This is a genomic window from Phycisphaerae bacterium (assembly GCA_018003015.1).
In the GTDB taxonomy this organism is placed as follows: Bacteria; Planctomycetota; Phycisphaerae; order UBA1845; family PWPN01; genus JAGNEZ01.
In genome coordinates this window covers 1-53,427 of the sequence record JAGNEZ010000046.1, presented here as the reverse complement: position 1 = coordinate 53,427, position 53,427 = coordinate 1, and the positions used below count along the sequence as shown (strand labels likewise).

Genomic DNA, 53,427 nt, shown 5'->3' with positions numbered 1-53,427 from the left:
TGCCGGCCTTATCCGGAGAATCGTGTCGGCGTCCATGCCCAGGGCCTCCTGTGTTCGAGTTCCACTCGAACTACCCATCGGCTGGTCGCATGAGGTTTCTTGAGCTTTCTTAGCGTTGTAGTACTAGCTGCCCCAGGCTGCACCCGACCCAATCCACCGCCAGCCACACCGGGGCGATCCCATGCATGGCTAGCCGGTACACGGCGAAGAGTGTCACGGCCGCCGCCACCGACAGGATAACTCGTCGGTCATGCTCCAGACGCCCCGCAGCCAGTAAGGCCAGCACCACCGCCGCGACCAAGACGTTCACCCAGCCCAGCAAAGAGCAGCTCAGGGCTGCTGCCAGAATGACGGCCGCCGCCGCGAGCACGCATCTCGCCGCCGTTCCGCCCCGAAGGGGCCAGGCCCACGCCACTGCCGCTCCCAGCAGGATCCAGGTCAACACGTGGCGCAGCGGGTGAGCTAGTAGGCCCGTCGAGCCAGCCGCCAGCCACGCAGCCGCCAGACCCGCCGTCGCGACCGGCACCAATCCGTGCCCAGGTTCGGCCCACGAAGCAGCGTTGTCACGAGGTCTTGGAATCATGCGCGTTCGCTTCTATCACCGGCGCGAGACAGACCACACACTCGCCCCACGCATTCACAAAAAGGGGGGACGGTCTTGTGCGGACCGCCCCCCTAATCGTTCTACACGATGACCACGGTCAGGTCCAGGTCAACCTGAGGCCGTCGGACAGATCGTGTTCAACGTGGGACACTGGGTCTCCGCCGTCGGACACTTCGTTTCCACAACCGGACAACGAGTGGGTTCGACCGCGCCTGTGGCGGTCACCACCGGCGGGTTGGCCGTCGCATACACGCCACACGAACTCCGCATCGAGGCCAAGGTGTCGTCCAGCGTGCTGGCATACAGCCCGCTGTCTCCCCTGGCCGTACTGACGCCCAGGGCGGAGACTACCACCAGGCAACAACACATACAGAGCCACTTCTCCAGTCTCATGATTGGCCTGCTTACGTGCGTGTACCACAACCTCCAGAGAATGCCGCAGACTCCTTCGGCAGGGAGATGATGGCCGAATTGAAAACACCTACCTCTGAGACTTCTATTGCCATCTATATAGGACTAATTCCCTCGAATCAAGGAAGAAGCCGTCTCTTTACAGGTCTTTACGCAGGCACCGCCCTGCTGCTCCTGGCTTTCGACCAGGGAAACGAAGACATGCCGGGAGCCTGGAGCACACAGCCAATCATAACCCAAGACTGTTCAAGGGGATACAGCCACCAGCGATGGGAGAACTGGGGGCAAAGCGTGGGGTTGGACGATCCGTCACCGGCGTCCGCCGACGATCAGAAAACGCGAGCTGTGAGCCGGCAACGCGATGCGATACTGACCCCCGCTGACTTCAGCTGCCACATCGACCCGACCCCGATCCGCATCGGCCAACCACCCCCCAACCGATTCTCCCAGACGAACGGCTCCCTGATATGCCTCGTGGCCGGCGTTGGCCACAAGCAGAATCCTCCGCCCCTCGCGTTCGAATCGGCCCACGACGATTTGCGTGGAAGGCGGGTCAAGCCGGCCGTCCCGGTACAACTCCTGCAGACGAGTCATCTGGAACGGTCGTGGGGAGGCGCCGCCTTCCATGACCAGGCCGCCAGTCTTGGCGAATGCCTCCACCACGGCCGCGGCCGCCGAGGGCAGGGCGACGTCCTCGGGTAGAACCAGCGCCTGGATCTTCTGACCACCTATGACCATACTGCCGTTTCGCACCTCCGCGCCGGCCAGCAGCTCGTGATCGGCCAGCACGAAGCCAATCTGCGAGGTCAGCATCCGCCGGCCCAACTCACCGAACGAACCGACGATCTTCTGCATGCGTGGAGACTGCGCCTCGATCTTGATTGGCTGAGCAACTGGCTTGTATTCGGCCCACAGATCGGAGATGGGGTAGTAGAGGGCCACACGCACGGTCGGCTCGGCCTCGCGAAGCAAGGCGTTAAGCCGGCCCACATACTCGCAGTACGCACGGTAGTCCGCCTGGTCCTGCTCCGGCGCGTGATCCGCCACAATCGCTCCCAGTGTTCCATAGTAGAGCGTGAACTCGGTCACGCCCAACGCCGCCTGCCATGCGGCCGTTGCCTGTCGGCCCGCCAAAGGAACCGGCTTGCCGCCCCCCAGTGTCTGCGCAAAATCACTCACCTCGGTCATGACCTTCCGGCGTCCGTGTAGCCAAGCCGCCGACGAAGGCAGCGAAGCCGTCAGCCAGCCGCCATGGAGCACAGTGGTCGGATCGGAACTCAGCATGTCCAAGCCGGGAATGTCCATCCGCCCGAGCATCTTCAGACTGTTGCCTTCTAGGGCGGGATGAGCCACCAGCTGCTCTTCGTGGAGAATGTGTCCGGAGGAGGCTATTCCGTGCTTGCCGCACCAATCCTGGATCGGCCCGTAAAACCGGTCGGCCAGCAGGTCCGCGATCATCGCCCAGTATTGTCGCCGGACCCGGCGATCCGCGTCGCTGTCACCCTCAAACAGGCTCTTTCTGGCCGCCATCAGGTCTTCGTTGTAGCATTCGCGGTACTGATCCGGCAAATCGCTCGCCCACGGAACCGAGGGCAGCGGCTTGACGCGCTCGTCCATCGGGTCGACCACGCGGACCTTCTTGCGAACCTGCTCGCCCAACTGGCCGAGGTTGACCGTCATAAGCGACGGCTCATCAGTGAATGTTGCCCGAATGGTCTTGCCGAAGTAGGCTTCGAGTCGTGCGTAGTACGCCTCGTGGGTCAAATCGATGAAGCAGCGCATCGCATCCGCGTCGAGCAGATTGGGATACCGCCGGGCCGCGTAGAAGTTGTTCGAGGCGTGGGTATGCTCGTACGACCGCCGTACAATGAACGGCTCCGCGCCGGTGGGATCATAGGCTAGGGCAAGCGATTCCCAGTCAGCGTTTCTCTTGAGCACCAGCCCGCCGGCGGCCGCGCTGGGGTAACCGTCCTCGTCGTACAGCCAGACCACCATGCCCAGCTTGCGGCAGGCCTCGACCGTGTCGATCAATGTCTTCCAGTGCGGCTCCGAGTTCATGTACCGGTTGAAGTTGACATTGCAGACGATGCCGCCCAGCCCGGACTGCTGCACCCGTTTCATCCCCTCGAGGCTCGCCATCTGGGCCGACGGCCCGTGGATGATCTGTAGAGGGCGCAACTCGGCAGGCGGATCCGCCCATGCCTGAAGCCATGTGGCCGGCCAGTCAGGCCTCGGATCGGCGGCACGCACCGGCCCGAAACACGCCAGGGCCAGGCTGAGTCCGCAAACGCACGAAATCTTCCCGTGGCGGCTCGGGAGCAGGTGATCCAACGACATGCGAGTGAACCTCCTTGAGGTCGGCGAACGAAAGCCCAGCGGCTCAGTGCGGCCGCGATTCTAGGCGGACGAATCCTACGACACCAGATCCGCGAACACCCCGCGACATCGTGAACTCGCCCCCACGGAGTTCGACGTCGCCAACCCAATGCTCGTGTCCTTCCTCACGGGGTCCGCAGCACTCTCACCTCAGCAAGGCGTTGATGATTCGCCGCCGCCCCCGTCTCCGGATCAAAGAAACTGACAATCAGGCTCCACGCGTAGTCCCTGTTGTACGGAAAGAACCCGATATGCCCCCCGCCGCGAAGGATTAGGGCCGCCACGTTCGGATTGTCCGTCGTGGCCATCACGTCGGCCACGCTCTGGGCCATGGTGAACGGATCGTTGATCGCGTGGACAATCAGTGTCGGTACACGGACCGAGGACAGTTTGTCGTCCCACGGCAGGTCGCAATGCGGCACGAAACGCAGAAAACGATATCCGTCCACAATCGGCATTCCCGAACTCAGCGGCGACTCGGCATACTCATAGGCAATCAGCCGGCGCAGGTTGCCGTTGACCTCGGGATGCTCTTTCATACGCATCCGATCGGCCATGACCGTCTGCATCGCATACAGGGAAAGAGAAAGCCATTTGCTGTGCGGGCGATCAGCCTCGTCCACGATCCGCTCCCAATCCAGCACCGTCGAGAAGGTGATGACCCCGGCCTCGAAATGGGCCCGCGGCGCCACCGGATCAAGGCGGCGAGACATCTCGTCGGTAATGCTCGGATGATGTCCACCACACCCCTCGTACCAGGCGGCCAGCAGGGCGATGTTGCCCCCCCAGCAGAAGCCGATCAGACCCGTGCGCCGGACCTGGGGGTACGTGTCTTGCAGCCACTCCGACACCTTCAGCAGGTCAAGCGTCTCGAGCACGCCGAACGTGTAGCTGACCTCCGGGTACCGGGCCTCGGTCTGACCGTGCCCGCGGATCTCCAGGGCCAGGACGTGGAAACCGCAGGCCCGCAAGCCCATCGCCAGATCGCGGGTTCGGACCACGCCATTGTCGCCCCAGATCCCCGGCAGCAGCACAATGCAGTCTGCGGTCCTGATCTGCCCGTTCCGCTCCGCGAAACCCAACCGCCCGCACAATCGCACCCCGTCCGTCACGGGAATCCATCGGTCCTCGAAGCCCGGCCATGGCGCCGCCGGGTTGTCGATCGCGTACCCGGGCGCAGCCGCCTGGTAGGAATGCACCAGGGCGTTGAAGTTCCTCAGAATGAGACCCAGGTCCGAGCGCCGCTTGCCCAGGGCGGCATAGACGTCCACCGGCAGACCGCTCGCATCGGTCATCCGCTCGGTCAGCAATACACGTCGCCCCCGTCGGGTCAGCAGGCCTTCAAGACGCCCATGGCACCGCGCCAGCCATGCGCGGGTTGACAGGGGGGGGGCCGCCCCCGGATTCAAACCCGCCGAGCCGGTCATACGGACCACCTTCGCCGAATCAAGCGGAAACGACTTCTCGGCAAAACAGCCCGAGCCAGCCACGACCAAGGCCAGGGCGGCCAAGAACAAACCCGATCGCGAGACCTTTACGCCCAATACTCCGCCCCGATCTCCGCCGTTGCGGCCGGCCGTACCGAGAGGTACACTATGCCCTGCAGCGCCGGCCGTGTTGAACGCCGCAACGTACCGAGGCTGAGTCCAACCGTTGAGCATGTCTTCCGACCTTCCCTCCCAACCTAGCACAAGCTGCCTGCCCGGCCCTGCGGCGAGAGGTATGTCCACGTTCACCTACAACCTGCTCGTTATCCTCATCCTCACCGCGGCCACGCTGGCCGCCCACGGCTGGTCCCTCTTCGACGGACTCTATCTGGACGATCACCTGCACCGGCTACGCTTGGCCGACCACAACTGGTCACCGGCCGCCCTGCTCGACGCGGCCACGATCAAACCGGACGAGTTCATCGACTCCTGGTGGCAAGAAAAGCCGATCTTCTGGCAGTACCTTCGCCCCTTCGCCATCCTCGTGGCCAAAACCGTATACCAGCTTTCCGGTGGGAGCGTCAAGGCATGGCATGCGATCAGCCTCGTTCTCCATCTGGCCAACGCCTTCATGGTTCATCGCTTGTGCCTCTGGACCACTCGCCGGCGATCCTGGGCCGTGGTCGGGGCACTCCTGTTCATCGTCTACTCGCACAACGTGTTCGCCGTCGCCTGGCTGGCCGCCCAGAACATCGTGCTGCAAACCTCCCTCACCTTGGCCGCCTTGCTGTGCTACATCAAGGCCTCGGGCCTCGATGTCTTCGGTGGAAGCAGACCAAAACACTACGGTCGGTGCGTGCCCAGCGACCCCGATCGCTCACCCGCACGCCCGCCATTGCACCGCGGTTTCCTCGCCGCCACCATTCTCCTCTGGTGCCTCGGCCTGCTCTCGCGCGAGAACGCCATCGTCCTGCCGGTCTTCTGCGTGGCGTTCGACCTGTGCTTCGGCGGACGGCACCACGTGCGGGCCCGGCTGCCCGGCTACACGGCCATGGCTCTGCTCGGCATCGCATTCCTGTATGGGCGGATGGTCCTCTACTATCACCCCATGCCGGACTTCTACGTTCGCCGGTTGGACGGGGACACCCTTGAGTACGGCCTGTGGCTGCTGGCCAAACTGCTGCACTTCTTTACCGCGGCCGTCTGGCTCTCACCCATGACCATCGGCCCCAGCGGACGCTACAACCCGTTCACCGAGGTGCCCGGCGACTGTGCCCTCATGCTGGCGATCTTGGGCATCCTCGGCAGTGGCTACTACCTCGCCTGCCGTCGGACCCGCGGCTGGTGGATCTGGCCGTTGTGGATCCTGCTCTCGCTGTTGCCGGTCGTCCAGGTCGTGGCCACACCCTACGTCGGCTACATGCCCAGCATCGGCTTCGCGGTGGGTATGATCCTCGGCCCAGCGCTCCGCCAGGAGGCTCCTTCCAGCAGGGTCACAAGGTGGAGCAAAGGGGTGGCCATCTGGTTCCTCATCGCGACGACCATCTACATGCCCATCTACCGGCCGATGTGGTACTCGCACCTGGCCGCCGAGAGAAGCACCGTCCAGTACGTCCTCAACGACCCGCCGCCCAAGACCGCCACCGACCTCTTCTTCCTCAACCTGCCATTCACCAACATCTACGCCCGTCTCCACCTCCAGCATGCCTGGGGTAAGGACGGACTCCAGCGCGGTGCGGCCGCCGACTACCTGGGAACCGTTGGGCCCTCCTTTCGGCCGGATCTCCTCGACCAGGGCCCATCAAGCCCGTTCCTCTGCCACGCTCTGACCTATTGCCCAGACCTGCTGCGGATGGACCGCCCCTGCCGGTTGGAGCAACTTGACCCCCACACCTTCACCCTGACCGTCGAGGAGCGAGCCTACTTCAGCGGAGCACTCGGCCGATTCCTGATCGAGGGCATGACCGACCACGGCCGATTCCAGCGTGGCCAGACCTTCAAGACCGAGCACTTCCAGGTGACCATCGCCCAGGCCGACGAACAGGGCGTCTGGCAACTCAAGTTCCGCTTCCACCAACCTTTGGCCAGTGACCGGTTCACCTTCTACCTGGGTACCACCGAGTGTGCCGCGGCCCGGGTGCGCTTCTGGGGGCCCGGCGGCCCGCCACCCGCCACGCCACTGACCGCCCAGGTCACGAGCCCGGCGGACATCGAGGCAGCCATCCGGCTGATCGAGGCTGGGCAAACCCAGGCCGCCGATCTCGTCTTTGCGGGCTCAGTCTCCGATAACAGAGAAATCCAGACAGCGGCCCGGCATGCGATCGCCACGGTCATCAAACCAATCGCTCGCCGACAGGGCTGCCCGGTCATCGTCGCCCCACCGGATCGCTTCCGGGCTTGGTGGCACGAGAACGTCAGCGAGGACACGCTCCTGGCCCGGAGTCGGGACAGCGAGCACTTCGCCGCCCTGCGTTGGAGTCGGGACCGGCTGTTCCGAATCCGCCAGACCGCGAGCTACATCATTCGGAGTGACTTGTACTTGACGGGGCCTCCGTTTCCAGGACCCCACTGAAAGGTTGGCGTGTCGCTGACCTTCGGTTAAGATTGCTAGATTGGCCCGGCACCCCGCGTAGGGGGCCCTCTGTGGGGTGTGGGCTTCCCCATGTGTTCGGAGTTGGACGCGCCTTGAGCATGAGAGCCGAGCATCCACGTACTACGCTCATGACCGGGAGCACCGGTTTCCTCGGACACTACGTCCTCCGCGACTTGCTGACCCGAGGCCATCGGGTGGTAGCCGTCATTCGTGCCCCGCTGGCCGACAGTTCCGGGCGCCTCCTGGCCCTGCTCGCAGAAGTCGGCCTGGACGCGGGCCCGCTCATCGAACAGGACCGACTCGTGCTCGTCGAGGGCTCGCTCCCCGACAGGTTGCCCGAACCTTACTGGGGACCAACCGACGACATCCTCCATAACGCCGCCAGCCTCCAGCTCTTCTCCAACGGCAACGGCGACCCGCATAAGACCAACGTGGGCGGCGCCGAAGCCATCGTTCGCTGGGCGGAAGCCCACAGCGTCCGCCGCATCCACACGGTCAGTACCGCCTACACCTGCGGATGGAACACCGGCGTCATCCTGGAACAGTTCCACGAACCCGAGCCCGAATTCCAGACCGACTATGAACGAACCAAGTGGCAGGCGGAGATCCTCTTCAAACAGTGGGGCGAACAGAACGGCCGGACCCTCACCGTCTTCCGACCGAGCTTCCTGGTCGGCGACTCCGAAACCGGCTATACGACCCAGTTCGGCGGCTTCTACCAGTTCGCCCGGCTGGTCGGTGTGCTCAAGCAGCGGTACTTCAACCCCAACAATGGAGCCCGCACTTTCATCCCCCTCCGCGTCCCCGGCAAACCCGATGATGTGCAGAACCTCATTACCGTCGACTTTGTCTCCCGGATCATCGCCGAGGTCATCCTCGCCCCTCAGTACCACGGCAGGATCTACCACCTGACCAACCCCGAGCCACCGACCAACGACTTCATGAAGCGATGTTACGAGGACTACTACGGCCTGTACGGCGGCTACTTCACCGACCCGAACGAGGTCGTCGGCAAGTGCACCCAGGCCGAATCGATGCTCTGGGACCAGTATCACCTCTTGACGCCCCGCGTGGTACACACCCCACACTTCGACACCACTAACACCCGCCGGCTTATGACCGAACGCGGCATCGAACTGCCTCCCCTCACCCGGGAACGCGTGCTCATGCTCTTCGATTGGGCCGCCGGCAAGGGCTGGGGCCGAGCCGCCGGCAACGGCAAGAGCAAGGGCGTGTCACTGGTCTGAAATGAGGTGTTGACGCAGGCTTTCAGAAGTCAGCGTCGAAGCCCCGCCCTCCCCGTCACGCCTTCCTCATTCCACCTCCCGCACCTTCACCAGCCTCAACATCGTCGGCGCCGGCGGCGGCCCTTCCCTGGCTCTGTCGCGATTGGCGGGCAAAGTCTCCCATCGCAGCATGTAGCCCACGCCGGGCTCACCAGACCGACCTTCATCATCCGCCCAACGAATGGACATACCCGAATCCCTCGACTCCACCCGGGATAACGCAGCCCCTGCCTTGGGCACGGCCGGCAGGGTGGCAATCCGCTTGAGGGTCTCCGACTCCAAGACCCATCGGCCGGAGCCGGCCTTGGAGTGCTGGAACGTCTGGACCAGCCGACCGTCGGGCTCGGCCTTCACCGGGCCGATGCGGATCTCGGAGCCAATCGAGCCGCCCCCGCTGAAAACGTAGCGGTAATCCCATTCGCTCACCTGGAAAGCCTGCCAACGGCCGCTTTCCTTGCGAGCGTTGTAAGTCTGGGTAATGCCCTTCTCGTCGAACTTGTAGAAACTGATGACCGGCCGGTCCTCGGCATCGAAGCCGAGCCGGACGTTGCCGTTGAGGGCCCCGCCGCCCGCAGGCACGGGATCGACGATTTCGGCCGCTCTGAGCATGATCGGCAGCTTCAGCGGCGTACCGTCGCTCTGCTCCCAGTGGACGAGATCGCGGCTGCGAGCGTAGCAGATGTCATGATTGGTGGCACAGTCCGGCGTATCGCGCCAGATCCAGCAGAGGTGAAACACCCCCCTTCGGTCGCGCTGGATCAGATCCAGATACGCGTTCATCTGACCCTCACCATCGGTCAGCGGCGTATCCAGGAGCCGCCGCCAGGTTCGCATTCGCGGATCATACACATTAAAGATCTGGTTGCCGTTGCCGCTGCCGCCGTCGCGATAGGTGAAGATCAGTTCGCCCTTGGATCCTTTGAGGAACCGCGGATAGGTGGCCCGCTTCTCCTCGCTGCCCACCATCCCGGCAATCCGCCTGAAGGTCTGGATGTCGCCGGGCTTCTCCGTGCGGAAGTACACCAGCGGAACGCAGTGCATGTTGCCCGAAAGGTGCAGATGACCGGTCGCGTCGACCGCCATGGTCACGTAGTTGTGGCTGTCCCACTTAATCGTCTCAGGCAGCCGGGTGTAGCTCCACTCCTTTTCGGTCAACCGCCGCGCGGCCACGGTCATCTGCCGCTGATCGTCGTAGTAGGCGGTATACTGGCGACCCTCATGAGTGAGCAGGCAGAACGCCACCGGATGCCCGGACCACACCGGCCCGAGTTCCAGCGTCTGCTCGACGACCGGCTCGGCCGGGGCCAATTGCGAAACGGCGGCCGGCAGGGGGGCTGCGGCAAGGATGGTGAAGAGCAACGTGGGATAGACTGTGGTTTTGAGCATGGGGAAATCATATCCGACCGGCGCGGCAACCTGTAGGCCTGAATCGACCAGCCTCAACTTGAGAATCGACCATGGAGAAGGAAGAAGGCGTGGATTCGCCGGTCAGCTTCGATGAAGTTCAGCTCAACGCTGGTGCGGACACCACCATGGTCTCTGGTTCCACCCATTCTGGGGCGATGCGTCAACCGCTGGCACCGACGGAGGCTCGGACTGGCGCGGCACCAGTGTGCGGGGCCCCGTCTCGCGGGGACGGCCACGCGCGGTGCAACACGTGCCGGACCTCGCTGAGGTCGGTCATCGACCGAGGCTCGGGCCGGTCCAACCGCGAGCTGCCACGACCGGCGAAGACCGCTATCTCGTCCTGTCTCTCCCGTTGCCGGCCTTGATGACCCGCACTCCAGCCCGCCTGAGGTCCGTGGCCAGATTCCTCTGAATGCCCTCGTCGGTGATGAGTCCCTCCCAACTCCCGGCGTCTCCAAAATGCATCAGGGCGGTCCGCCCCAGCTTGGAGCTGTCGGCTACAGCGTAGGTTCGCTGGGCCGAGGCGGCCATCCTGGTCAGTATTCGGCCAACTTCAATCGAATCGATGTACGCATGACCCTGGCTGTCGACCGCATCCGCTCCAAGGAAGGCAACATCCGCCCGAAGATGCTCCAGATTGGTCTCGGTCAACGTTCCCACCAAATCAGGGGTGCCGTGACGAAGCAGGCCGCCGAGCAGCAGGACCTGCACGTTCGAGCAGAACTGCAGTTCGGACACGATCGGCAGGGAGGTGGTGATGACCGTGAGGTCCTTCCTCTCCTTGAGGCGTGTCGCCAAGGCCAGGGTCGTGGTTCCCGAATCGATGATGACTGAGTCGCCGTCATGCACCAGTTCGGCCGCCACAGCGGCAATCGCCAGCTTGGCCTCCTGATGCCGATGGGCGCGATTCAGAAACTGGAACTCGAATGAAATCCGCTGCGCGAGAGTAGCCCCCCCATGGGTGCGAACCACCCGCCCCGCCGCCGCCAGTCCCCGCAGATCGCGACGGATCGTCATCCCGCTGACCTGCAGCCGCCGGGCCAGAAAGCCCACCGAGCACTCGCCACGAGTGGTCAGCATCTCGATCACCTGACTCTGACGCGACGAGGCATTCATGGGAGCAGGTCTTCCAGCCTGCCGAGCAGGTAGTCCACGATCACATCGTCCGCCGGCAGGGCCAGCTTCATGAGAACCGTGCTGTGCCCGGGACGCGAGGCATGAACGCGGGTCCAGAGCCCGCCGGCCAACGCTCGGCGATGGAAGTCTATCGCCTCCTGGGCACGCTTGAACTTGATGCCGGCCAAGTGCCGCTTGCCGCGGACCTCCGCCATCACGTCGCCACGGCGGCTCACCAACGCTCTGAGGCCGGCCATGAACCGGTCTCCGACCGCCGCAAAACGGGGAGCGTCGGCAGCAATCATCTCCAGGCAACGCAACCCTACGTAGCTGGCCAGCGGGGCACTGCCGTTGGTGTTGATCGCATCATACTGCTTGAGCACATCGTTGCGGCTCCTGTAGATCACCGCCGCCAAGGGGTGGAACCCCGCGGTCATGCCTTTGCCCACTATGACCATGTCAGGCGTGAAACCGAGCGACCGATAGGCAAAAACCTCAGGCTGCCAGAAGCCGGTCTGGATCTCGTCGACACACATCAGCGCCCCGGTCTCGCTGCACCAACGGCGGGCCAGCTGAAGGTAGGTCGGCTCGAGGGCGAGCGCCTCGCGGTTCATCAGGATCGGCTCCGCCCATAACGCGGCCACCCGCGAGCCATACGCCCGAAAGACCCCCTCCAACTGGTCCGGGTCGTTCGGCTCAACCGTCACAATCTCCAGGTTGCGAATGTAGCGCTTCCACATGCCCCTCATGTACTGCGGCACCATGTCCGTACCGTGATAATGACCGTCAAGGACGATCAACGCAGGTGTGGCCGTCGCGGCGTTACGCCGCTCCCAGCAACATAGCTGAATCTTCAGGGCCGCTTCGCATGCGACCGATCCCGTACAGATGCCGAGCAGCACGGTATCCAGCCGTTCACGCTCCTCCGCTGCGTTGGCCACGGCGACCAGACGATGAGCCAGCCACTTCACCGGCACCTGGGGAATGTCCGCGTGGTTATCCCAGACAATGCCGGCCTCGACCGCCTCCTCGACCGCCGCGAGCAACTCCGGCTGGTTGTAGCCGAAGAGCATCTGGTAGTGCCCCGCGGTACAGTCCAGGTACAGCCGCCGCTGCTCGGTGAGGTAGAATACCCCCCGTCCGGTAAGGAAATCGTCGGACAGGCTGCTCTTGTCTCCGCCGTAGGAGTCCTGCAGGGCCGACCTGTCGATCGGCTGAACGACCGGCACCTCCTCGATCACGGAGCCCACGCGCCGGCAAAGCCCGGCCGGCGACTCGCCATCGAGAAACCGCAACCCGGCGCGCATCGCATCCCGGATCCGCGCCCCTCCAGGCCCCAACCTGCCACCCAGCTCGCCCAATCGCCTCGTGTTCATTTGTGTTCAATATAAACACCATGGCCCAGGTCGTCAAACCACCCTCACCACGGTGTTCCACCGAGTTAAAGGGACGTTCCCCCCAAGAACCGCCGGAACCCGCCCGAATCTGCGGCCTATCTCGCTTGCCGGGTCTCTTCAAAGCGCGGTAGAATAAGGTTGATGGCCTTCGTCGGAGACTCCTCGACCTCAGTCCCCAAGACCAGGGAGAACGCCGGTCGGCGCCCCCTCGGGTCCCAGGAGGCAAGCCTACATGGGCCTTCCACTCCGCCATGGCTGGCAACAACCGAACGGCTGGAGCACCCTCTGCCGCCCGATCGCGTCCGGCAACGCCGCCGCCAGGTCCTGGGCATGCTGTTGGTGCTGGTAGTCACCGCTGTCCCGCTCTGCCTGCTGGTCATGTGGTCGCGAGACCGGACCACCGTCTTGGTCCGCCTGCGCCCGGCACGCGAGGCCCAGGCCGCGTTCCAGAGCCGCATCGACCACTTGGGCCTCCTGCCCGCAGAGGCAGCCGAACTCGACAAGGCCGGCCTGTACTACTTGTTCTCCGACCCGGGCGACCGAGAGTATGCCCGCCAATGCCGCGAGAAACTCGTCATCGCACACGGCGCTGCCATCAGCCTGTACTTGGCTAACAAGTCGCGGATCGTCATGACCTGTGAGAAGGGCAGGATCGAAGTGTCGCTCATGCCTTCCCTCGAATTGATCCATCTCCTGGAGCGGCAGACCACGAACATCAATGCCTACTTCAATCAGAAAACCCAGTGACTACCCACAGACCTGAGCATGTTCCCCGATCGCGACGAGCCGCCCCCGCGAAAGCCGTGAACCGTGCCTCGACACTTCGCCCTCGAAAAGCCAACGGCCACCGCATGAAAGCCGCCGACCGGCGCAGGCAGTTGCTCGACTCCGCAGCCAGATGCTTCGCAGAACACGGCTACCGCGGCACCACGACGGCCATGATCGCCGCCAAGGCCGGTATCTCCGAGCCAATCATCTACCGCCACTTCAAAACCAAGCACGATCTGTTCATTGCCCTCATCGAGAAGGTCGCCGACGAAGTGTTCGACAACTGGCAGAAGGCCACCCGCAATGCCAAGAGCCCGCTGGAGAAACTCCAGGTCCTCATGTACCAGAACCCGGCCACCTTCGACCCGCGCACCGCCGGCGTCTACCGACTCCTGTTCCACGCTTCCACCGAGACCTCCGAGCCCGCCATCCAGCAGGCCATTCGCGATCATTACGACCGCTACGTCAAGTCCCTTGCCTCCGTCATGGCCGAGGCTCAGAAGACCGGACTGATTCGCTCCGACGTGCCCGCCGAGTGGCTCGCTTGGCAGATCATCCATGCGGCCGTCGGCTTCGCCATGGTCCGCCCGCTGAACATCCCCAGCCACGCCAGCCTCGAGTTCGCCCAGGGGACAATCCGCCTGCTGATCGAAATCCTGACCCGTCGCTAAATGGGGCATTTACCCCCTCCCCGCCCCGCCAACCCGCGATTCCAGACTAACGATCGACCGAATCGCGTGTCTGATCGTGCATAGAGGATCCCTCTCCGGCCATGCGTTGACAACTCCTAACGTTCCTTGTGGCCGGGGTACGTTTCTCGTAGCATCCAGCTTGGGACGGTGATTCTCGCCAGGCGGCACAATTCACCTGCCCCACGCGGAGAAGGACGCCGACCATGTTTTCCGCTATCCGACGCCTGACGTGCCTGGGGGTCATCGCCCTGTTGGCGACTCTCACTCCGGACTCCATCGCGGCCTCCAGATCGCCCTCCAGGGGCGCCGCCCCTCAGATCAGTCGGAGCGCAGCACCGGCACCTCGATCCATCAACCGATCTTCAGGCTCGGCAACCGCCCGCGTCGCCTCGCCGCGAATCTCCGCACCAAGCAGGTCCGCAGCCCCGTCGTTCTCCGGCCGTTCCCCTTCACCCGCTCCGGCGATCACGCGTTCAACACCTTCCGTTGCCGCACCTTCACCAAGTACCTTCTCCCGAGGCAGCGGATCCGGCGGAGTCACCTCGATCCCCAGGATGTTCGGCCCTCGAGCCTCTTCCGCGAGCCCTTCCGGCGGGCGCGACGGGGCAACGATGAGCTCAGCTAGATCCAGTGCCCCGACCAGTATTCTCCGATCGCTTCCGAGCGCCAATTCGTCGCCCCCGTCGATCTCCTTCAACAGGGGCATTGGGAACACCGGATCGCTGCCCTCCTTCACCGGCCGCTCGACGCCGAGCTCGCCACAGGTCTCCACTTACCGACGGCCGGGCGCTAGTCCGTCTTCGGGAGGACCCACCACAACCAACCCGCTGACGTCCGCCCAAACACCCCTCCGCCTCCCAGACATCACCACCGGCACCAAGACCACACAGCTCGGCTCAGTCGATACTTCGCGGCCGATCACTTTCACCTCGACGCGGAAACCGGCATCCAGCGGAACCACGGCCGTCGTGCCTCCCGATCGGTCTTCCTCGACACCGCGACCACAAGGTCCGCCCTCCGCCAGCCCCGGTGCCGGTGGAGCCCGCTCGCTACCCCTCGGTATAAGCCGAGCGCCGGGCGCCGCAACCGGCTCACCCGTGCGACGAGGAACCTCCGGCGGCAGTGTACTCCGTCCCAACCCCAATTATGATCCGGCCCGGACCCCGAGAATCGGCGATCCCGGCTATTGGCCATCGCTCTCACGCGGCGGACATCTCGACCGCCCGGCCTACCACGGACCACGCCCAACGGTGGTTCACCACGGCCATCGTCCCCCACCCTGCGGTTTCGGCTTCTACCGCAGCCGACACTACTGCCCGGTATACTACACACGGTTCTTCGCCTACCCGCTGGCGTCCTACTATGTGACTTCGCCAACCATCGTGCAGGAAACCGTGGTCGTCCCGCAGCCTGTGTACTATCAGCAGCCCGCCTACACCACCGGCTATGCCGCTTCGACGCTGTACTCAACTTCGCCGACCATGCCGTCGTCGGATGCCACCTCACCCTACACCAGCGAACCTTCGCCTCAGCCCACAACGGCAAGCCCGACCGACAGCGGGACGACATCGCCGACACCGGCCGCCGAGAATATCACCGGCCTGGCGGGCCAGCCCGCGCCGGACACCGAACGAGTGGACCCCAAGGGCGAGGAGCTCTACACCCTCATGTTTGAGGGAACCAAGGCCTTCGCCGAGGGCGAATATGACGCCGCCGCTCGCATGTTCCTCCAGGTCACCATGCAGGACCCCGAGAACGCGGATGCCGCTCTCGCCTACGCGGTCGCCCGAATCGCTACCGGTGACTACGCGATCTCGGCCATCGCCATCCGGCGCGGCGTGCGCCAGTTCAAAGAAGTCGTGAACTCCGGGTTCGACATCCGCGAACGCTATACCAACAAGGAGGACTTCGACCGCCACTTCAGGTTGCTGGTCAACTTCGTCTCCCAGCGACCCGACAACGCTGACGGACTCGTGTCCCTGGGCTTTGCCCAGCACTTCACCGGTCAGCGCGATCAGGCTGTGGAGACCTTCAAGGACATCAAGCAGCGCTTCCCCTCGGATGCCGACCTGGCCGAGGTTTTCATCAAGGCAAAGCCGCTGGCCGAGATCCAGCAGCAGGAGGCTGCCGAACAGGGCGCCGGCCAGCCGAGCCAGACCGAGCCCTCGGGCCAGACCGGACAATCCCTTCCATCTCAGCCACCCACAGCGCCGACCCCCGCACTCCCACCCACGCCGAAGGAGGTCAAACCCGTTCCGCCTCAGCAACAGTGGGTCCCACTGGTGCCGAAAAGCCCTGCAACCCCCTCTTCAGGCACGCAGCCCAACGCCTCGACCCCGACCACCGCGCGGCCCTCGGACACACCACAGACACCGGCGAAGTCGAACATAACGACCGAGCCGGTCACGCCAGATCTGTTTGACCTGGATTCGTGACGCCGCGGAGAAACCCTCTCCCACCCCCGCCTGCTCATCTCCCGGACAGGGATCGTCGGCGGACATGGCCCCTGCTGCTGGACACCGGCTTCGGCGGCCTTCGCCCGCCGTCAGGCTGTGGCTGCCGACACTTCCTGAACTCCTGGCCCGATCCGGCAAGACCGTCCGGCGGCATCATGGATGCCGACGCAGATCGTACGGCGCATCGAGCCCTACGTCCTGGGGGGCAACATTGGCCGGCCAGGGTCCACCCGGCGCGAACGTCTCACGGATCGCTTCGATGTCACGGAATCCAAACTGAGCGTTGGGCTCAATGTATGAGCCTTCCCCCCATTCGTTCCATGCCTCCAAAAGCGCCATCTTCTTGCCCGTGGTATCAAGGTGAGTCTTCAGCCGGCCAAGAGCATCTTTGAGATCTTGCGTGCCGCGGGCGAACCGCTGACGGGAACGCGGGCCGGCCCATGGCCGGTCATCCCAGCCAACCGTCAGCAGCGGAATGTAGGCCGCTCCCTCGGCGGCGGCCATGGCCTTCCATACCTCCTCGTGAGCCAAGACATGACTGCGGTAGGCGAACTGGAGCGTCGAGCCGCCCACCTCCGCGTAGTTGTAGCCGGTAACCGAGTCGTAGCCGGCACGACGGTGTGGCTCGAGAACCGAGGCGTCCGGTCCAGCACACGCCCCAATGTGCAGCCCGGGCAAGCCAGCATTCCGAACCCGCGCTCGCATCGCCTCGAACACCGCCCGGGTCTTCTCCGCCGAGCCTAGCTGCGTGATAACCCGCGAGCCGGCAAAGAAACTCACGTAGGGCTTGCCCTCCACGGTCAAGTAGTTCGGCCGGCGGAAGTAGTGCTCGATCCAGTAATCGGTGACGGCCAGCAACTGCTCGGGCGTGTGACCGTCGTACGGGGCATGGTTGGCCCACATCAAGGCAAACTTCATCCGGTCATTGTAGCGGGCCTTGAGGAAACCGGCGTTCAAACCGGCGGACAGTTCTTCCTTCCCTTCTCGCCAGTACCAATCGTACAGAAAGAACGTCAACCCGTTCTCGACCGCCCATTTGATGTGCCAGTCAGCCACCTTGGGGCTGCCCTCCGCATACCAGCCAAGCAGCGAATCGCGCTCCGGGAAGTCCGCTTGCTTCCGCCAGCGAACCAACTGATCGGGCGACCACCCGGGAAAGTAGTAAACCCCGATGTCGTAACCCGTTCGCACCGCCTGCGGCTCAGGGACGTCGTAGCCGTCAACCGGGCGCTCGAGCCGCCTGGCGTCGATGACCGGCTCGTCGATCCGGAGTGTGCGGGTGAATCGCTGCCCGTTGACGGTCAATTCGATGACCAGGTCCCCGGCACTCTTCAGCAGAATCGCCTGGGTCAACTCATGCCGCTCGCCAGGCTCGATCCCCTTGAATGCAATCGGCTCAGCGGCAACCTGACCACGCTCGTTGACTCTGAAGACCGCCGTCCCCGGCGGTACGGCTGGCCCACCCGCATGTTCGAGAACCGCCCGCAGTGTGGCTTGACTACCCGCCCGGTTGACCGGCCGGGCAAAGACCAGGTGACGCAGCCGCGCGAACGGCTTGCTGACGTCGTTCTCCTCGATCACAAGCTTGCACAAACTCAGCGTCGCGGTCGGCGAATTGCCGAACGAGATCGCCAGATGCGTCACCGTCCCTGTCCAGCCGAGGAACTGCCGGAGATCCAGTTCGATCGGACCGGAATGACCTGGGTCCCTGAGGTGAATCGCCTCCCCATACAGCCCGGGCTCCTCCTGGGTCGCCCAATGCAGTCCGATCACATCCTCGCCCGGACAAGCCACATCGAGGCGGAGTACCGAACGCCGCGCGGCGTCAAACGGTCTCACCGAGCTAATGACCACTGCCTGCATACCATGGGCGATGACCTGGAGACCGTCCGACGACTCCTTGACCGTGGCCGCATAGAGCGGACGCCACGACCCGGCCCCCTTGCGGAAATCCCAATCGGGAGCCGGCAGATCACCGGCCATCTCCCTGATACGAATCGCATGAAGCCGACACCTGATCCCCGAAGGCGGGTCGAATCGAAGGCGAACCATACGTTCAAGCTCGCCCCAGAATGGCCAGACCACGATCGTCTGACGACCGGAACCAGGCACCAGGACCGTGCTCATCCACCCAGGTTCGAAGCCGCCGTACTGGCCCGTCGTCTTGTTGGTATAGAAGAGTTCGCCCCGCCCGGCAGCGGAACAGTCCAGGTCAATCTCAACCCACTGATCGTTGGTTGCCTTGGGCAACTCGAAGGAAGGACCGGTGATAATCGGATCGGACCCCACGGCAGTGAAGACCACGGCGTCGGACTCGAAGCCGACGTCGCTGACGTCGCCACTCGGCCTCCAGCCGTTCCACCCCAGCGACAACCCGAACCGCCATTCGACAGGCGACTTCTCACCCGGCGCCGAGACTGCAACGCACGGGACCGAGGTGGTGAGCACCGTCAGGACAACCGACGCGACACCGCCGAGGACATCTCTTGGACTCATGGTCTTCCTCGTGAGGTCAGGCAACCTGCACCATGGACATCAGAACGTACTTGCGACAACGACGGCACACCCTACCCTCAAACGAGACCAGGCGGCAAGGGAGGACCTGACCCAGGCCCATCAGAGAAGGTGCAACGCCGCGCACACCCCGCCGACCGCTGACGCGCACTTGCATCATCGCCCCGAGTCGTGTTAAAATGCGGGCTCTTGGATTCAGTAGAGAAGGAACCGAACGATGCATTATCCTCGTAAGTTGAGTCGGATCAAGAAGATAAGGAAACACGGATTCCGCGCGCGGATGCGGACCGCCGGTGGCCGCAAGGTACTCCAGCGCCAGCGACGCATCGGCCGCACTTCCTTCTCCACCGCCCGTTGAACTGTGGCCAGGGCAAGCCGGCCCCGTCCCCGGAGTGATCTCCCATCAAGGTCTGACAGGATCCGCACCCTTACCAGGATCGCTGTGACGCGCTCCGCGGCTCCCGCGCGCGACCGCCCCGTGATCTGGCTGCCCAAGGCCGAGCGGGATCCGGCCCGACCCAGCATTTCGGCGCGTTTCGGACCTCGCCCCCAAACCGGTACCGACTATCGACCGTATGACTCGTATGGGATACAATGCCCTGTCCGGATTTCCCTTTTCCCGTGTCCCGAGGTGAACGTAAACCCATGGCTCATGACTATCTGAAGGAATCCATCGAGGCCCAGACCGGGCGATCCAGCATCCTCCTCATCGCCACACTGATGGGCGGCATCCTCGTCCTGAACTCGTTCCTCGCCGAAGGTGTATTCAAACAGCCAGAATACACGGACACTTTCGCCTTGCTCGGAGCCCTGCTGCTGGGAGCTCCGCTGGTGGTCCACGCCGTCAAGCACCTTCTCCAGGGCCACATGCACATGGACGAGCTGGTCGCCATCGCGGTCATGGCCGCCATTGCGATCGGCGAGTACCAGGAAGCAGGCGTCATCGCCTTCTTCATGATCATCTCGACGCTGATCGAAACCCGAACCGCCCTTGGCGCCCGGGCGTCGATTGAAGGCCTGATCCGCCTCACGCCCACCCGCGCCCACCGGATCTCCGCGGACGGCCGCGAGGAGGAGGTCGAATCCCGCCTCCTCCAGCCCGGCGAGATCATCCGCGTCCGGCCGGGCGATAACATCGCCGCCGACGGCGTGGTCGTCACCGGCCAGTCGTCGGTCAACCAGGCCAGTATCACCGGCGAGTCCATGCCGGTCGATAAGGGCCCGAACGACGAGGTCTACGGCGGCACCAGCAACCTCACCGGCTCCATGGACATCCGCGTGACCAAGGCCGGGGCAGACACGACCATCGGCCGGGTCCAGAAGATGATCCTCGAAGCCGAGAAGACCCGCATTCCGCTCATGCGGCTAATCGATCAATACGCCGCGTGGTACACGCCGACCGTGCTCATGCTCGCCCTCATTGTCTGGTTCTTCAAAGCCGATACCGATGGCATCACCCGCGCCATTACCATGCTCGTGGTCGCATGCCCGTGCGCCTTGGTCCTCGCCACCCCGACGGCCATGGTCGCGGCTCTCTCCTGTGCCGCCCGCCTCGGCATCCTGGTCAAGAACGTCGTCACCCTGGAAGGCGCCCGCAACCTGTCGGCCGTGGTTTTCGACAAGACCGGTACGCTGACCACTGGCGAGCTGTCGGTCACCCAGATGAAGCCGGTGCCGGGCATCGAAGGAACTGACCTCCTCCAAGCGGCCGCCTCGGCGGATCAGCTCTCCAAGCACCCCAGTGCCCAGGCCCTGGTCTCGGTCGCCCGCAAGGCCCGGATCGGGCTCATCAAACCGCAAGCGTTCAAGGAGACCATCGGCAAGGGTGTCTCCGCGACGATCAACGACCGCGAAGTCCTGGTCGGACGGGCAAGCTGGCTGGCGGACTGCGGGGTGGACCTGAGCAGGCTCAACGATCCCGATTTCAAGGAACCCGAGGGTCTGAGCGTGCTGTGCGTCGCCCGCGATGGCAAGCTCATCGGCTGGGTCGGTCTCGAGGACCGGACCCGCGACGAAGCCCGCGAGGCCATCGAGGATCTGCGGCAGCTGGGCGTCCGCAGCCTCATCATGGTCACAGGCGACAAGTGGTCCGTGGCCCGCCGAGTATCGGCCGAGATGGGCTGCACCGACGTTCACGCCGAAGTGCTGCCCGCCCAGAAACTCCAGATCGTCGATCAGCTCAAGAGCCGGCGCCACCGCGTGGCAGTGATCGGTGACGGTGTGAACGATGCCCCGGCTCTGGCCGCCGGTGATCTCGGTATCGCCATGGGGGCCGCCGGCAGCGACGTGGCCATCCACTCGGCCAGCATTGCCCTGATGAACAACGACCTCCGCCGCCTGCCGTTCCTGATCCGCCTCTCGCGAGCTTCCACCAAGGTGATTTGGCAGAACATGGCCTTCGGCATCGCGTTCATCGTGATCTTGTTGATCTTGGGCGCGATGGGTGAGATCAACCCCATGCTGGCCGCGTTCCTGCACATGGTCGCCGGCGCGGTCGTGATCTTCAACTCGGCCCGTCTGGTCCGCTTCGGTGAGCATCTGGAATCAACCCCACTGCCGTCAGCCTTCGTGGAGCGCGAAGGCCGCCTCGCTTCTGCGGCACAGCAGACCAGCGGCCCGGTCGCCGCAGTCCCGGCCTGAGTCCGAACCGCAAGCCCTTTGCACAACATCGCCCGCCCCGGCAGGCAACCGGGACGGGCGATGCTGTTTAGCCCCATCTCGACGAGGACCCCCATGCAGCTCCCTCCTCGATGCGAGTCGTACGATTCAAATTGAACCGCAACGCGGTTCCAGAATTCAGCCCAGAGTCGCGAAGCGCACCCTGGGTGACATGCCCACCGTTCCCGTCCGCAAACGCTGAAAGCGTTTCACAACGTTGCTTCGGCCGCATCCCTCGTTCAGATCTGCCCTCGATGGCAGAAGCCCTTGTCGCGACTCTTCCTACCGCAATAGCATTCCCACGGCAGCGAACGATGGGAGACCACCATGGATCTCTGGCGACACCTCGCACCCCCTCCAAAGAGCCATGTCCGGCTGCATCCCTCTTGTCTTTCGCCTACTTCAGGACCAACTTCGCCTGCGCGATCTTCTGCCCGGTGTGCGACTACAACCTGCGAGCGAGCACCAACGGCGTCTGTTCGGAATGCGGTACCGCAATCCCCCAGCCAATCCGAGAGCGGTTGTCGCGGCAGAACGGTCCGTAGGATGACCCCTTCGTGGGCGAGGCCCCACCCCGCAGCGCCGCGAAACTTGCAGGATGGCCACATCCCACATCCTTCCGACTCTGCTCCTCCCGCCACACGGCTTCCCCGCTCTACCCCGGTTTGATGATCTGCCAGATCACCGGACCCAACTTGCTGAATAGGACGCTCTGGTAGATCAGGCTCGGGCTGGACTGAGGGCTGAAAAGAACCTCGGTCTCCTGCTGAAGGATGCGGAAGCAGTTCACCTCCATCAGCGGGAGAACCAGGATCGGGATCGCGAGCTTTCGGCACCAGGGCCGGATTCCGCGTTTCATGCGACGCTCCTTAAGGCTTCACGTTGCAGGTGCACACCATCCGGCCACAGCCGGGGCACCCCTCGCCGTACTTGTGCCGGATCGCGGCACTGAGGTCCACGTCCATCACATTCGCCAAGGTCGCCAGCCAGGCCAGGACGTCGGCGAACTCCTCCTCAAGGTTGGCCCGGTCGTTGTTCTCCGCAACGGCCGCCGCCAACTCCCCGATCTCCTCCATGAGCCACATGAACGTACCCGTCGGGCCACGTGCCCGGTCCTTGTGCGAGTACATCTTCTCGATAAGTTGCTGAAAGTCCTGCAAGTCCATGGAAGCCAACGGGGATCTCCTGTCAGATCAGGCGGCCAGGATATCTCGGGCATGCCCGCCGGGCAACGGGGCAACAGACGGATTCGCGGCTATAATCGGCGGGTCATGACCAACCGCCCACCAGACGCCATCAGCCGCCCACGTGAAACGCTGCCCCGCAGTGTCAGGATTCGATCCCGCCGAGACTTCGAACGCGTGTTCGACCTCAAGATTCGGGCCACGGATGCCACGATCACCCTGTACGGCGCCCCTTCCGACCGTGTCCTGGCCAGACTCGGCATCGCCGCCGGACGCCGCCTCGGAAATGCCGTCGTGCGCAACCGAACCAAACGCCTGATCCGGGAAGCATTCCGCCGCGTCCGAAACACGCTTCCGTCAAAAACCGACTGGGTCGTCGTTCCCAGAGCCGGCGCTGAGATGGCTTCCCGCAGTCTCCAGGTCTCGATCATCAACCTGGCTAGACAGCTGGCGGAGAGAATCGAGGCAAGCCGAAGAGCGGTGGAGGCGACCAACGCAGCGAAGAACTCACAGGGGTCTGATACCACCAAGGAAAGCGGACCCACGGCCTCCGAACGACGCGGCCTCGTCCCCGCGCCGGTTCCCCGGCAGCAGAAGGCGCGCAAAAAGAAAGCACCAGGTGCCTAAGGCTGGCCCGGTGCTTTCCGGAGGGGAAAGAAGCCAAACTGAATCGCCCTGTCATGCCAGGGCCACAGACCCTCCGATGACACCACGTTTTTATTGTCGGCTAAGCCGCGAATAATCTTGCATCTTTTTTTTGCACCCCAGTCGGGCTTGCAGGCGAATCGCGGCTTGCTCTGGCTCGTAAGAAGTCTACACGGGGATCCCAAACCATGCTAGCGAGCAATCTCGCGTTTTCACCCCATTCTCACTACTGGCAAGAAGCGTTGTATCGGACCTCGTCATCACCTACGTCGCGCCAAGCGGTATCTATATCACAGGACTCGGACAACATCAAGCCCAAAGCAACCCGTTTTTCGTGAGACTTGGTCAACACTGGGCCCACCCGCAATGATGGCACTTGTTGCAGCCTTCCGCAAAAACCAACCCTTCACCGCAGGAAGGACACTTCACCTTGAACGCAAGACGGATCGGCGTCAGGACACTTGTGCCGGAAGCGGACGAATGGGAATCCATGCTCGATCCAGCACCTGCCACGACAGCGTGGCGCACTTCCGTCACCTGCGCGTGATTCTTGCCATTCCCGTTCCCATTGCCATTGCCGTTGCCCGGATGAGGATTAACGCTGGTCGGAGGTACTATCGGACCGGCATGGCCCTCGACAGGCCGATCCAGCGAGGCGAGATCGCACTCACCCAGCAGCAGAGCCCGCAGGCCGAATCGTTCCTTGGCCCGAGTGTACTTTTGCAGGGCCCGAGCCAGACCGTCGCCGAGGCTCATGATCTTGCCGTCCTTGGTCGGCACCTGCAGGCTGGAGCCGATGTCCCGAAGCTGGCGGATCACATGCCGGAGTGCCCCCCCGGCTCGAAGCCAGAGCGAAATCAACCTGCAGATCGCTTCGAGATCGCTGTTGGCGATGTCACCACCCTTGCCGAGCTGGGCGAAAACCTCAAGCTCGCGTTCGCTGCGCGGATCAACGGTGATCTTCACGTGCATGTTGCCGAACGGCGTCATCTGCCGGATCCGGAATCCGCTGACAATCTCGGGAATGTCGCGCGGTTCAATGGTCGGCGGCTCGGCGACCGGCTTGCGGACGCACACCTCAGGGCTTTTGGAGGCTCCATTCCCAGGGGCAGATGGGGGCGTCGCCATGGGAGTCAGCTCCTTGCTGGCATTCTTTACCTCGGTGGCGGACTTGGCCTGGGTTGCTTCACCCTTGTCGACCTTCTTCAGAGCCATGGGCTGCTCGGTCCGGCACCCATCTCGATAGACGGTGACCCCTTTGCACCGCAGTTGGTAAGCCAGTCGATAGATCGTGTCTACGTCCGCCACCGAGGCATCGTGGGGGAAGTTGATCGTTTTCGAGATGGACGCGTCACAGTGCCGCTGGAACGTCGCCTGCATCCTCACGTGCCAATCCGGTGAGATGTCATGGGCACAGACGAAGATGTGCTTGGCGTCGTCGGGCACGCCAGGTATTCCAGCGAGGGTGCCATCCCTGGCAAGACGATCCATCAGACCCTCGCTGTCGAGACCTCTCGCCGCAGCATAGGCGGCGAAGATTGGGTTGACTTCAACCATGGGCTTCTTGCCTTCATCCTGACCCTTGAGCACGTTGCGGAAGAAGGCAAGACTGAACATGGGCTCGATGCCGCCGGAGCAACCGGCGATGATACTGATCGTGCCGGTCGGAGCGACCGTGGTCACCGCCGCATTCCGCATCGGACGATGATGCTGCGTGTCCCAAATGCTGCCCGCCCAGTTGGAGAACGAACCTCGCTCGGCGGCCAGCTTCTCACTGTAGTCGTGCCCCTCGTCGTTGATGAACTTCATGAACCGCTCGCCCCAGGCCACGCCATCCTCGGAGGAATAGCACACCCCGAGCCTGAACAGAGCGTCGGCGAAGCCCATGACACCCAGGCCGACCTTGCGGTTCGCCTTGCAGATGGCTTCGATCTGAGGCAGCGGGTAGTTGTTTGCGTCGATCACATTGTCCAGAAAGCGCACCGCGTCGTAAACCGTCTCGCGAAGAGCGTCCCAGTCCACGTCCGCCTTGCCCGTGCCTGCGTCGCGCACGAACGCGGCGAGATTAATACTGCCGAGGTTGCACGCCTCGTACGGCAGCAAAGGTTGCTCGCCGCACGGATTGGTGGCCTCGATCCGGCCAAGCTTCGGCGTTGGATTGAACTCGTTGATCCGGTCGATGAAGACCACACCGGGTTCGCCCGTTTGGTGGGCGTTCTTGACGATAATGTCCCAGATGTCACGCATGCTGTAGACGGGAATAGCGAACGACGAGCCGCGGGCGACCGTCTCGGCCGTGGCGTTGCCATCCGAGTCTTCAACCCGCAGCTCGCCGTCCTGACCGCGCCTGATAGGGATCAGTGACCGCACATCGTACTTGGCAATCTCCACGGATTTGGGAATCAAGTACTCCTGCCCACTCCGCGGATTGCGAACGACATGCGGGGCATCCGCATCTCTCAGAAACGCTTCCATCCATGGATCGGTCAACTTGACCGAGATGTTGTAGTTGGTGAACTGGGTGAGGTCCTGCTTGGCGAACAGAAACTTGAGAATATCGGGATGATGAATGTACATCATCCCCATGTTCGCCCCGCGACGGAACGCACCCTGCTGAATCGCGTTCGTCGCCTCGCTGAACGCTCGCCAGAAACTGATCGGACCCGACGTCGTGCCGCCCGAACTGCGGATGTAGTCCCCGGTGGGACGGAGTTCGTCGAAGGCGAATCCGGTCCCGCCGCCAGCCTTCTGAATGAGAGCCGTGTTCTTGATCGAGTCGAAGATCTCCGCCACGCTGTCTCGCACCGGAAGCACGAAACAGGCACTCAACATACCCATCTCACGCCCGGCATTCATCAGCGTCGGACTGTTGGGCATGAAGCGCCCGCTGACGATCAGATCGTAAAAACGACTCGCCCAGTGGTCCCGCTGCGCTTGGTCGCCGTAGGACAACTCAACGTCGGCAATCGTGCCAGCCACTCGATCGAACAGGGCTTTCGGCGTCTCTGTCACTTGGCCGTTCTCATCTTTCTTGAGATACCGCGCCCGAAGTACGCGCAGAGCGTTCTCGCTCAGCCCGACGTTCGCATCGTCCTCATGGGCATCCGTTCCGATGGTCTCATCCTTGATTGACGCCACTGTCCAAACTCCCGAAGGCAAACCGGCCTCATGCCCGATCCGCCCAACAGCTCACCCGGCCAACCCAACCTGCCTGCAAACCCCGTCCTAGCCGTTTGGCGCGCACCCCCACACGCCGGATGCGCCCTAACCGCTCCGCAAAAGAAATCACTCTCTTGCGTCCAGAAGATACTAAGCCCGACCTGATTCACGCCCCAACATGTGGGGGGCGAATATCTTAATACCCCAAGAAGTAGCCCCTGTCAACGGAATCTTCCCCTTAAACTCGCCGATTTCTGGACGTCGACACAACTCCCAAGCACCAAAGCAGTTACAACATACCTTTTTTTCATCTCACAGGCCATTCAACGTCGAAGAAACACCCAATATATCGGCACGGAAAACCGTCCGACCCCAACATTTTGGGGGTGATTCAGCAAACGCTTTTCTCAACGGCTTGGTAACCTTCGAAAAAGAAGGAGGTTCGGCTCCTCATTCCTCAGAGACATCACCCTCCGCGTTCCACCCGACTCAGGCGCCTCACGACCGGTCACAAGCCGCCACCGGGACGCGTGGCCAAAGGTCGAGTCGTTAGCCACTTCTCCCGAATCAGCCCCAAAACCACCTGCGGATCGGAGAACACCGTCCACCGGTCCTTCGGAACACCCGCAAAGGCCATCGCGAACCGCCGACTCGAGTTGCCCCCCGCGGCGAAGTTCCGAATGAAAACATGGACAATCTGGCCTGGAAACCTCCGGGCGATCCCCCCATAGATCTCAGGATCTTTCTCGCCTGCGTCGCCAACCAGGATAACCCGCCGGTCCGGACCGGCCCTGAGAATGGGCTCGATCGCCGCCGGTTTGCTTTCCTCCGGGCTGGCGAACAGGTTCAGCAAGCTGCTGTCCTTCATCCGGAAGAGCTTCATGTGGAATGTCCCGGCCGGAAAGCCGCTGACCGACATGAACCCAGCAAGCGGCTCGTACAGTTGCCAGGGGCTGGCGGTAACGTAGTGGAACGAAGCTCCGCCGTCAGCCAAAGCGCGGTAAGCGGCGGCCATGCCCGGCACCGCCTTGAACTCGCGAATAAAGGTGTTGGTCAGCAGGGCCTTCTTGTCGGTGACCTGGCTCACTTTGATCGTGTCATCGATGTCGGAAATGACCGACACACCCCTCGCATCCAGGAACAGAACCGACCCGGTCATCCGCCGCCCGTCGCCCTCGGGTAACACCGCCTCGATCGTCATTCCCGAATCACCCGACGCCGCCGTGCCTCCGGACCGCCGTATCGCGGAAGCGGGCACCCGAATGCGTGCCGCCACATGACCATTCGCCTCGGAATCAGGCAGCCTGTAAGTGGCACCCGCCAGGCGGACGACCAGCCTCTTACCCCCCTCGCTGTCCACCAGAAAAGCCCTCGCTCGCTCCTTGAAGACCGCCGTGTCGGCCGCATCGTCCGGCAGGCCGAGCATTCGCCGGAGGGCGCCCAATGCGGCCGCTCGCTTCAGCGAGTCCGACTCCGGCTCGAACACCCACGCGTGGATCTCAATCTCCCAGGCATCCTCGCCAGGAAGGAACCGACCGAGCGTCGGAAAGAACAACACCCGCTCATCCGATTTGATGTTCGACGCATCCGCGGCGGCCAGCAGAAGAGGCAGCAGAACCACGCCACACATCCACAGACCCCCTTTGACGGTCATGCCCAGCGGAACGGGCAACGCTCGACACGCCGGCACCCACCTGCCCGATCCACTCCCGGCATCTTGGTGCTCGTTGCTTGAGCTCCTGGCTTGGCCTCACAACTTCCAAGGCGCCCGCATCGGACTGCATTGTCCGTCACGCCGAAGCGTTTGTCCACCGGTCCAAACCACCGGTTCACCCCGGCGACTCACGACCAAGCCTTGCCGCTCACGAGCACATCGTAACCGGCTCCCCGTCCTTCCGCCCCCCACTATACGCCGCTCTCCGGCCCGCGGCTTTCGCCCCACGTTGACGCAACCACCCACCCCGGATACACTACGTCACCGCGTTGCTGGACGATGCCTGAAGCCGCGGCGGCAGAGCCGTTGAGCTCCCCCCGGCCGGCTGAAACCTCGGGCTTTCCCAGAGAGACACAGCCTCATGAACTTGGGCAAACTCGGACATACGTGCGTCGTCGGTCTGCACTGGGGCGACGAGGGCAAGGGCAAAATCGTCGACCTGCTCACCGAGCAGTTCGATATCGTGGTCCGCTACAACGGCGGAGGAAACGCCGGCCACACCGTGCACGTCAACGGGCAGAAGTTCGCCCTCCACCTGCTGCCCGTCGGCGTGCTGAGCCCCGGCAAGACGGCCGCCATCGGGCCGGGCGTCGCCCTCGATCTCCAGCGGATGCTCGAGGAGGTCTCTGCCCTGGCCGAGCGCGGCATCACCGTCGGGCCGAACCTCAGAATCAGCGACCGGTCTCACCTCGTCATGCCCTATCACAAGAAACAGGATCTGCTCTCCGAGGCCGCTCTCGGCAGCAGCAAGATCGGCACCACTGCCCGCGGAATCGGACCCTGCTACGCCGACAAGATGCTCCGCGCGACGGCTATCCGCGTCGGCGACCTGCTCCACCCGGACAAGTTCCGTGAACAACTCCGGCGCATCGTCGACCTCAAGAACAAAACCTTCGCCGCCTTGTACAACGACCGTGAGCCGCTCAATGCCACGGACATCGCCGACCAGTACCTGGCCTGCGCGGACCGCGTTCGCGGCAACGTCTGCGACACGACCCGGTTCTTCTTCGAAGCCATCCAGGCCGGCAGGCAACTGCTCTTCGAAGGAGCCAACGGAGCCCTGCTCGATATCGACCACGGTACGTTTCCCTTCGTCACCAGCAGCACCACGAGTGCCCTGGGCGTACCGGCCGGGGCCGGTGTGCCCGCCAGCACGCTCACGAGCTGCATCGGCGTCACCAAGGCCTACACCACCCGCGTCGGGGCCGGACCATTCCCGTCCGAACTCGACAACGAGATCGGCCAGTACATCCGCGAACGTGGGCACGAATACGGCACAACCACCGGCCGACCAAGACGATGCGGCTGGTTCGACGCCGCGGCCGCCCAGTACAGCACCCGACTGAGTGGAATCACCCACCTGGCGGTCATGCACCTGGATACGCTGAGCGGCCTGGATCGCGTCGGTATCTGCACCAGCTACCGCACCCCGGACGGCCCTCTGCCCGGCTTCGTCTCCGATTGCCCCACCATGGAACAAGCCCAGCCGGTGCTGGAGTACATGCCCGGCTGGAAAGGCGATCTGCGCAACGTCCGCTCTTTCGATGACTTACCGCGAGAAGCACGCAACTACGTCGATCGCATCGAGTCCCTCGTCGGGGTGCGAATCGCCATCCTCAGTGTCGGACCGGATCGAACCCAAACCCTCATCCGGTCGATATAATATGATCATGCGCGAACCGCCCATCGACCCCCAGGACGAACTCGGGCTGCGACCGGACCAGCTGCCTCGGCACATCGCCATCATCATGGATGGCAACGGCCGGTGGGCCAACCTCCGCAACCGGCCCCGCATCCATGGACATATCGAGGGGGCGGCTCACGTCCGCGAGATCATCACCCATTGCGCCCGCCTCAAACTCGATGCACTTACCCTGTACAGCTTTAGCGCCGAAAACTGGAAACGTCCACGCCGTGAAGTCGACGCGCTCATGAACCTCTACGTCGAGTACCTCATTAAGGAACGAGAGGAAATCATGGACCACGACGTCCGACTGATCCAGATCGGCCGCCGAGACCGGCTTCCCGAGGCCGTCCTTCGCGAACTGGACGTCACCCAGACCATGAGCCGCAACAACCGGGGCCTCAAGCTCTGCCTGGCAATCAACTACGGCTCCCGAGACGAAATCGTGGACGCCGTCCGGGCCATCGTCGCCGACGCGCAGGCCGGGCGGCTCGATCCGGCCGAAATCGATGAGGCCTGCATCAGCTCCCACCTTTACACCGCCGGCGTTCCCGACCCCGATCTGCTCGTCCGCACGGCCGGCGAGATGCGCATCAGCAATTTTCTGCTCTGGCAGATCAGCTACGCGGAACTGTACGTCACCGACGTACTCTGGCCGGATTTCGGCAAGGATGAACTCAACGACGCCATCCGAGCCTATGCCGCCCGCGATCGGCGATTCGGCGGCGTGAAAACCGACGTGCCGTCGAGGGAACAGGCATAGAACGAAAACCGAAATGGAGACTCGTGTAGGTGAACTTAGGCCTGCGAATCCGTGATCGATTCGATTGACCCTGCCCGACAGAAGGTGCCCCGCACGCCGCACATTGCTCAATCTCAGGCCGGGGCGGTCGTGGCCACCTGCATTCCTTCCGTGAGACGGGCATCCGGATTCAACACAACGTCGTCTTCCGGAGACAGTCCCGAGGCCACGCCGATTTCCATTCCATAGTCACCAGCAAGTCGAATCTTCTTGTACTGGAGCCGGCCGTTCGGAGCCACGACCACCACCCGTGTTCCGGCGGCATCAATCACTAATGCGCTGACCGGTAGAAGCAGCGGCGGCGTCTCGGTGGTGATGGAGAACGTGACTTTGACGTACATACCGGGCAACAGCAAGCCGTGCTTATTGGTGATCAGGACTTCGGTCCGCATGGTCCTCGATTCCGGCTCGATGGCCCGAGCAGTGCGTGACACCTCGCCAACCAGCTTGCGGTCTCCTTGCCCGGAAAGCGTGAGTTCCGCCCTCTGTCCAGGTCTGATCGAAGAAGCGGAGGACTGGGGCACCTCAACAAACACCCGAACGACTTGGGCTTGCACGATCTTGAAAAGTGCCGGGCTGTTACCGCCGCCCGTCGTGATCAGATCGCCGATATCGACATACCGAGCCGTGACGGTGCCGTCAAATGGAGCCAGGATCCGGGAGAACGACTTCAGCTGAGAGAGCCGGCGCACATTTGCCTCGGCCGCGTCGACATCCGCCTTGCTCGCCCTCACGGTCGACAGGGCGGTGTCGTACGCCGCCTGTCGTTCAGCCAGATCCTGCACGCTGATCGCCTTGCCGTCTGACAGACTTTTATACCGCTCCAGCGTGGTCTTTGCGAGATTGGCCGCGGACTCACTCGTGGCCAGCCGGGCCTGGGCCTGCGCTTGGGCGGCCCGAGCCTGACCCAGCTCCTGGTCGATCTCAGGGGTATCGATCTCAGCGATCAACTGCCCTTCCTTGACGTCGTCACCGATATCGAAAAACCAGCGTTTGAGGTAGCCGTCGGCCCTGGCGCAGACGGTCGTCTCCCGCATGGCCTGCACATTGCCCGGCAAGACGAGTTGAGTCACCGAAGGCCCGACCTTGGGCTTAGCCACATTGACCACGGGCAACGCCTGTCTGACGCGATCCGCCTCGGCGCGAAGGCCCGCCTCGCGATGCACGCGTGGCAGCCATCCGGTCAGAAAAAGCGCCACGAGCACACCTGCACCAGCCAGGAACAGCACCGCCACAAGCAATGGCCCTGGTTTCGAGAGCGGGACAGTGTTCACGAGATCCTCGACGCCGTTGCTCACCGAACAAGGACGATCTGGTGACCCCGCCACAGGCCCGGCCGAGCGCGGATTCTGATTGGGCTCTGACTCAGTCATGGCCGCTCCCGATCCAGTTCGGCGACGTGGGGCTTGGGCGGCCGCCGACGCAATACACTATACACCACCGGTACAAAGAAGAGTGTCGCGAACGTCGCCACGGCCAGCCCGCCAACCACCGCTCGACCCAGCGGTGCATTCTGCTCGCCACCCTCGCTCAAGCCGAGCGACATGGGCAGCATTCCCATGATCATCGCCAGAGCGGTCATGAGTACCGGTCGAAGGCGGCTCATGCCGGCCGCCAGTGCGGCCTGCGGGGCGTCCATCCCTAGTCGGCGCTGGTCGTTGGCGAACGTGATAACCAGAATGCTGTTCGCCGTGGCCACGCCGATACTCATGATCGCCCCCATGAGCGAAGGTACGTTGAGGGTCGTTCCCGTGGCGAACAGCATCCAGACAATGCCCGACAAGGCGCCGGGCAGAGCCATCAGGATGATGAGCGGATCGACCCACGACTGGAAGTTCACCACCATGAGTAGGTAGACCAGCAGAACGGCGAACACCAAACCGTAAGTGAGACCACTGAATGAGTTATTCATGCTCTCCACCTGGCCGCGAACCACCACGGTGGAGCCGCGGGGCAACTGGGGTCGGTAACGGTCGAGAATCTCGTCGACCGCCCGGGAGACCGAGCCCAAGTCAGTATCCTGAACGCCGACCAACACGTCGAGCGTTCGAGCGACGTTGTGGTGGGTTATGTTGGCCAACCCGGTGGAATGCGATACCTGTGCCACGTCACTCAGTAGCCGCGGCTCGTTCAGCCCCGTCGCCGTGATAGGCGTATTCTCGAGAGCGCTGATCGAGTTGATTTTGTACTGAGGCGTCTGGACGATGATGGAGTACTGCACGCCGCGTATCGGGTCAAGCCAGAAATTGGGCGCCGTCTGACCGCTGCCGCTGAGCGACATCAGCATGTCATTGGCCACATCACGCTGGCTCAGTCCGAGCTGAGCGGCCAGTGTGCGGTCAACGTTCACACGAAGTTCCGGCACATTCACGACCTGGTGAAGGTGCACGTCGACCGCACCGGGAATGGCCGCGACTTCCCGGCTGATGGCCTGAGCGATGCGGAGGTTCTCGGGTTGATTTGCCCTCGGCCCGACGATCTGGATGTCGATCGGCGCGCTAATGCCGAAATTGAGGACCTGCGTAGCGATGTCCGCAGCCTGAAAGAAGAAGATGAGATCGGGAAATCGGGCTGCCAATTCCCGCCTGAGGCGCTTGACGTACTCGGGCGTGGTGCAGCGCCGCTCCGGCTTGAGGGCGATCAGCACCTCTCCCTCCGCCGTCGAAATCAGCGTGCCGTCGCTCAATGCCAGATTGAGCGAGCTGACCGGCGTCCCGATGTTGTCGAGGACCATCGCGGTCTCTTCCGGCGGGATGATCTCGCGAATCACCTCGCTCACCTTCGCGAAGTGGCGTTCGGTCTCTTCGATCCGCGTACCCGGCGGGCATCGCACGTGCAGCCGGATCTGGCCGGCATCGACCGAGGGGAAGAAATCCCGCCCGATCAACATGGCCAAACCGGTAGACGCGGCGACAAGCAGGATCGCGACCATGAGAACAGTCAATCGGTGTTCCAGACACCCAGCCAACAGCCCGCCGTAGAACCGTCGCAGTTTCTCGAACTGCCTCTCGAAAACGCCGTGGAAACCGCCGCGAATGCCGCGACCCCCGGCAACGGCCGCACCACCGAGAACCTGCTTCACTCCTCCCTGGAACTCGTCACGAAGAAGATAGTAGGCCATCGTCGGCACCAGAGTGCGCGACAGGAGGTAGGACGCCAGCATCGCGAACACGACGGCCATCGCCATGGGGGTGAACAAGTACTTGGCGGCTCCGCTGATGAAGGCAATGGGAGTGAAGACGATGCAGATGCACAGCGTGGAAACGAAGGCCGGCACGGCGATCTGCTGCGAGCCGTCGAGAATCGCCCGAACGAGTGTCTTGCATTGGCCGAGGTTCCTGTGGATGTTCTCCACCGCGACCGTGGCGTCATCGACGAGGATGCCCACCGCCAGCGCCATCCCACCGAGAGTCATGACATTGAGCGTCTGACCAAGCGCGTGCAGGATGGAAATCGACGTGAGAATGGAAAGCGGGATCGAGATGATCACGATGATCGTACTGCGCCAGCTTCCCAGAAACAGCATGATCATTAGGCCGGTGAGTCCCGCGGCGATGACAGCCTCCTTGACGACACCGTTGATGGCCGCCCGGACGAAAACCGACTGATCGAACAGCAGCGTTACCTTGAGTTCTCGCGGCAAAGTGGCCAGTACTCCCGGCAACGCCTTCCGTACCCGGTCCACGATGTCGAGCGTGGAAGCCCCGCCGGCTTTTAGGATCGGCAAGACAGCGGCCCGCTTGCCGTCCACATGTACGACATTCGTCTGCGGCGTGAAACCGTCGCGAACATAAGCCACGTCGCGCATGTAGAGGGTCACACCGTTCACCGTCTTGATCGGCAGGTCATTGAACTCCTCGACCGTCGGCGGACTGCTGTTCAGCCGGACGTTGTATTCCTGCGAGCCAACCTTGGCGGTTCCCGCCGGAATGATCAGGTTCTGGGCGTTCACGGCAGCGGAAATGTCGTCCGGCGACAGCCCCCATGCGTGCAGCTTATCTAGATCCAGATCGACCATGATCTGGCGAAACTTCCCGCCATACGGCAAGGTGATCTGGGCGCCTTGCACCGTCGCCAGGCCGGTACGGATGAAATTCTGGCCGAGGTCAAAAAGCTGCTGTTCGGTCAGGGTGTTGCTCCCCAGGGCCGCCTGAAGCACGGGGACATTCGAGGCGTTATAGCGGATGATGAGGGGCGGTGTGATGCCCGGTGGAAACGCTCTCAGGATGCTCTGCGAGATGGCCGTTATCTGGGCGGTAGCCGCCTCGATCTTGGCTCCGGGGTGGAAGAACACCTTGACGACACACACGCCGCGGAGCGACTGGCTTTCGATGTGCTCGATGTCGTTAACCGTCGTGGTCATCGCCCGTTCGTAACCAGAGGCGATTCGCTGTTCCATTTCCTCCGGCGGCATCCCGGAGAAGGACCACATCACTGCCACGACCGGGATGTCGATCTCCGGGAAGATATCCGTGGCCATGCGGACAAGGGTGACCCCGCCAAGAATGGCGATGAGCATCGCCATGACAATGAAGGTGTAGGTCCGCCTGAGTGCGAGTTCAACAAGCCACATGGAGACGCGCACTATATCCGGTCCGGCGCTCGCAGGGAAAGCCAGATTCGCCGCTCGTCCCGGCGCCCAATGCGGCCCACCCGCGGGCCAGACGACCGTCGGCGAGGCATGCCATTCTGACAGCCGATCCCCCGGGGCGTCCGAATATGGCAGAAGCCCGGACGCCAATCTGCGCCCACGCCTCTAATGATGTAAAATCATGTAAATAATGATCTTAAGCAGATGCTGACTGGGGCAAACAGGCCCCCTGCAGGGTGCTGGCATTGGGCTTGCTCTTCTCTCGACGTTGGGTTCCCTCCCGCCGGTAAGTCCGCGCCCGCCAGTGGCCGACTGCCCGTCGCGATGGGGCATGATGTGCGTAGAATGCCACTCGGATCGCATGAGAAAGGAGTTGGATGATGGCAAAGATCAAAATCCGTCCGCTGGGTGACAAGGTCGTGGTCAAACGCGTGGAAGCGGAATCGAAGACCGCTGGCGGGATCGTCCTGCCCGACACCGCGAAAGAGAAGCCCCGGCGCGGAATCGTCCAGGCGACCGGCGACGGGAAACTCCTGGACAACGGGCAGCGAAGCAAGCTCCAGGTCGCCAAGGGCGATGAGGTGCTCTTCTCCAGTTACGCAGGCACGGAAATCAAGGTCGAAGGCGAGGAGCTCCTGATCCTCGACGAGAGCGATATCCTGGCGATAATCGGTTAAGCGTTCAAATCAAGACTAATCCATGGAGTGAAGATCTATGGCAGCGAAGAAAATCGCATTCGAAATGGAAGCCCGCGAGGCCATCCGACGGGGCGTCAAACAACTGGCCAGAGCCGTCAAGGTGACCCTGGGACCTTGCGGCCGTAACGTCATTCTGGAAAAGTCCTTCGGTTCACCCACAGTGACCAAGGACGGAGTCAGTGTGGCCAAAGAAATCGAACTTGAGGACGCCTACGAGAATATGGGCGCCCAGATGGTCAAAGAGGTCGCCAGCAAGACCTCCACTGCGGCCGGTGACGGCACGACCACGGCCACCATCTACGCCGAGGCCATCTATGATGAGGGCCTCAAGAATGTGGCCGCCGGCGCCAACGCCATGGAGCTCAAACGCGGCATCGAGGCCGGAGTCAACGCCGTTGTCGACGAGCTGACCAAGATGGCGACCAACGTCAAGGACACCGCCCAAATCGCCCAGGTCGGCACCTGCGCCGCCAACCAGGACGCCCACATCGGCAAGAAGATCGCCGAGGCCATGGACAAGGTCGGCAAGGACGGCGTCATCACCGTCGAGGAGGGCAAGGGCCTCGAGACCACCGTCGAATTGGTCGAGGGCATGCAGTTCGATAAGGGCTACCTGTCACCCCACTTCGTCAATAACTTCGAGTCGATGGAAGTCGTGCTGGACAAGCCCTACATCCTCATCCATGAGAAGAAACTCAGCGCCATCAAGGACCTCATCCCGCTGCTCGAGAAAGTCGCCAAGGCCGGCCGCCCCTTGCTGGTCATCGCCGAAGAGGTCGAGGGCGAGGCCCTGGCTACCCTGGTGGTCAACAAACTCCGTGGCACCCTGCAGGTGGCCGCAGTCAAGGCCCCCGGCTTCGGTGATCGCCGCAAGGCCATGCTCGATGATATCGCCATCCTGACCGGCGGCCGGGCCATCTTCGAGGACCTGGGCATCAACCTGGAGTCCGTGGACATCAAGGATCTCGGCCAGGCCAAGAAGGTCACCATCGACAAGGACAACACCACCATCATCGAGGGCGCCGGCTCACCCAACGCCATCAAGGGCCGAATCCAGCAGATCAAGAACGAGATCGAGACCACGACCAGCGACTACGACCGCGAGAAACTCGAGGAACGCCTCGCCAAGCTGGCCGGCGGAGTCGCCCAGATCAACGTCGGGGCGGCCACCGAGGTCGAAATGAAGGAACGCAAGGCCCTGGTCGAGGACGCCATGCACGCGTGCCGGGCGGCGGTCGAGGAAGGCATCCTTCCGGGCGGCGGCGTCGCCCCCCTGCGCTGCCTGGCGGCCCTCGATGCCTGCGCCAAGAAGCTCAAGGGCGATCAGAAGACCGGCGTGGACATCGTTCGCCGGGCCCTCACCGCCCCGATCAAGCAGATCGCCGAGAACGCGGGCCTCGACGGCTCGATCGTCTGCCAGAAGGTGCTCGAAGGCGGCGACAAGAACTTCGGTTACAACGCCCTGACCGGCGAGTACGGCGACCTGATCAAGATGGGCGTGCTCGTACCCAAGAAGGTCGAACGTATCGCCCTGCAGAACGCGGCCTCCGTCGCCGCCCTGCTCCTGACCACCGATGCGGCCGTCAGCGAAATCAAAGAAGAGAAGAAGCCCGCCGGCGGCCCGCCCGGCGGAATGCCCCCCTATTGACGAAACCGGTCTGAAAGATCGAACCGACCAGGTTGACTCAGCCCGTCGACCAACCAAGCGTCCGGAAGGCACCCCCTTCCGGACGCTTTCTTCATGAGAGCCAAACCGGCAGCCGGGCCTCGGTGATCCGCGATCAGTCCCTTGGCAGGGCGATCAGAGGCGGCGGGACTCGACACGACTTGCCTCAGCGCAAGCGATTGTTATACTGAGGGAACGACGTTTTGCAGGTGTTACAAAAGAGGACCCTCGCCCGATGTCCGAGCGATTCTACGACGTGCCGGCCGCGCGGAAGGTCATCAGACTGATCGAGCTGCTGTGCGAATCGCCGCAGCCGATGGGCGTCTCTGAGATCAGCCAGCGGCTGGAACTGAACAAGAACATGGTCTTCCGGTTGGTTCGAACATTGAGCGACCTCGGGTGGATCGTGGCCGACAACGACAACGCCCTCAAGTACCGGATGACCCTGCAGCCGTTTCAGCACACGAGTAAGCCTCTGAGCCGGCTGAATGTGCGGGTCGCCGCGGCAGAACCGCTTCGCCATCTGTGGGAAGCCACGCAGCAGAGCTGCTACCTCTGCATCCTCGACCAGCGGCGAGCACTGTGCATCGAGCATCTCGACGCTACCGGCGATCTTCGGTTCGCGGCCCGGGTTGGCGGCCATTACTACCTGCACGCCAGCGCGCCGGGCAAGGTACTGCTGGCCTATTCGGGAGACGACCTTCTTCGGCAGTTGGGTAAGGTGGACCTTCCCGCACGTACCCCGAAAACCATCACCGACAAGCGTGCGTTGAAGGAACACCTGGCGGCCGTGGCGGCGGCCGGGTATGCCGTCGACGATATGGAGAATGTCGACGGCGTGATTTGCCTGGCCGTACCCATTTTCGGTTCCGATGACAAACTCGTGGGAACGCTGGGGCTGTCTTCGTTAACGTTCAACTACTCGACATCGCAACTGATCAAAGAGCTCGGGCCACTCGTGATGGAGGCCGGTCGAGCCACATCGAGAACGATGGGCGCCTCCGAGGAGCGAATGACGGTTGGCACAGGATTCGTTGCTGTGGGCACGGATTGACGGTCTATCGCGAGCGTGCAAGCAGGACCATTGAGGACCTGCGAACGAGGGCATCATGATGAAACCAAGGGCCACCGGCTTCACATCGCGCGGTCTGCGGACACTCGCCGCCTGGTTCTGGATCAGCCATGCTTCGCTGGCGATCGTGCCGACGGCGGAGGCAAATCCATGCCCTTATCCAACCATCGACCTTCCGGCTTCGCCCACCTACGAGGATACGCTGCAATGGGCGTTCGCCTGGGAACGGGAGACGTGGGCACGCATTGCACCCAATGACCCGATCTCGCCGGTGGCACTGAACAAACCGGCGTTGCCCGGCGGCCGACCGTACTGGCCCGCACTGGTCCACATGAGTCCGGTCGACCGGGCATTGAGGCAAATGCAGGATCTGCTGGAACGACTGGCGGACAAAGGTGTGGTGGTGGCGAGCGAACACGAGGAACTGGAGAGGCTGCGGTGTAAGGCCCAGGCTTCGACCGCCGGAGGCCTGGGCAACCAGGACAGTGCCTCCGCCGAACGGGTCTACCGGGAAGTCCGCATGGCCAAACGCCGGCTCCTGCTGCGCGATCCGGACCTAAACTGCCTGACGCGGATCCTCTTCGTCAAGAGATTCCCTTACGAGCCGTCGCACAACTACACCGACATCATGGACAGCCCCCTCAAGGGCGGAGGCGGCGTCTTCATCCTCGACATGCCGCGTAGCGATGGTCGGTTGGAGCCCTCCTTGGCCAAGACGACCCTGTTGTTCGACGCGGGCAACGGCATCGCTCGTGATCCCGTGGCCGACTTCGATGCCCAGACGATCTTCTTCGCCTATCGCCCGCCGGGCTCCAAAGGAGAGGTGTACTGGCATCTGATGAGCATGAAGGCCGATGGCACCGATCCCAAGGAGCTGACGAGCGGACGTTTCCACGACTACTATCCCTGCCCGCTGCCCGACGGCGGGCTGACCTTCGTGAGCACGCGCATAAGCTGCCGCTTCCTGTGCTTCATCCCGATGGCCTTCACGCTGCACCGCTCGAACGCCGACGGCGGCAACATCGAGACGCTGTCCTACTCGAATATCAGCGAGTGGGGACCGTCGATCATGAGCGACGGCCGGATCCTGTGGACCCACTCGGAGTATCAAGACAAGGGCGCCAACTTCGGGCATACGCTCTGGGCGATCCGCCCGGACGGCACCCAGCCCGAGCTGGTGTACGGCAACGACACCCGCAACTGCATGATGAACGGCTACGAGATTCCCGAGACCGGCGAAATCTCGTGCGTGATGGTCTCCCACTTCGGCGACTTCAACGGACCCATCGCCCTGATCAATCCCGAGGACGGGCAGTTCAACAAGGACGCGGTCACCAACATCACGCCGGACGTGGCCTACGGCTACGACGGCCACTGGGGTTCGTTCGGCAACAAGATCGGCAGCTACCCGGACCGCCGCTGCTTCCGCGACCCAATTCCCATCTCGCGCGACTACCTGCTGGTCAGCCACTCGCCCTCCGGCGACTGGAACAGCCCGTCGCATCGGTTCGGCTTGTACCTGATCGATCGATACGGCAACCGCGAGCTGCTCTACCTCGATCTCGACATCGGCAGCATGGCTCCGACCCCGCTTCGCCCTCGGCCCCGCCCGCCGGTCATCGCTTCGGTCCTGCCCGGCCGGCAGCCACGCGTCTCGGCCTCAACGTCGGAACAACCTCCGACCGGCCAGTTCATCCTCACCGACGTGTACCAGGGGCTCACGCCGCCCATGCCGCGCGGCGCGGTCAAGCACCTGCGCATCTGCGAGGAACTGAAGTCCCTGGCCCAGGTCCGATCCGACGGCAAGCTCCGCGAGGAGTACGAGCAGTTCACCGATTTCTACGCCTCGCCCATCTTCCACCGCTCCAATTCGCCGAACGCCGGCCAGACGGATGTGGTCGGACCGTGCGGCTGGACGACCTACGTAGCCAAGGGCGTCGAGGGACTCGTCCCGGTCGAGCCGGACGGATCGGCCCGGTTTACCGCCCCGGCCCGCAAGGTACTCTACTTCCAGGCATTGGACGAGAATCTCAACGAGCTCCAGCGCATGCGCAGCGTCGTCCAGTTGCAGCCGGGCGAAACGCGATCCTGCATCGGCTGCCACGAGAGTCGCAACGATGTTCCGGACAACCGGCGACTGGCGGCCATGAAGACGCCCCCGCATTCGCCGCAGCCGCCGCCCTGGGGATCGGGCCCGTTCTCGTATGAGAAGGTCGTGCAGGCCGTTCTTGACATGCGTTGCGCGAGTTGCCACAACGCCCGCCACGAAAAGGGTATCGATCTGACCGGCACCCGGGACGCGAACAAGGTCCCGGCCTCCTACCGAACGCTGATCACCAAGGGACTGGTCAACTACGCCAACTGCGGCTGGGGCGAGTACCATGACCGGACGGTGCCCATGACCATCGGCACGGTGAAGAGCCGCGTCATCGACGTATTGAACAAAGGCCATCACGATGTGCGCCTGAGCCGCGACGAGATGCACGCCCTGAAATGCTGGATCGACCTGAATTGCCCGCTCTGGGCCGACTATCAGGACCGCACACAGCGACAGTACCCGACGACGCAGACCGCCTGGATGGAGACGAAGCGATGACCTGTGTTTCGCTCGGCTTCTCGAAGCTGCGTCGTTGGCTCGCATGCCTGCCGGCCCTGGGCTTGCTGTTCTTCTCGGCGGCCTTCTGTCATGCCGATGCGCTCTCCCCCACCGCCGTTGTCGCCGATGCATCGGGCAAGACGCTCTATGTGGCCGCATCTACCGCCAGCCGCTTACTCATTGTGGATCCGAAGGCCGGAAGCGTTACGGCTACCATCACCTTGCCGCTGAACCCATCAGGACTGGTTGTGTCGGCCGATGGCAAGTATCTCTACGTCACCGGCGACGCCCCCAACGGCCAGTTGTTCGTCATCGACTTGACGACCAGGCAGGTCCTTCACTCCATCCCAGCAGGTCACACGCCGATGTCGCCCGTGCTCGGCCCGCGTGGCGACATACTGTTCCTATGCGAGCGATTCACCAACAAGGTCACGGTGATCGATCTGGCGCAGCGTCAGGTCGCGCCCGAAATCCCGGTGAAGCGGGAGCCCGTCGCCTGCGGCCTGACGCCGGACGGTGCCCTGCTGTTCGTGGCCAACCACCTGCCCGCCGGCACCGCCGACCAGGATGTCATCTCCGCGGAAGTTGAAGTCATCGATACGTCCGCACGCAAGGTGGTCACCTCGATCCCGCTGCCCAACGGTTCGTCGAGCCTCCGCGGGCTCGACGTGTCGCCCGACGGCCGGTACGTCTACGTGACCCACCTGCTGAGCCGCTACACGATGCCGCCCACGCAGTTGGAGCGTGGGTGGATGAACACCAACGCAGTGAGCATCATCGACGTCGCCGCCCGCACACTGCTCACCACCGTGCTGCTGGACGACCTGGCTCGGGGAGCGGCTAACCCGTGGGCCGTCGCCTGCACCGCGGACGGCCGACTGCTCTGCCTCACCCATGCCGGCACGCACGAAGTCAGCATCATCGACCGTCTCGGACTGCATAGGAAGATCGATCAGATCATCCGGCACGAATACGCCGCCGACCCGGGGCTGTCCGTTGAGAAGATCCCCAACACGCTGGCTTTCCTCGGCACGCTGCGCACGCGAAGAGCCTTGGGAATCCACGGCCCCCGCGGCCTCGCCATCGCCGGTTCGACCCTGCACGTCACCGGCTACTTCAGCGACAACCTGGAGACGATCGACCTGGCCTCGCCGACGATCACCGGCGGTCGAATCACCACCCTGGGGCCAACGGCCACACCGAACACCATCCGCCGGGGTGAACTCCTGTTCAACGACGCCGGCCTGTGTCTCCAGCAATGGCAGAGCTGCGCGAGTTGTCATCCCGACGCCCGAGCCGACGGTCTGAACTGGGACCTCACCAACGATGGGCTGGGCAACCCGAAGAACACCAGGAGCCTGCTCGCGTCTCACCGAACGCCGCCCGTCATGAGCCTGGCAGTCCGCGAGACGGCCGAAATGGCAGTGCGATCCGGCCTGCGGTTCATTCAGTTCGCCCACTGCTCCGAGGACGACGCCCGGGCCATCGACGAGTACCTCAAATCGCTCGCCCCGGTCGCAAGCCCATACCGGCATCAAGGCGAATGGTCCGACGCCGCCAAACGGGGTGAGAAGCTCTTCGCGGACACCGGCTGCGCAGCCTGCCATTCCGGCCCGCAGTCAACCGACCTGAAGAGCTACGATGTCGGAACGGGAACGAGTGCGGATCAGGACAAGCTCCTGGACACCCCCACTCTGCTCGAATGTTGGCGCACCGCCCCCTACCTGCACGACGGCCGAGCGGCCACGCTGTTCGACGTCCTCAAGACCTGCAATCCCAACAATCGCCATGGCCGCACGACCAACCTCACCGACCAGCAGTTGTGGGATCTGGAGGAATACATTCTCTCGCAGTGAGCCTCGCACCACGCGAACGAAGGATCGACAAATCGGAGGAGTATTCCGTTCAAAACCGTCCCGTGACCTCGTCTACCAGGGAGTCACCCTGCCCCAACGGGGCAGCGGCTCGCCCTTGGCGCGGACCGCCTCCGCCGCCCGAAACAACTCATCCAGCGAACCCTCAATGGCCGGCTGCGACTCGCCGTTCAGGTAGACCCGAATCAGCACCTGTCTGGCTTTCGTTGCATCCTGCCCGGGCTCGACCCGCCAGGTGGACCCGATGTGCCGCACGGAACCGCCACCGGTCAGCTCCAGCAGCGTCGCCTTCTGCCCCTGCGGGATATGTTGAACGACGGAACTGTTTTTGCCCGGGGCATATCGATGTGGCAGGATGAATCCGTCGAGGCAACCGAAACGGTCGATCTGCGCGAGACGCGTTCCCGAACACACGACCAGAACAGCGGAACTCAACAGACCGCACCTGAGCATGGATCCTACGGCCTTCGAATGCACAAGACCGTCGCCGCACCAAACGGCGTTTCGCCGGATGATACACGCCGTCCGACTACTCATGCCAGCGTGGAGCACTACCGCCCTCTCGCCCGGGCGCAAGTCTCGGCCGACGCCCGCCACACAGTCGCGCCGGCACGTAGCGCTTGCATTCGGACGGATCATCCGTGGCAGCGTTCGCCAGCGGCAAACAAGGTCATTGGCGCCTACGGTTGATCCAGACGAGGCGAACTGAAACCAAGCTGGTTGCGACGGGAGACGGCGATACAATGCCAGCGCACCCGCCGAGTGCGTAGCCCGGCGTAAATCAGATGCCACACCTTGAATGAGGCATGTCATGACGCTCAGCTTGCCGCTTCTCGTCGTGATGCATGTTTTCGCGTACGGGGCCGCCGATTCAACCTCGCCACCGGCCATCGCCCTGACGGTCATCCCGCCTTCGCCGGTGACCGACCGAATCACGCTGGACGTGCGTGGAGCCGTGCGGAACCTGACGAGCGAACCACGCACGTACGATGTGGCCGTCTACCTCGACCGGGAGGAGCCGGGGGCACTGCTACACCAAGCACGGTCGGAGGCGGCCCCGGGCGAGGCCAAAGGCCTCCGGCTGCGATGGCCGACCAGGGAACGGGCCGGAAGGCATCGCATTCTGCTCGTGGCCAAGGCCGGCGATCAGACGCTCCGAGATGAGTGCCCGCTGGAGATCCTGGCTACCGGGCAGCGGTCGACGCGCCGGTTGGGCGGGGCCTGGGTAGACATCTATCACCACGACCCCCAGACCGGGGCCGCCTTCACCAGCGAACTCGGCAAGATGACCGACGACCAGTGGCGCGAGATGGTCTGGGCCATGCACGACGTCGATCAGAACATCCTGGTCATCACCATGATGTTCCAGAACTTCACGCACCGGGGCAAGCACAAGATCGAAACCGAGGGTTACCAGGGAAAGGCCTACTATCCCTCGCGGCTGTTCCCCGGACGCATGCCGATTGCCTCGCCGGACCCCTTGGAGGCAATCCTCTCCCAGGCCGACCGCTTGGGGATGCAGGTCATGCCCGGTGTGGGCTGCTATGCCTTCTTCGACTTCACGCCGGGCGCCCTGCGATGGTGCAAACAGGTGGCCGACGAGCTATGGCAGCGCTACGGCCATCATCCGTCGTTCTACGGCTGGTACGTCAGCGCGGAGAAAGAGGGCGGCCTGGGCGACGCCGAGGAACGCGACGAAATCGCCGGCTTCTTCCGCGAGTTCACGCCCTACGTGCGCCGGCTGGCACCGGACAAGCCGGTGATGCTGGCGCCTAACTGCTTCAATCTGCGCGGGGCCGAGGAGGCCTACAAGAAGTTGCTTGCTAACGTGGACATTCTCTGTCCCTTCGGCTACCACCGCATGCCGCCCAACGATCTGCGGGGCGAGGAGGCCGCCACTCTCATGCAGTCACTTTGCGACGAGGCCGGCTGCCATCTCTGGATGGACGTGGAGAGTTTCGACTTCGCCAAGAGCGGCGCACTGGTCCCCCGGCCGATCGACGGTCTGATCAGCGATTTCACCCGGTTCCCCAATTTCGAGAAGATCCTCCATTATGAGTTCCCCGGCATGATGAGCGGCCCAGAAATGTCACGCCAGCCGGGCGGCCCCGCGAGCGTGAAGCTCTATAAGGATTATCAAAAGTACCTCAAGACACTGCGGTAAGGCTTAGGCAAGCGCCGATTCGCACGCGCGGCCAAGGGAACGCAAGTCGACACGTCATCGCTGTGCTACGGCCGCGGAGCCCGGCACTCCTCTTGCCACTCATTGCTTTCCTTCCGTTTCGCGATGAGTATGGAGACCGCCACGCTCAAAATGATCAGGGGCCCGCCAACAAGTGTGGGTTTCGGCACCTGCTCGCCAACGATGAGGTAAGTGAAGATGGGGTTCAGAACCGTTTCAAGGAGCACGATCAAGGCTGCCCGATGGGCTTGTATGTGCTTGAGTGCCCACGAAAACAGGACGTAGGGGCCGGTGAACTGAAAGACGCTGAGCATGACGAGCAGACCGATCGTTGCCGCGCCGGTGGGCAGACCACCGGACCAGATTAGCATCGGACTCAAGAGCAGAGCGGAGCCCAGGCAGTTGATGCACACCACGACCGCCGAATCTACCCGTCGCAAACCACGCATCATCACCGTCAGCGTCCCGTAGCCCCAGCCGCTGATCAGGGCGATCAGAAGACTGGACAGGTCCGCGGATCCGTGGCCGACGACGATGACCACCACGCCACCCATGGCCAGCAGAAGCGCGGCCGACTCGCCCAAGGTCGGTCGTTCGTGCAGGAACAGGGCGGAGAGCAAGAAGACCCAGACCGCTGAGGTGTTCTGCAGAATGATCGCGTTGGCGGCCGCCGTCCGGGCGGTGGCCACCACGAAGCAGACGGTCATGACGGCAAACGCCACCACGCAAGCCGCCATCCAGACGCGCGAGCCATGCCGAAGGGTATCGCGGCGCCGCCAGGCCATGGGCAGCAGCAGCAAGCCGCCAATCATCGACCGGGAAACCGCAATGGCCGCCCCGGACGTGCTCTCCACGTGCCCGCCGACCCCGCTGAGTAGCTTGATCAGCGGCCCGCCCAGACTCCACAGGGCAACCGTGACAACGAGCACAACGACCGCAAGCCATGGCTGGCCTGCAGCGGTAACGCCGGAAATGTCGCATGCACGATCAGCCGTCTGGGCCATCACACCCCCTGCTCGTGCAACCGCGGGGAAGCCCGGCCACACAGACCACCGGATACCCCTTCCTGCACACCGACAGACAGAGGGACAGGCACCATCATGGTACCCGTCCCTCTGTCGCTGTCGTCCGTCCGGCGCCGGCAGGCAGGACCGCTCGCGGGAACACGGGTTTCTGACGGGGGCTCGCCCCTTGCCCCGGCAGAGGGCCCGCTCGCTGGCGGCCGGAGTATCGTCCGTCGCTTACAGTTCCCAGCCCGCGCGATACTCACGCTTCAGGAACTTGTTCGCCTCGGCGATGTTGGTCACCTTCATGTTCGGGCCGTCCCACTCGAGCTTCTGGCCGTGGAACCGCATCGCCACGCATCCGAGAACAACCGTCTCGGTCAGCGGACCGGCATAACCGAAGTTGGACAAGGTCTTGCCCTTACCCTTGCAGGCGTCGGTCCATTCCTTGTTGTGCCATTCATCGCCGCCCACAATCTCGATTGTCCCGTCTTTCTTCTCGTTCTTGAGACGCGGCAGCGTGGGCGTCGGTGGCTTGTAGCCTTCAAAATCCTTCTTGGGCAGGAGCTGGAAGTCCGCGCCGTAGTCGTTCGGCGAGAACAAAGTGCCCTTCTCGCCCACCAGTAAGGAGCCGCTGTCCGACAGCTTGAGACCCTGCGCATATCGCTTGATTTCGTCCAAAGCCTTGGGCGGCTTGTTGTTGCCGCCATCGTACCAGTTCCACTTCAGCGCGGGCAAATCGCCGCGGGCCGGGAACTCGTAGCGAATGATGCTCCAGGTCGGATACGAATCATCGTTGAAATCATCCGAAACCTCAGCGATGACGCTCGTCGGATACCCAAGCTTGCAGGCCATGAACGCCATGTTCGCGGTGTGGCAGGCCATGTCGCCCAGCGCACCGGTGCCGAAATCCCACCAGCCGCGCCAGTTAAAGGTGTGATAGGCCCCATCGACATAGGGCCGTTCCGGTGCGGTCCCCAGCCATAGATCCCAGTCCAGCTCCGCGGGCACCGGATCCGTCTTGGCCTTCCGCTTCTGGCCCTGCGGCCAGACCGGCCGATTGGTCCAGACGTGCACCTCCTTGATCTTGCCAATGGCCCCCGACCAGATCACCTCAACCGCAGTCCGCAGGCCGGGCTCAGAGGTGCCCTGGTTGCCCATCTGGGTCACCACGCCGTACTTCTTGGCGGCTTCGGTCAGGGCTCGGGCTTCGTGGACGTCGTGGCACAGCGGCTTCTGGCAATAGACGTGCTTGCCCATCTTCATCGCCATCATCGCGGCCACGGCATGCTGGTGGTCAGGGGTCGACACGGTCACCGCATCGATCTCCTTGTGCATTTCGTCCAGCATCTTGCGGAAGTCCTGGTAGAACTTCGCCTTGGGATGATTCTTCATGATCCCCGCGGCCTGACGCTTGTCCACGTCGCAAACCGCAACGATGTTGTCCCTTCTCCCCGCGTTGGAGATATCACCGCCACCCTTGCCGCCAGCCCCGATGCCAGCTACGTTGAGTTTCTCGTTCGCCGACACTTTGCGAGGCTTGGCACCCATCTGCAGCGCCTGGACGGCACCGCCACCCAGAATCCAAATTCCCGCTCCGGCGTAGGTGGTGTGCCGGAGGAAGTCACGACGCGTCGTACCGTTGGCCATTGCTATCTCCTTTGCATGGGGGCAGGATGACGTAAAAAAGTCCATGCGTCCCGACCCCAGGGCCGGGATTCCAACCCATTAGCGTACCCTTCTTCGCCCGCAAGAGCAACACGCAACCACGTACCGCAAGGCCACGGCCACCAGCGTCACCCCGTATCCCAAGAGACCACCTGATCGATGACACCAGGAAAACACAAGCCCGCGACCGATCCAACAGTCGCGGGCTCGTCAGAAGACTACGCCGGGGCTCATGCCCCTTAACTCGGAATGAATACCGTGGCTCCTAGGCCACTTGTGAGGACAGCAACGCCTCCATCAGCCGGCTCGCGGCAATCGAGAGCTTCTCCTCGGTCAGATACGTTCCATCAGCGATCTGTTGGCGAACCTGAGCCACTTTCTCGGTCCGGATGCCCACCTCGCCGTCCAGGCTGCTGAGCATCTGCCCCATCGCCGAGATCTCAACCTGATCCACCGGCTCGGCGTAAGTCTCGGGCGCTTCCGCAGTCCCCGACGGCCGATCCGATCGCGTGGCGCCGCTGGGAGGAACGCCTGCCAGCCGCCCGTTGCCCTGAAGTGAACTAATGTCGTTCATAGTGAATCACCCGCCCGGTCCCTGCCTCGCCAGCGTTTCCAACTACCAGCAGCCTGGCAACCGGCCCTATCCTACCGCAACTACACGCCGACCGGCCGTTCGTCGCCCTTCGACGTCCTGGAAGCGCAGAGAGCCTTCACTCTCCCAATCGGGCATCATCCGTGAAGCTCCGAATCGGTATACGGGTGAATCTACCACCAGGACGGTCAGAAGGGCCGGTCCATCGGCCCGCTCTCGCACTGCTTTCGCACTATCCCTGTTATCGACCTGAGCCTACCGCATTCTTGAGAGAATCGGGTTTCCGGACGGAAACGCGTCTTATAAGGGGGGTCCATATGGGGTCTCCCGGCAGGGTCGACCCTAGATATCGGACCTCCGGGCGGGGCCAGACACCCTATCAGGCCACCAGAGCCGGCTCCATCTCAGCTCGCTCCAACCGCCAGGAACGCTCCCGAGCTAGCTCCCGGAGCTGCTCAAGATAAGCCCGCAAATCCTGCTCCTCGAAGTCGGCAAGAAACTCAGAGCGGGCAGTCGGATTGAGCATGCGGATCTGGTCAATCAGTTCGCGTTTGGTCATAGGTACAACCCGCCTCGAAAGGCACCTTCCTTCATTCCATACAGACCAGGGGATGAACTGGCGGATGGTCTTATCGACCGAGCACCAGAGATTCCTTTAAACTCTTTCTGAAGCTAAAGTTGCGCTTTGGGGCGCAGTTTCCGCGCTCTGCTCCAAAAGCGCAAAAAAACGCCCGCGCTTAGGGGAGGTTAGAGTCGCGGAGAGCGCGGGCGAAAGGGAATGGCTCATTACACCGTCGCCGAACTCACATCTCGAGCAGCGACTGATACAGGATCACGATCCGAGACAGGTGCTTTCAATGTCCATCGGTATCCCAGGCGACAACCGCACGCGACGGTAGACATAAACGCCCAAAACACCTCCGCTGACCTGTTCTACTATAAGGTTATACACGCGATCTGTCCATACAGTTTACACCATTTTTCGGGGCTAGACCACTTTTTCCGGACAATTTGTCGCGGCCTGGTATAATCCTCCGCGTCTCAAGCGAGGCATCGACCGTGAAGCCCCCGGACAACAACACCCCTGAGCCTGCCCTCCCCCTTCCCGGGCGGGCCTGGCTCCTCCTGGCCGATCACCAACTGCTCGCCCAGTGCGAAATCGACACCTTTCGGGCCAGCGGGCCGGGGGGACAGAAACGCAACAAGACCTCGTCCGCCGTCCGAGTCCGCCACCAGCCGACTAACCTCATCGTCACCGCCACGGAGAGCCGCTCCCAACATGAGAATCGGACCAGAGCAGTGAAACGACTGCGCGAGGCTTTGGCCCTCACCCAACGAAATCCCATCGATCAGCAGGCAGGCCCACCACCATTTCTGGCCAGTGTGCTCCAGCAAAACCCCGGCCTGCGTATCAGCCCACGGCACGAGGACTACTTCCTTGTCATCCAGTACCTCCTGGACCTGATCCTCGCTTGCCGCGGCAGTGTGGGCGACGCGGCCGAACGGCTGGCCATCTCAACTGGACAACTCGTGCGTTTCCTCAAGCAGGATGACAAGCTCTGGGCACAGACCAACCGCTTGCGGAGCGGCTTGGGGCTTCACATGCTGACCTGAGCGGGCAGGCCAGACCCGACCTTCATTCACCCGGGTCAATCCTCGAGGAACGTATCGTTCACCTCGACGCGGGTGTAGAAGCCGGCCACGGAATCATCGATGTAGATGAAGGTAATCGTATCGCCGCACGAAAAAACTTGATCCTGCACGAGCCAGGGACCATTGTCACTGGCCTTGGTCGTGCTGGCCGTCAGATATAGATCGGCGTGATCAGTCGTGATGGTGCCGATGTCGGCGCAGTTGAAAACCAGCGTCACCGTCTCTCCCGCCGCGACGGCTGGGGTGACGGCCACATGATTGACGCTGGCGAGCAACTCGCCGTCATATCCGATGCTCTGACTGGGCGATACGTACAAGCGGGGGTCCAGTGAGTAAGCCCCGTAATTGACCAGTTCAACGGTGACCGGGTCGGTGTTGGTGGTGTCCGGAATCAGACTGGCACAGTCCGCGCCCAGGCTGCCCACCACCACGGTACAGAGCACGAACGGCAGCCAATTTCCTACCAGGCGTTGGTTACTCATCTTCACATTCTCCTGATTAGCAGCGGTCTCACGGCAAGGGTACCCGCGGCAGCCTGGCGTATTGTAGCAGACAGGGAGGCTTTGGTCCAAACCCGCTCCAACCTCCTGCGAGCCTCCACTCTCAGGGGCATCCCGGACCCCCGCATCCCGCCCCCCGGACCGCCAGCCACCACCGCGGCGCAGCCCGAAGTAGGCGTGCTCCCCAGGGCGAAGGTCAAGGCACCATGCGAACGCTGTCACGGCCACGGACCAGGAAGCCATCCCACGTGAGCGCACCAAGGGTGCATTCCGTGGTGCCGCCATCCAAGGGCAAGGTGCTCGTCTCCAGGTGCACAACCAGGTCGGCATCGCCGTCGGCGTCAACATCCTCCATGCTCGCCATGGGTGTCAGCCCGCCCTTGCCACGCATCTTGACGAATCCGCTGAAGAGCCCGCCGTCGCAGCTCACGGTGACAGGGTCGATCGTCGCCGCATCGAACCCCTCGTCGGTGAGAAACGCCACCGGCAGGCTACCCTTGGACTTGAGATTGATGTTGTTGGGCTCCTCACCCGGCTTGATGTCGATGCGAACCTCATCCACGCTGACGGTGACGGCCGTCGTGGCCGTGTCGCTCAGGCCTGCAGGATCGGTGACGGTCAGGGACACCTGTGTGGATCCGATCGGGAAGGACCACGACAGCTGGGCCGCGGCGCCAATCTCCTGCTCCCCGATCCGCCATGAGTAGAGGAGCGAGTCGCCGTCGGGATCGTGAGATCCGCTGCCGTTCAGCACGACCACGGCCCCATCCCACGAGGTGTCACGAACGGCATAGGGCCCGCCTGCGTTGGCCACGGGCGGCGAACTCAGAGCCGGCCCGAACGCCTGGATCTCCGAGACCGAGTACAGATGCGTGCCGCTGGTCGCCGCCCCCGAGAACTTCAGTCGGTCAGTCACTATCGGGCTCGGCAGCACGTAGCGCCCGGTCGTGTCGCGAGGATCGGGGCGAGATTCCATCCCGTACGCGTAGACGTCTCCTCGGGGAACGCTCCAGGCGACCACCCACGCCTCCACGTCGAGATCCCAGTAGGAAAGCACGTGAGATTCCGTGCTGTTGGCTTGAACCACGAAGCTGTCGATCGGCCGCGGTCCGCCCAGATCCACGGTCAGATACTGGCCGTTGATGAAGCCGCCGACCATCACCCACCAGACCGTGTTCCGATCCCACACCGTCCGCCGTGGCAGAAAAACGTCGTCAACCACCGTCTGAGCATCACTCGCCGTCCCACTGTGGTACTCGGTGGAGAAGAACGTGCCGTGGAGCGTGACCGGCGCGTGCAGAGCATGATTGACCTCACCGAGCAAGCCGCCGGCTAGCGTCCGTGCAGCGGTTGGGGCAACGCTCGACATGGGCTGCAGGGTCACGCTCTCGGCCTCGGTCGCCTGGCCCGCCTGCACCGACACGGAACCGACTTCGGTGTCCTCATATCCGTCGGCCGTGAACTCCAGGCGGTAGGTGCCCGCGGGTAGTCCGACCAGGGTAAACGTCCCATCCTCATCGGTGACCGAGCTGGAGACCTCGACATCCTGGTCAAAAACGGTAACAGCGACTGCTGGGATTGGAAAACCGTTTGGATCTTCGACGCAGCCGGAGATGCTGGCCGCCTGATCGAGGCAAACCACGCGGCAGGCTAGCGACGGAGTGAACCGGAACCCGACGATCTCGGCCGGGTGCTTCACTGCCCCGCCCGGAACCGGCGAGAAAGCCCGGCTCAGATCCACGTCCAGCAGAAGAGCGACTTCCTCGCCGGCCTCGATCGCGAAAACACAGCGCAACTTGATGCCTGTCTGCTCACCACTGGGAACGTCAAGTGCGAAAACGCGCCCGTCACGGAGGCGAATCTCACCCTCCACGACCGTCACCCGGATCTGCGAGTACTGACCGGGCGCCAGCCTGGCCTCGGCCAGAACATCGACACGGCCGTTCTGCAGGCTGAGAAGATCGAAGCTCCTGCCACTCGCCGACTCGAACACGGTGACGAATCCGCCACCCGCCTCATCCTCTTCACCGCTCGCGTCCTCGTCCTCGCCGGCATTGCCGGCCGGTCGCACCTCCACACGCGTGACCGTGACTATCGCCTGCTCGACATACTCGAAGGGGAAGGGCTTGTCGGTGATCAAGACCTTGAGCGTACCCGAAGCGCCATCCGCGCCGATCGGCACAACACCATTGCACCCGCCCGGGGAACTGCCCGCCATCATCGGCGAGATTATGACCAGAGCAAGAACGATGAGAATCACGCGGCTGGAGCACATCTTCCCACTCCTGCGAGTGTACTGCGCCGCGGCCGACCCCAGGGCCAGCGCACATTAAACTCCTGTTCCGGTAATCACTTGCATGAGGAACTGGTTGTTCCAGCCCGCGATGCGGCTCTTGCACTTGATGCTATCCTTCGACGCGTGACGCTTCAGGAGGCTG

At 63.1% G+C, this 53,427-nt stretch carries 39 protein-coding genes; 17 read left to right on the top strand and 22 right to left on the bottom strand.

Going from position 1 to position 53,427, the window contains the following annotated elements; translation table 11 throughout:
- Window positions 1-109 precede the first annotated feature (109 nt).
- The 4 genes from KA354_17835 to KA354_17820 form a co-directional block, all read right to left on the bottom strand.
- Window positions 110-583 carry a hypothetical protein gene (locus tag KA354_17835; protein ID MBP7936504.1) on the bottom strand — a complete coding sequence of 158 codons (474 nt, stop codon included), beginning with the start codon at window positions 581-583 and terminating at the stop codon, window positions 110-112.
- Window positions 584-712: 129 nt separating this feature from the next.
- Window positions 713-997, bottom strand: a complete 285-nt coding sequence (locus KA354_17830) for a hypothetical protein (protein ID MBP7936503.1) — start codon at window positions 995-997, stop codon at window positions 713-715.
- Between the two features lie 327 nt (window positions 998-1,324).
- Complete coding sequence (locus tag KA354_17825) at window positions 1,325-3,352, bottom strand: hypothetical protein (protein ID MBP7936502.1); 2,028 nt, start codon at window positions 3,350-3,352, stop codon at window positions 1,325-1,327.
- Window positions 3,353-3,516: 164 nt separating this feature from the next.
- Window positions 3,517-5,052 carry an alpha/beta fold hydrolase gene (locus KA354_17820; protein ID MBP7936501.1) on the bottom strand — a complete coding sequence of 512 codons (1,536 nt, stop codon included), beginning with the start codon at window positions 5,050-5,052 and terminating at the stop codon, window positions 3,517-3,519.
- 61 nt (window positions 5,053-5,113) lie between these two features.
- Between KA354_17820 and KA354_17815 the strand changes: the two genes are divergently transcribed.
- Window positions 5,114-7,390 carry a hypothetical protein gene (locus tag KA354_17815; protein ID MBP7936500.1) on the top strand — a complete coding sequence of 759 codons (2,277 nt, stop codon included), beginning with the start codon at window positions 5,114-5,116 and terminating at the stop codon, window positions 7,388-7,390.
- A 119-nt stretch (window positions 7,391-7,509) separates the two neighbouring features.
- Window positions 7,510-8,658, top strand: a complete 1,149-nt coding sequence (locus KA354_17810; GenBank protein MBP7936499.1) for an SDR family oxidoreductase — start codon at window positions 7,510-7,512, stop codon at window positions 8,656-8,658.
- 66 nt (window positions 8,659-8,724) lie between these two features.
- On the opposite strand, the gene KA354_17805 is transcribed toward KA354_17810, so the two are convergent.
- The 3 genes from KA354_17805 to KA354_17795 all read right to left on the bottom strand — a co-directional run bounded on the left by KA354_17805 (window position 8,725) and on the right by KA354_17795 (window position 12,596).
- Entirely contained in the window at window positions 8,725-10,083 is a 1,359-nt protein-coding gene (locus tag KA354_17805; protein MBP7936498.1) for a BNR repeat-containing protein, read from the bottom strand.
- A gap of 351 nt (window positions 10,084-10,434) precedes the next feature.
- A complete protein-coding gene (locus KA354_17800) occupies window positions 10,435-11,220 on the bottom strand; it encodes a DeoR/GlpR transcriptional regulator (protein ID MBP7936497.1) in 786 nt (261 codons plus the stop codon).
- Complete coding sequence (locus KA354_17795) at window positions 11,217-12,596, bottom strand: aminotransferase class III-fold pyridoxal phosphate-dependent enzyme (protein MBP7936496.1); 1,380 nt, start codon at window positions 12,594-12,596, stop codon at window positions 11,217-11,219. Before KA354_17795 ends, KA354_17800 begins: the two co-directional genes overlap by 4 nt.
- A 351-nt stretch (window positions 12,597-12,947) precedes the next feature.
- Here KA354_17795 and KA354_17790 point away from each other — a divergent pair, with 351 nt between their 5' ends.
- Entirely contained in the window at window positions 12,948-13,364 is a 417-nt protein-coding gene (locus KA354_17790; GenBank protein MBP7936495.1) for a hypothetical protein, read from the top strand.
- A 104-nt stretch (window positions 13,365-13,468) separates the two neighbouring features.
- Window positions 13,469-14,056 (top strand): TetR/AcrR family transcriptional regulator, encoded by a 588-nt coding sequence (locus KA354_17785; GenBank protein ID MBP7936494.1) that lies wholly within the window; start codon window positions 13,469-13,471, stop codon window positions 14,054-14,056.
- Window positions 14,057-14,390: 334 nt separating this feature from the next.
- On the opposite strand, the gene KA354_17780 is transcribed toward KA354_17785, so the two are convergent.
- Window positions 14,391-14,792 carry a hypothetical protein gene (locus tag KA354_17780; GenBank protein MBP7936493.1) on the bottom strand — a complete coding sequence of 134 codons (402 nt, stop codon included), beginning with the start codon at window positions 14,790-14,792 and terminating at the stop codon, window positions 14,391-14,393.
- Window positions 14,793-15,174: 382 nt separating this feature from the next.
- On the opposite strand from KA354_17780, the gene KA354_17775 reads away from it, so the two are divergent.
- The gene (locus KA354_17775; protein ID MBP7936492.1) at window positions 15,175-16,512 is read left to right on the top strand and encodes a hypothetical protein; all 1,338 of its coding nucleotides are present in this window, start codon (window positions 15,175-15,177) and stop codon (window positions 16,510-16,512) included.
- Window positions 16,513-16,686: 174 nt separating this feature from the next.
- Here the strand turns inward: KA354_17775 and KA354_17770 are convergent, their stop codons facing one another.
- Window positions 16,687-19,029 carry a glycoside hydrolase family 99-like domain-containing protein gene (locus KA354_17770; protein MBP7936491.1) on the bottom strand — a complete coding sequence of 781 codons (2,343 nt, stop codon included), beginning with the start codon at window positions 19,027-19,029 and terminating at the stop codon, window positions 16,687-16,689.
- 235 nt (window positions 19,030-19,264) lie between these two features.
- Here KA354_17770 and rpmH point away from each other — a divergent pair, with 235 nt between their 5' ends.
- Together rpmH and KA354_17760 are read left to right on the top strand one after the other, a co-directional pair.
- The gene (rpmH, locus tag KA354_17765) at window positions 19,265-19,405 is read left to right on the top strand and encodes a 50S ribosomal protein L34 (protein ID MBP7936490.1); all 141 of its coding nucleotides are present in this window, start codon (window positions 19,265-19,267) and stop codon (window positions 19,403-19,405) included.
- 287 nt (window positions 19,406-19,692) lie between these two features.
- Window positions 19,693-21,687 (top strand): cation-translocating P-type ATPase, encoded by a 1,995-nt coding sequence (locus KA354_17760; protein MBP7936489.1) that lies wholly within the window; start codon window positions 19,693-19,695, stop codon window positions 21,685-21,687.
- Between the two features lie 673 nt (window positions 21,688-22,360).
- On the opposite strand, the gene KA354_17755 is transcribed toward KA354_17760, so the two are convergent.
- Window positions 22,361-22,564: a hypothetical protein gene (locus KA354_17755; protein ID MBP7936488.1), complete on the bottom strand. Its 204-nt coding sequence runs from the start codon at window positions 22,562-22,564 to the stop codon at window positions 22,361-22,363.
- Window positions 22,565-22,574: 10 nt separating this feature from the next.
- Entirely contained in the window at window positions 22,575-22,871 is a 297-nt protein-coding gene (locus KA354_17750) for a nucleotide pyrophosphohydrolase (protein ID MBP7936487.1), read from the bottom strand.
- Window positions 22,872-22,922: 51 nt separating this feature from the next.
- Here KA354_17750 and rnpA point away from each other — a divergent pair, with 51 nt between their 5' ends.
- Window positions 22,923-23,516: a ribonuclease P protein component gene (gene rnpA / locus KA354_17745; GenBank protein MBP7936486.1), complete on the top strand. Its 594-nt coding sequence runs from the start codon at window positions 22,923-22,925 to the stop codon at window positions 23,514-23,516.
- 363 nt (window positions 23,517-23,879) lie between these two features.
- On the opposite strand, the gene KA354_17740 is transcribed toward rnpA, so the two are convergent.
- The gene (locus KA354_17740; protein MBP7936485.1) at window positions 23,880-26,672 is read right to left on the bottom strand and encodes a vitamin B12-dependent ribonucleotide reductase; all 2,793 of its coding nucleotides are present in this window, start codon (window positions 26,670-26,672) and stop codon (window positions 23,880-23,882) included.
- Between the two features lie 529 nt (window positions 26,673-27,201).
- Complete coding sequence (locus KA354_17735) at window positions 27,202-28,383, bottom strand: App1 family protein (protein MBP7936484.1); 1,182 nt, start codon at window positions 28,381-28,383, stop codon at window positions 27,202-27,204.
- A 385-nt stretch (window positions 28,384-28,768) separates the two neighbouring features.
- On the opposite strand from KA354_17735, the gene KA354_17730 reads away from it, so the two are divergent.
- Together KA354_17730 and KA354_17725 are read left to right on the top strand one after the other, a co-directional pair.
- Complete coding sequence (locus KA354_17730) at window positions 28,769-30,070, top strand: adenylosuccinate synthase (protein MBP7936483.1); 1,302 nt, start codon at window positions 28,769-28,771, stop codon at window positions 30,068-30,070.
- Window positions 30,071-30,077: 7 nt separating this feature from the next.
- Window positions 30,078-30,854, top strand: a complete 777-nt coding sequence (locus tag KA354_17725; GenBank protein MBP7936482.1) for an isoprenyl transferase — start codon at window positions 30,078-30,080, stop codon at window positions 30,852-30,854.
- A gap of 113 nt (window positions 30,855-30,967) precedes the next feature.
- On the opposite strand, the gene KA354_17720 is transcribed toward KA354_17725, so the two are convergent.
- Both KA354_17720 and KA354_17715 read right to left on the bottom strand, forming a co-directional pair.
- Window positions 30,968-32,266 carry an efflux RND transporter periplasmic adaptor subunit gene (locus tag KA354_17720; protein ID MBP7936481.1) on the bottom strand — a complete coding sequence of 433 codons (1,299 nt, stop codon included), beginning with the start codon at window positions 32,264-32,266 and terminating at the stop codon, window positions 30,968-30,970.
- Entirely contained in the window at window positions 32,263-35,466 is a 3,204-nt protein-coding gene (locus KA354_17715; GenBank protein ID MBP7936480.1) for an efflux RND transporter permease subunit, read from the bottom strand. The genes KA354_17720 and KA354_17715 overlap by 4 nt, the downstream gene beginning before the upstream one ends.
- A gap of 398 nt (window positions 35,467-35,864) precedes the next feature.
- Between KA354_17715 and groES the strand changes: the two genes are divergently transcribed.
- From groES to KA354_17690, 5 genes are all read left to right on the top strand, one after another.
- Entirely contained in the window at window positions 35,865-36,161 is a 297-nt protein-coding gene (groES, locus tag KA354_17710; GenBank protein ID MBP7936479.1) for a co-chaperone GroES, read from the top strand.
- Window positions 36,162-36,198: 37 nt separating this feature from the next.
- Entirely contained in the window at window positions 36,199-37,830 is a 1,632-nt protein-coding gene (groL, locus tag KA354_17705) for a chaperonin GroEL (GenBank protein ID MBP7936478.1), read from the top strand.
- A 253-nt stretch (window positions 37,831-38,083) separates the two neighbouring features.
- Window positions 38,084-38,902 (top strand): IclR family transcriptional regulator, encoded by an 819-nt coding sequence (locus KA354_17700; protein MBP7936477.1) that lies wholly within the window; start codon window positions 38,084-38,086, stop codon window positions 38,900-38,902.
- Window positions 38,903-38,957: 55 nt separating this feature from the next.
- Window positions 38,958-41,516 (top strand): hypothetical protein, encoded by a 2,559-nt coding sequence (locus KA354_17695; protein MBP7936476.1) that lies wholly within the window; start codon window positions 38,958-38,960, stop codon window positions 41,514-41,516.
- Window positions 41,513-43,372, top strand: coding sequence for a c-type cytochrome (locus KA354_17690; GenBank protein ID MBP7936475.1), 1,860 nt, complete (start codon window positions 41,513-41,515; stop codon window positions 43,370-43,372). Before KA354_17695 ends, KA354_17690 begins: the two co-directional genes overlap by 4 nt.
- A 72-nt stretch (window positions 43,373-43,444) precedes the next feature.
- Here the strand turns inward: KA354_17690 and KA354_17685 are convergent, their stop codons facing one another.
- A complete protein-coding gene (locus tag KA354_17685) occupies window positions 43,445-43,825 on the bottom strand; it encodes a hypothetical protein (protein ID MBP7936474.1) in 381 nt (126 codons plus the stop codon).
- A 376-nt stretch (window positions 43,826-44,201) separates the two neighbouring features.
- Between KA354_17685 and KA354_17680 the strand changes: the two genes are divergently transcribed.
- The gene (locus KA354_17680) at window positions 44,202-45,554 is read left to right on the top strand and encodes a DUF4434 domain-containing protein (protein ID MBP7936473.1); all 1,353 of its coding nucleotides are present in this window, start codon (window positions 44,202-44,204) and stop codon (window positions 45,552-45,554) included.
- Window positions 45,555-45,619: 65 nt separating this feature from the next.
- Here the strand turns inward: KA354_17680 and KA354_17675 are convergent, their stop codons facing one another.
- From KA354_17675 to KA354_17660, 4 genes are all read right to left on the bottom strand, one after another.
- Complete coding sequence (locus tag KA354_17675) at window positions 45,620-46,576, bottom strand: DMT family transporter (protein MBP7936472.1); 957 nt, start codon at window positions 46,574-46,576, stop codon at window positions 45,620-45,622.
- Window positions 46,577-46,813: 237 nt separating this feature from the next.
- Entirely contained in the window at window positions 46,814-48,226 is a 1,413-nt protein-coding gene (locus KA354_17670) for a Gfo/Idh/MocA family oxidoreductase (GenBank protein MBP7936471.1), read from the bottom strand.
- A gap of 283 nt (window positions 48,227-48,509) precedes the next feature.
- The gene (locus tag KA354_17665; protein ID MBP7936470.1) at window positions 48,510-48,818 is read right to left on the bottom strand and encodes a flagellar biosynthesis anti-sigma factor FlgM; all 309 of its coding nucleotides are present in this window, start codon (window positions 48,816-48,818) and stop codon (window positions 48,510-48,512) included.
- Between the two features lie 397 nt (window positions 48,819-49,215).
- A complete protein-coding gene (locus KA354_17660; GenBank protein ID MBP7936469.1) occupies window positions 49,216-49,395 on the bottom strand; it encodes a hypothetical protein in 180 nt (59 codons plus the stop codon).
- Between the two features lie 566 nt (window positions 49,396-49,961).
- On the opposite strand from KA354_17660, the gene KA354_17655 reads away from it, so the two are divergent.
- Window positions 49,962-50,450 (top strand): peptide chain release factor-like protein, encoded by a 489-nt coding sequence (locus KA354_17655; GenBank protein MBP7936468.1) that lies wholly within the window; start codon window positions 49,962-49,964, stop codon window positions 50,448-50,450.
- 35 nt (window positions 50,451-50,485) lie between these two features.
- Here KA354_17655 and KA354_17650 read toward each other — a convergent pair whose 3' ends face one another.
- Together KA354_17650 and KA354_17645 are read right to left on the bottom strand one after the other, a co-directional pair.
- A complete protein-coding gene (locus KA354_17650) occupies window positions 50,486-50,971 on the bottom strand; it encodes a hypothetical protein (GenBank protein ID MBP7936467.1) in 486 nt (161 codons plus the stop codon).
- Window positions 50,972-51,185: 214 nt separating this feature from the next.
- A complete protein-coding gene (locus KA354_17645; protein MBP7936466.1) occupies window positions 51,186-53,264 on the bottom strand; it encodes a DUF4382 domain-containing protein in 2,079 nt (692 codons plus the stop codon).
- Window positions 53,265-53,427: the final 163 nt, after the last annotated feature.

Excerpts from the sequence above, each read along its gene's own strand:
- KA354_17835 (MBP7936504.1), bottom strand. The coding sequence starts at position 583 with ATGATTCCAAGACCTCGTGACAACGCTGCTTCGTGGGCCGAACCTGGG.
- KA354_17830 (MBP7936503.1), bottom strand. The coding sequence starts at position 997 with ATGAGACTGGAGAAGTGGCTCTGTATGTGTTGTTGCCTGGTGGTAGTC.
- KA354_17825 (MBP7936502.1), bottom strand. The coding sequence starts at position 3,352 with ATGTCGTTGGATCACCTGCTCCCGAGCCGCCACGGGAAGATTTCGTGC.
- KA354_17820 (MBP7936501.1), bottom strand. The coding sequence starts at position 5,052 with ATGCTCAACGGTTGGACTCAGCCTCGGTACGTTGCGGCGTTCAACACG.
- KA354_17815 (MBP7936500.1), top strand. The coding sequence starts at position 5,114 with ATGTCCACGTTCACCTACAACCTGCTCGTTATCCTCATCCTCACCGCG.
- KA354_17810 (MBP7936499.1), top strand. The coding sequence starts at position 7,510 with ATGAGAGCCGAGCATCCACGTACTACGCTCATGACCGGGAGCACCGGT.
- KA354_17805 (MBP7936498.1), bottom strand. The coding sequence starts at position 10,083 with ATGCTCAAAACCACAGTCTATCCCACGTTGCTCTTCACCATCCTTGCC.
- KA354_17800 (MBP7936497.1), bottom strand. The coding sequence starts at position 11,220 with ATGAATGCCTCGTCGCGTCAGAGTCAGGTGATCGAGATGCTGACCACT.
- KA354_17795 (MBP7936496.1), bottom strand. The coding sequence starts at position 12,596 with ATGAACACGAGGCGATTGGGCGAGCTGGGTGGCAGGTTGGGGCCTGGA.
- KA354_17790 (MBP7936495.1), top strand. The coding sequence starts at position 12,948 with ATGCTGTTGGTGCTGGTAGTCACCGCTGTCCCGCTCTGCCTGCTGGTC.
- KA354_17785 (MBP7936494.1), top strand. The coding sequence starts at position 13,469 with ATGAAAGCCGCCGACCGGCGCAGGCAGTTGCTCGACTCCGCAGCCAGA.
- KA354_17770 (MBP7936491.1), bottom strand. The coding sequence starts at position 19,029 with ATGAGTCCAAGAGATGTCCTCGGCGGTGTCGCGTCGGTTGTCCTGACG.
- rpmH (MBP7936490.1), top strand. The coding sequence starts at position 19,265 with ATGCATTATCCTCGTAAGTTGAGTCGGATCAAGAAGATAAGGAAACAC.
- KA354_17760 (MBP7936489.1), top strand. The coding sequence starts at position 19,693 with ATGGCTCATGACTATCTGAAGGAATCCATCGAGGCCCAGACCGGGCGA.
- KA354_17755 (MBP7936488.1), bottom strand. The coding sequence starts at position 22,564 with ATGAAACGCGGAATCCGGCCCTGGTGCCGAAAGCTCGCGATCCCGATC.
- KA354_17750 (MBP7936487.1), bottom strand. The coding sequence starts at position 22,871 with ATGGACTTGCAGGACTTTCAGCAACTTATCGAGAAGATGTACTCGCAC.
- rnpA (MBP7936486.1), top strand. The coding sequence starts at position 22,923 with ATGCCCGCCGGGCAACGGGGCAACAGACGGATTCGCGGCTATAATCGG.
- KA354_17730 (MBP7936483.1), top strand. The coding sequence starts at position 28,769 with ATGAACTTGGGCAAACTCGGACATACGTGCGTCGTCGGTCTGCACTGG.
- KA354_17725 (MBP7936482.1), top strand. The coding sequence starts at position 30,078 with ATGCGCGAACCGCCCATCGACCCCCAGGACGAACTCGGGCTGCGACCG.
- KA354_17720 (MBP7936481.1), bottom strand. The coding sequence starts at position 32,266 with ATGACTGAGTCAGAGCCCAATCAGAATCCGCGCTCGGCCGGGCCTGTG.
- KA354_17715 (MBP7936480.1), bottom strand. The coding sequence starts at position 35,466 with ATGTGGCTTGTTGAACTCGCACTCAGGCGGACCTACACCTTCATTGTC.
- groES (MBP7936479.1), top strand. The coding sequence starts at position 35,865 with ATGGCAAAGATCAAAATCCGTCCGCTGGGTGACAAGGTCGTGGTCAAA.
- groL (MBP7936478.1), top strand. The coding sequence starts at position 36,199 with ATGGCAGCGAAGAAAATCGCATTCGAAATGGAAGCCCGCGAGGCCATC.
- KA354_17700 (MBP7936477.1), top strand. The coding sequence starts at position 38,084 with ATGTCCGAGCGATTCTACGACGTGCCGGCCGCGCGGAAGGTCATCAGA.
- KA354_17695 (MBP7936476.1), top strand. The coding sequence starts at position 38,958 with ATGATGAAACCAAGGGCCACCGGCTTCACATCGCGCGGTCTGCGGACA.
- KA354_17690 (MBP7936475.1), top strand. The coding sequence starts at position 41,513 with ATGACCTGTGTTTCGCTCGGCTTCTCGAAGCTGCGTCGTTGGCTCGCA.
- KA354_17680 (MBP7936473.1), top strand. The coding sequence starts at position 44,202 with ATGACGCTCAGCTTGCCGCTTCTCGTCGTGATGCATGTTTTCGCGTAC.
- KA354_17675 (MBP7936472.1), bottom strand. The coding sequence starts at position 46,576 with ATGGCCCAGACGGCTGATCGTGCATGCGACATTTCCGGCGTTACCGCT.
- KA354_17670 (MBP7936471.1), bottom strand. The coding sequence starts at position 48,226 with ATGGCCAACGGTACGACGCGTCGTGACTTCCTCCGGCACACCACCTAC.
- KA354_17665 (MBP7936470.1), bottom strand. The coding sequence starts at position 48,818 with ATGAACGACATTAGTTCACTTCAGGGCAACGGGCGGCTGGCAGGCGTT.
- KA354_17660 (MBP7936469.1), bottom strand. The coding sequence starts at position 49,395 with ATGACCAAACGCGAACTGATTGACCAGATCCGCATGCTCAATCCGACT.
- KA354_17650 (MBP7936467.1), bottom strand. The coding sequence starts at position 50,971 with ATGAGTAACCAACGCCTGGTAGGAAATTGGCTGCCGTTCGTGCTCTGT.
- KA354_17645 (MBP7936466.1), bottom strand. The coding sequence starts at position 53,264 with ATGTGCTCCAGCCGCGTGATTCTCATCGTTCTTGCTCTGGTCATAATC.